The organism is Jiangella endophytica, assembly GCF_003427025.1.
Taxonomy (GTDB): domain Bacteria; phylum Actinomycetota; class Actinomycetes; order Jiangellales; family Jiangellaceae; genus Jiangella; species Jiangella endophytica.
This window is the reverse complement of the sequence record NZ_QVAI01000009.1, coordinates 173,015-229,513: the sequence shown is the minus strand read 5'-3', so window position 1 is coordinate 229,513 and position 56,499 is coordinate 173,015. Positions and strand designations below refer to the sequence as shown.

The following is a 56,499-nucleotide window of genomic DNA, read 5'->3' as shown; positions in this document are numbered from 1 at the left end:
TCGCCGTCCTCGACGAACACCGCGACGGCGAGGTCGCCCTGGGTCGCGATCATCCAGGCGTGCGTGCGCGGCGGGGTCTCGGTGCCGTACTCGGCGGTGCCGGTCTTCGCGCCGACCGGGTCGCCCGGGACGTCGCCGAGGAACGCACCGCTCCCCTCCTCGACCACCGCGCGCATGAGGTCCTGCAGGACGGCGGCCTCGTCGGCGGTCAGCGTGCCCTCCGGCGGCGTGGCCGCGGGGTCGACCATCGTCGGCGCGACGGTGTGCCCGGCGGCGACCGACGCGGCCACCGTGGCCATGGCCAGCGGCGACGCCAGCACCTCGCCCTGCCCGATCATCGACGCGGCGTGCGCGGTGCCATCGGCCTCGGCCGGGACGGTGCCGAGGAACGCCGGCGCGCCGACCTGGTACTCGGCGCCGAGCCCGAGCGACGCCGCGGCCTGCGCCAGCGACGCCTGGTCGGCGACCGCGTTCTGGTTGATGAAGGCGGTGTTGCAGGAGTTCGCGACCGCCTCGCGCAGCGTGATGTCGCCGATCGCCCCGGACGGGTAGTCGCTGTAGTTGGAGAACTCGCGCCCGTCGACGGTCGCCGTCGGCGTGCACTCGACGGCGGAGTCGGAGGTCAACCCGGCGCGCAGCAGCGCCAGCGACGTCACGACCTTGAACGTCGAGCCCGGCGCGTACTGGCCGAGCGTCGCGGTCGAGTAGCCCTCGCCACCCGGCCCGCTGGCGGCGGCCAGAACGGCACCGGTGGACGGCTGGATCGCGACGATCGCGCTGGCCGGGGCGACGTCGGCCAGGAGGCCCTCGGCGCGGGACTGCAGCTCGACGTTCAGCGTCGTGGCCAGCGGGGTGCCGGGCGCCGCCTCGCGTTCGAACAGCACCTCCGGCTCGGCCGGCGCGGGCTCCTCCGCGGCCGGCGAGGCCGTGGCGGTAGCGGTGGGGTCGCCGGACGGCTCCGGCGGCACCAGCTCGACGGTCAGTCCGGACGTGCCGCCGAGCTGCGCGTCGTACTGCGCCTGGAGCCCGGACAGTCCGACGACATCACCCGCGACGATGCGCCCGCCGGACTCCTCGACCAGCTCCGCGGTGGCGTCGCCGACGGTCCCGAGGATCGGCCGGGCGAAGTCGCGCGTCGGCGCCAGGGCGAGGGTGTCCTCGATGGCGACCGCGCCCTCGATCGCCTCGATCTGCGCCAGCAGCGGCGCGGCATCGGCCTCGCGCAGCGTGATGGCATCGACGAAGGCCCGCTCTCCCGCGTTCTGGACCCGCTCGGCCAGGCCGGCCGGGTCGACGCCGACGACCTCGGCCAGCGCGGTGGCCGACTCAGGCGCCAGCGCGGCGTCGACGCGGGTCTTGTCGATGCCGACGCGGTAGACCGGCCGCTCGGTGACGATGACCTCGCCGCCGGCGCCCAGGATGTCGGCGCGCGTGGCCTGCGTCCGCGAGAGGTCGAGGGTGGCGCCGTCGGAGAGCTGCGGGTGCAGGATCGCGGGCGACCAGTCGACCGTCCAGCCGGCCTCGGTGTCCTCGGCGACGCGCAGGGTCGCGGTGGTCTGGTAGGTCCAGTCCGGAGCGTCCGGTGTGCCGCTCGCCGTAGGTGTCGGCGTGCTGGTGGTGGCCGCCGTGCCGGTGGGGCTCTCGGTGCCCGGCTCGGCGGCGGGCGCGCCGGAGCCGTCGAGGTCCCAGCCGACGTCGAGGGTGACCTGGCGGGTGTTCTCGTCGTCGGTCTGCTCGAGGTCGGTGACGGTGACGGTGCGCGTGGCCGCCCCCATGCCCGCGACGATCGCCTCGACGGCCGCCGTGGCGTCCTCGGCAGCGGTGTCGCCGAGCGGGACACCGGCGAGATCGCCGGAAGCCACGGCCTGGGCCAGCTGCTCGGCCACCGGGGTGGCGTCGGGCGGATCGTCGCCGCTGCACCCCGCCACCGTCGCCACCAGCACGCCTCCGGCCGTCGCCGCGAGGATTCGCCGCGGCGCCTTCTTCCAGATCATCGCTCCCCGTTCCTGCCCGTCGTCGAACACACCCGAGGGTATGTCTCCCGTGTCGATGGCCTGCCGCGACGCCGCGGCCGAGGCCCCAGGGGGCCACACCCTAGCGCCAATGTATGAGAGCGCCGGTCAGCCCAGTCGCCGCACGACCAGCCGGGCCACGTCGGCCAGGGCGGCGTCGACGCGCTCGGCGTCACGTTCCGTGCGGCGGCTCATGGCAACGATGACGATCGGCTCACCGGCCGGGTTCCACGCGACCCCGGCGTCGTTGTTGGTGCCGTAGTCGCCGGCGCCCGTCTTGTCGGCCAGCAGCCAGCCGTCCGGCAGCGCGTCGCGGAACCGCGGACCGGACGTCGTGTTGGCCAGCATCCAGTTCCGCAGCCGGCGCCGGTCCGCCGGTCGCAGCAGGTCGCCGACGAGCAGGCCGGCGAACGTCCGGGCCAGCGCCGCCGGCGTGGAGGTGTCGCGGACGTCGCCCGGCTCGGCCGAGTTGAGCTCGATCTCCCAGCGGTCCAGCCGGGTGGCGCGGTCGCCGAGGGAACGGGCGAACGCGGTCAGCCCGCGCGGCCCGCCGACCTCGCGCAGCAGCAGGTTCCCGGCGGCGTTGTCGCTGTAGCGGATCGCGGCGTCGCACAGCTCGGCGACGGTCATGCCGGTGTCGACGTGCTCCGCGGTGATCGCCGAGTTCAGCAGGATGTCGGCCGGCGGGTACCAGACCCGATGATCCAGGCGCGCGTCGTCGAGGTCGCGCAGCACGGCGGCCGCGACGACGGACTTGAACACCGACAGGATCGGGAACCGGTCGCCGGCCCGGTGCGCCAGTTGAGCGCCGGTCGCGAGGTTCGTCGCGCTGACGCCGAGCACGACGTCGTGGGTGCGCTCCAGCTCGCGGACCGCCGGGTCCTCGCCGGAGCCCGTGGCGCCGGCCGTTCCGCCGCCGAGCACGCCGGCCGACGCGGCCAGCGGGACGGCGAGGCCGAGGCGCAGAAGGGTGCGGCGGCTGGGCTGCGGACGGTCCATCGGGTTCCTCCTCGAAAGCGGCGGGTCGAGCCCGATCACCGTCGCAAGGCGGCCGCACCGATGTCCAAGACGCAACCGCCACCGATCCATGCCGAATGTGTATCGTTGCTGCCTGTGGACCTGCTGAGGCAGCTCGAGGCGTTCGTCGCGGTGGCCGAGGCGCGCAGTTTCACCCGCGGCGCCGACCTCTGCGGCATGCCGCAGCCGGTGGTCAGCCGGCGGGTCGCGGCGCTCGAGCGCGACCTCGGCAGCACGCTGCTGCACCGCACGTCGCGGCAGGTCGAGCTGACCGACGCCGGCCGCACGCTGCTCCCCCACGCCGCCGACCTCGTCGCCCGGGCCGGGCACTTCCGCGAGCTCGCCGCCGCGGCCCGCGCCGCCGGGCTCAGCGCCGGCATCCCGGCCGGCCCGGACCCGCGGGCCTTGGTCGCCGCCCGTCGCGCGGCCGCGGCAGCCGGCGTCACGCTGACCTTCACCGAGCAGCCCGCCGACGAGCGGGCGGCCCTGGTGCGCCGCGGCCGGCTCGACGTCGCCCTGCTGCCCTGCCCGCCGGACGCGGAGGAGACCGGCGCGGAGCTCGGCGCGGCCACCGCGACCGGCGACCTGCGCGGCCGGCGGCTGCACCTGGACCAGCTGCGCCGCTCCGGTGGCGACCACGGCCGGCCGAGAGTGCTGCACCTGTCCGCCGAGGACGACGTGCCCTGGGTGCGCGACCCGGTTCACCGGGCCGCCCGGCTGGCCGGTCTGCTGGACGGCCAGCTGTGCGTGGGCACACCCGACACCGAGGCGCTGACCGGCGCGCTCGAGTACGGCGACGCGATCCTGTGTACCCCGGCCTGGGCCGCGGCGCACCGGCTGCGCTGGCGCCCGCTCGGCGACGTCGCCGTCCGCCGCACCTACGCCGTCGCCAGCCGGCCGCGAGTGGCGCGCGAACTCGTCGGCGCCGTCCTGCCGGCCCTGGCCCGCGCGGCCGGCCTCGTCACCGACCCGGAGGACCCGCGATGACCACGTCCGACGCGTTCGGCTTCTCGGGTGAGGCGGTGCGGACGGCGCACGACATCCGCGCCGACTGGGCCGCCACCGGGCTGCGCGGCGCGCTGTACGCCCGCAACATCGACACCGGCGAGGACCTCGGGTTCGACATCCACGTGCCGTACGCGCTGGCGTCGGTGAGCAAGCTGCCACTGGCACTCGTCGTGCTCGACCTCATCGCGGCCGGCGAGCTCGATCCCGCGCGCCCGGTCGACCTCGTCCCCGGGCGCATGACGCCCGGCCCGACCGGCGCCGCGCTGTTCCGGCACCCGAGCCGCATCGCGCTGGAGGATCTGCTGCTGCTCATGCTGTCGGTCAGCGACAACGCCGCCGCCGACGCCGTCTTCGCGCTGGTGCCGCCCGAGCGGGTGACGGCGACGCTGCAGGGCTGGGGGTGCGACGGCATCGTCGTGCGGCACCCGATGCGGCGACTGTACGAGGCCGCGGCCGCCGTGGCGCCGGACGACCCGGTGCTGGCGCTGGAGCTGGCCGTCCGGGCGACCACCGACGGCGGCGGGCACGTGCTGCCGACCCTCGACGTCGCGGCGGCCACCAGCGGGACCGCCGCCGGGCTCGTGTCGCTGGTCGCGCGCGTCTGGACCGACGACGTCAGCGTGCCGGCGGCGACGGCGCAGCTGCGGGAACTGCTGGGCCACCAGGTGAACCGCGGCCGCATGACGTCGGAGCTGGCCGCCGACTCCGTCACCGTCAGCAGCAAGACCGGCACGTTCCTCAACCTGCGGCACGAGGCCGGCATGGTCGCCACGTCCACCGGCGACCGCGTGGCCGTCGCCGCCCTCACCGCGTCGACCGTCGCGGCCCGGTCGCAGCCGGAGGCGGACCGCGCGATCGGCCGCGCCGCCCGCGCCGCGGTCGACGTGCTGCGGGTCTAGGGATCGTCAGCCCGGGCGGACCACGACCAGGCCGCCACAGGAGCACCGGGCGTAGCCGACGAAGCCGTCGCCCGTCCGGTGCCAGGACGTCACGCGGTCCGGCCGCACGGTGACGCCGCACCGGCCGCAGGCCCGGACCACTTCGAGGAGTCGATCGCTCATGACTCCACCGTGCTGTAATGGCATTGTGCATTTCAACCATTACAGCGACGAGGGTGCGCTCCTGGCCGCGGCTGTGGTGAACGCCCGCATCGACTCCGCCGCCGACGTCACCCGGCTGGCGGCCGAGCACGACCTGCTGCTGGAACGCCCTCCGTCCGAGGACGACGCGGCCGGACTGCGGCGCTGGCGGGCCGCGCTGGCCGGCGTCGTCGACGCCCCGGGCGACGGCGAGCGCATCGAGGCGCTGAACCGGCTGCTCGCCCGCGGAACGTCGCACCCGCGCATCAGCCTGCACAACGGCCCGCCGCACGTGCACTTCCGCCCCGACGACGTGCCGCCGGAGCGGCAGTTCGCGGCGATCACCGCGTTCGGGCTGGCGTGGTTCCTCACCCAGCGCGGGCTGCACCGGCTGGCCCGCTGCGCCGCCGACGACTGCACCGTCGCCTTCGCCGACGTCACCCGCAACGGCCGGCAGCGCTACTGCTCGCCGCGCTGCGCCAACCGCCAGGCCGTCCGGCGGCACCGCGCCCGGTGAGCCCGCCCGCTGGAGGTCTGCGGTCGGATGTGACGGCAGACCTCCATCGCGCGCGCGATAGCGCTCTGCGGTCGCATGCGACGGCAGAGCTCTAGCGACGGGACAACTGGTCCGGCCGCAGGGTCAGCCGCCGCAGCAGCTGGGCGTTGGCCGCGACGATGACCGTCGACGCGGTCATGGCGACGGCGGCGGCCGCCGGCGGCAGCACGAACCCGATCGGCGCCAGCACGCCGGCCGCGAGCGGCACGGACACCAGGTTGTACCCCGTCGCCCACACCAGGTTCTGCACCATCTTCCGGTAGCTGGCCGTGGACAGCCGCCGGGCCGAGACGACGCCGCGCGGGTCGTCGGACGCGAGCACCACGCCGGCGGACTCGACCGCGACGTCGGTGCCGGCGCCGATCGCGACACCGACGTCGGCGCGAGCCAGCGCGGGAGCGTCGTTGACGCCGTCGCCGACCATCGCGACCGACAGACCGCGCTCCTGCAGCGACGTCACCGCGGCGTCCTTGTCCTCCGGCAGCACCTCGGCGAACACCTCGTCGATGCCGACCTTCGCCGCCACCGACTCGGCGACGTTGCGGGCGTCGCCGGTGATCATCACCGTGTGCACCTTCTCGGCCCGCAGCAGCGCGACCGCCTCGCGCGACTCCGGCCGGATCTCGTCGGCCAGCGCCAGCGCGCCGAGAACGGCGCCGTCGCGGACGACGTAGAGGACGGTCGAGCCGGCCGCCGCCCACTCGGCGACGGACGGGGCGACGGGCTCCGGCACCGGCAGGTCCAGATCGCGCAGCAGGCCGGGCCCGCCGACCGCGAGCTGCGCGCCGCCGACGACCGCGCGGACGCCCTTGCCGGTGAGCGAGCGGAACTCCGTCGCCGCCGGGATCGGCCCGCGTGCCGACGCGGCCGCGACGACCGCCGTGGCCAGCGGGTGCTCGGAGTCGCGCTCGGCCGCCGCGGCCAGCGCCAGCAGCTCGCCCTCGCCCGCCGGGCCGGCCGTGGCCACCCCGGAGACCGCCGGACGGCCCATCGTCAGCGTGCCGGTCTTGTCGAACAGGACGGCGTCGACCTGGCGCATGCGCTCCAGCGCCAGCCGGTCCTTGACCAGGATGCCGGCCCGGGCGGACATCGCCGTCGAGATCGCGATCACCAGCGGGATGGCCAGCCCGAGGGCGTGGGGGCAGGCGATGACCAGCACCGTCACGGTGCGTTCGACGGCGTCCGACGGTTCGCCCAGCAGCGCCCACACGACGAACGTCAGCGCGCCGACGCCGAGCGCGAACCAGAACAGCCACGCGGCGGCGCGGTCGGCCAGCGCCTGCGCCCGCGAGCTGGACGCCTGTGCGTCGGCGACCAACCGCTGGATGCCGGCCAGCGCGGTGTCGTCGCCGACGGCGTTGACCTCGATGCGGATGGCGGTGTCGGTGGCGACCGTGCCGGCGACGACGCGGTCGCCCGGCCCGCGGGTGACGGTCTTCGACTCGCCCGTGACGGTGGACTCGTCGACCTCGGCGGTCCCCTCGGCGACGACGCCGTCGGCCGGGACCCGCCCGCCGGAACGCACCAGGACGACGTCACCGACCGCCAGCTCGGCCAGCGGCACCTCGGTCAGTGTCCCGTCCGCGCCGACCCGCTCGGCGGTGTCGGGCAGCAGTTCGGCCAGCGCCTGCAGCGCACCCGACGCCTGCCCGAGGGCCCGCATCTCCAGCCAGTGGCCGAGCAGCATGACCACGATCAGGAGCGCCAGCTCCCACCAGAAGTCGAGGTCCAGACCGCCGATCTCCAGCGTGGTCAGCCCGCTCGCGACGAACGCGACGGTGATGGCCAGCGAGATCAGCGTCATCATGCCGGGCAGCCGGTCGGCCAGTTCCGCCTTGGCGCCGGTGAGGAACGGCCAGCCGCCGTAGAAGAACAGGAACGTGCCGAGCACCGGCGGAATCCAGGTGCCCCAGCCGGGCACCTCGTAGCCGATCAGGTCGGCGAACATCGCGCTGAAGCCGACCACGGGGACGGCCAGGACCAGGCTCACCCAGAACTTGTCCCGGAACATGCTGCCGTCGCCGTGCCCGGCGTGCTTGTCGTGCCCGGAGTGGCCGGCGTGACCCGCCGGCCCGGCCCCGTGACCAGCGTGGTCGTGGGCGCCGCGATGCTCCGTCGCGACGGCGTGCTCGTGCTGCTCCATGGTCGCTTCACCTCTCATCGGCTCGGACCATGCAACAGCATACCCCCTAGGGGTATTCCGATCAGGTCAGCGTGACGGTGACCACGTCGGCGTCGGCATCGGGCTCGACGTCGAGGACGGCGACCCGCCCGGCCGCCCGCACGTCGTCGAGCAGCTCGCCGGCCGCGGTGACGTCGGCCGGCCGGACCCGCGCGACCGCCCGCGCGACGTCGGTCCGCAGCGACAGCTGCGCCTCGGTCTTGGCCTTGCGCACCGCCCCGATCAGGGCCGAAGCCGTGGAGAACAGCTCCGCCTCGGCCCGCACGACGCCCTCGGCGGCCGGCCACGGAGCCAGGTGCACCGAGCCGTCGCGCCACCACGACCAGACCTCCTCGGTGACGAACGGCAGGAACGGAGCGAACAGCCGCAGCTGCACCGACAGCGCCCGCCGCAGCGCCGCCCGGGCCGACGCCGCACCCGCGTCGTCGCCGGAGTCGCCGTAGGCACGGGCCTTCACCAGCTCGACGTAGTCGTCGCAGAAGTCCCAGAAGAACCGCTCGGCGACCTCGAGCGCGCGGGTGTGGTCGTAGTCGTCGAGGGCGCGGGTCGCGGCGGCGACGGTGTGGTCCAGCGCCGCCAGCATGGCGCGGTCCAGCGGCGCGGTGGCCTCGGCGCCGTCGGCCACCGGGCCGAGCCCGAGCACGAACCGGCTCACATTGAGGATCTTCATCGCCAGCCGGCGGCCGATCTTCATCTGGCCGGGGTCGAACGCGGTGTCGGCGCCCGGCCGGCCGCTGGCCGCCCAGTAGCGGACGCCGTCGGAGCCGTACTGCTCGAGCAGGTCCAGCGGCGTGACGACATTTCCGGCGGACTTGGACATCTTCTTGCGGTCGGGGTCGAGGATCCAGCCGGAGATGGCCGCATGCCGCCAAGGGAGCACGCCGTGTTCGAGGTGCGCGCGGACGACGCTGGCGAACAGCCAGGTGCGGATGATCTCGTGCGCCTGCGGCCGCAGGTCCATGGGGAACACGCGCGCGAACAGGTCGTCGTCGGCCTCCCAGCCTCCGGCGATCTGCGGCGTCAGCGACGACGTCGCCCAGGTGTCCATGACATCGGGATCGCCGGTGAAGCCACCGGGCACGCCGCGCTGCGCCTCGGCGTAGCCGGGCGGCGCATCGGAGGATGGGTCGACCGGCAGGTCGCCCTCGGCCGGGATGATCGGCGCGTCGTGGACCGGCGACCCGGCGTCGTCGAGCGGATACCAGAGCGGGATCGGCACACCGAAGAACCGCTGCCGGCTGATCAGCCAGTCGCCGTTGAGCCCGCCGACCCAGTTCTCGTACCGCACCCGCATGTGCTCCGGATGCCACTGGAGCTCGCGCCCGCGCTCGAGCAGCGCCTCGCGCAGCGCCTCGTCGCGCCCGCCGTTGCGGATGTACCACTGCCGGGTGGTGACGATCTCGAGCGGGCGGTCGCCCTTCTCGTAGAACTTCACCGCGTGGGTGATCGGGCGTGGCTCGCCGACGAGACCGCCGGCCTCGCGCAGCAGCTCGGCCACCCGCTCGCGGGCGGTGTGCACCGTCGCGCCGGCGAGCTGCTCGTACGCCGCCCGGCCGACGGAGTCGTCGAGCCACGGCGGCACGTCGCGCAGCAGCCGGCCGTCGCGGCCGACCACGGGACGGGTGGGCAGCGCCAGCTCACGCCACCAGGTGACGTCGGTGGTGTCGCCGAAGGTGCAGATCATGGCCGCGCCGGTGCCCTTCTCGGGGTCGGCGAGGCGGTGCGCGACGACGGGGACGTCGACGCCGAACAGCGGCGTGCGCACAGTCGTCCCGACCAGAGCGGCGTAGCGCGCGTCGTCGGGATGCACGACGACGGCGACACAGGCCGGCAGCAGCTCGGGCCGAGTCGTCGCGATGAGCAGCGGCTCGCCGTCGGCGCGGGTGAACACGAGGTCGTGGTAGGCGCCGGGCCGCTCGCGGTCGTCCAGCTCGGCCTGCGCGACCGCCGTCCGGAACGTGACGTCCCACAGGGTGGGCGCCTCGGCGAGATAGGCCTCGCCGCGAGCGAGGTTGCGCAGGAACGCGCGCTGCGACGCCCGCCGGGCCGCCGCGTCGATGGTCTGGTAGCCGTGCGACCAGTCGACCGAGAGCCCCAGCCGCCGCCACAGCTCCTCGAACACGCGCTCGTCCTCGGCCGTCAGCCGCTCGCACAGCTCGATGAAGTTGCGCCGCGACACCGGCAGCTGGTCCTTCGCCGCCCGCTTACCCGGTGGCGGCTCGAAGCCGGGGTCGTACGGCAGCGACGGGTCGCAGCGCACCCCGAAGTGGTTCTGCACCCGCCGCTCGGTGGGCAGGCCGTTGTCGTCCCACCCCATCGGGTAGAAGACCGCTTTGCCGCACATGCGCTGGTAGCGCGCGACGACATCGGTGTGCGTATAGGAGAAGACGTGCCCGACGTGCAGCGAGCCGCTCACCGTGGGCGGCGGCGTGTCGATGGAGTACACCTCGGCACGCGGGCGGGTGCGGTCGAACCGATAGACGCCGTCGCGCTCCCAGCGTGTCACCCATACCTCGTCCAGCCCGTCGACGGTGGGCCGGTCGGGAATCACGGGATCGATGCGGGAGATGTCAGTCACCCCGCCGAGCCTAATGGCGGCACACGGGTGCCATCCGGCGATTATCCGCGCGGGTTCGGCGCGACACGCCCGGCATGGCGGCAATTCATGACATCCTTCTCGTGCCGGTCGTGTCGGTCCACCGATCCACCCGGCCCGGAGCACGCCGCTGACCTGCGCGGATCAAGCGGCCAGGGGGTGTGGTCCGGCCCTGCGTGGCACTGATCGGCAGGGGCTTCCGGGGGGTCGAAGACGCGTTAGACGTGATTCATGCCCCGTTGGTTCCCGCGGGTCCACGCCTCGTGTAGCATTCCCAGCATTTCGGGCCCTCCTGTCGTCCACGGGCACGCGTGGCGACGGGGGGCTCGATGCTGAACTGACATTCATTGTGAATTGGAGACAGTGTGAAGACCTTCCGCGCGCGCGTCCGCGCTGCGGGCGCGCTGGCGGTGGCCCTGGTAACGGGTGCCACGCTGATCAGCGCCGCCGGCTCCGCAGCCGCTGCCGAGGAGATTCCGCAGGAGTCCCTCATTGTCCAGAGCTCGCCCGCCGAGTTCGACACCAAGATCGTCGGCGGTGAAGACGCCCCCGAGGGCAAGTACCCCTTCATCGCCTACCTGGTGATCGACGACCAGTTCGCCTGTGGCGGCTCGCTGATCGAGCCCGACGTCATCCTCACCGCGGCTCACTGCGTCAACGGCACCGGCCCGACCGACGGCATCGTCGCCTCGTTCGGCTCGGTCGACCTCGGCAGCCCGGACCTCGTCACGTACACCTCGGAGTACGTGTCGTCCGGCAACATCTCCGGCATCCCGAACGACTGGGCGCTGGTCCAGCTGTCCGAGCCGGTCGAGGGCATCGAGCCGGTCGAGATCGCCACCGACGACTCGCTGGACGCCTCCGAGACCTACACGGTCATCGGCTGGGGCGACCTGGAGGAGGGCGCCGGCGAGGGCAGCCAGTTCCTCCAGGAGGTCGAGGTCCCGAGCGTCAGCGACGACGACTGCGTCGCGGCCTACGCCGAGATCGGCATCGAGACCGCACCCGAGGTCGAGCTGTGCGCCGGTGACCTGGCGAACGGCGGCGTCGACTCCTGCCAGGGCGACTCCGGTGGCCCGCTGCTCGCCGGCGAAGAGGACGACTGGACCCAGATCGGTGTCGTCAGCTGGGGCGAGGGCTGCGCCCGCCCGGGCGTCCCGGGTGTCTACACCCAGCTGAGCGCCGTCACCGACAGCATCGCCGCGGTCCTCGACGGCAACACCGCGGCCGAGGTCGCCGACGTCACCATCGAGACCACCGCCGGTGAGCCGGTCGAAATCACCCTGACGGCCGACGACGCCGACGGCGACGACGTCACGTTCAAGGTGAGCGAGGCCGAGTTCGGCACGCTGACCACCGACGACGAGACCCTCACCACGCTGGTCTACACCCCGGCCGAGGGCTTCACCGGCGAGGACACCTTCCTGTACCTCGCCAACGACGGCAACACCGACGGCGTCCCCGCCACCGTGACCGTCACGGTCGCCGAGGCCGAGGAGCCCACGGAGACGCCGACCCCGACGCCCACCGACACCCCGTCCGAGGAGCCGAGCGAGACCCCGTCCGCGACGCCCACCGAGGACCCGGGTGACGAGGACGGCGAGGAGCTGCCCGACACCGGTTCGAACACCACCACCATGATCGGCCTGGCTCTGCTGCTGGCCGCCGGTGGTGCCGGTGCGGCCTTCGCGTCGCGCCGCCGCGCGACCGGCTCGAACGTCTGAGCTGATCGCCTAGCCAAGTAGCACGGTTCCACCGGTTCGGCGGTGGCGCATCTCACGGAGAGCGCCGCCGCCGAACTGCGTTTCAGGGCGTGAACAGCGGGTACCCACCCTCAGAAGGGCCGCCGGCGGCACCGGCGCCCCGCGACCGGCACCGGAAGGGTGGGTAGGCTCGAAACACATGTGCGGTCTCACCGGAGAATTCAGGTTCGACAACCGCCCCGCCGACCTCTCCTCGGTCGGCCTCATGTGCGACGCGATGGTGGCCCGGGGGCCCGACGACTCCGGCGCCTACGCGCACGGCTCGCTGGCGCTCGGCCACCGACGGCTGTCCATCATCGACCTGTCCCCACACGGCCATCAGCCGATGATCGACCCCGAGCTGGGGCTGGCCGTCGTCTTCAACGGCTGCATCTACAACTACCGCGAGCTGCGCGACGAGCTCAGCGGGTACGGCTACCGGTTCTTCTCGACGTCCGACACCGAGGTCATCGGCAAGGCGTACCACCGGTGGGGCGAGAACTTCGTCGACCACCTCATCGGCATGTTCGCGCTGGCGATCCACGAGCGCGACACCGGCCGGCTGGTGCTGGCCCGCGACCGTCTCGGCATCAAGCCCCTGTACCTCGCCGAGACGCCCGAGCGGCTGCGCTTCGCCAGCACGCTGCCGGCGCTGGTCCGGGCCGGCGGCGTCGACACCTCGATCGACCCGGTCGCGCTGCACCACTACCTCAGCTGGCACGCCGTCGTCCCGGCTCCGCACACGATCCTCGCCGGGGTGCGCAAGCTGCCGCCGGCCACCGTCCGCGTCGTCGAGCCTGACGGCGCCGGCCGCGAGCGGGTCTACTGGGATCCGTCCTTCACCCGCGACCCCGCGAAGGCCTCCTGGTCGGACACCGACTGGGAGGAGGCCGTCCTGGAAAGCCTCCGTGTCGCTGTCCGTCGTCGCCTGGTCGCCGACGTCCCGGTGGGCGTGCTGCTCTCCGGCGGCCTCGACTCCAGCCTCGTCGTCGGACTGCTCGCCCAGGAGGGGCAGACCGGGCTGAACACGTTCAGCATCGGGTTCGACGCGGTCGGCGGCGAGGAGGGCGACGAGTTCAAGTACTCCGACGTCATCGCCCGCGAGTTCGCCACCGACCACCACCGCATCCGCGTCGGCGCCGACCTGCTGCCGTCGCTGGGCGATGCCATCGCCGCGATGAGCGAGCCGATGGTCAGTCACGACGCCGTGGCCTTCTACCTGCTCAGCAAGGAGGTCAGCAGGCACGTCAAGGTCGTGCAGTCCGGGCAGGGCGCCGACGAGGTGTTCGCCGGCTACCACTGGTACCCGCCGCTGGCCGGCGTGGGCCGCGCCGACGCCGTCGCCACCTATGCGAAGGCGTTCCTCGACCGCGACCACGCCGCGATGGCCGAGGTCGTCGCGCCCGCCTACCTCACCGACGGCGCCGTCAGTCTCGACTTCGTCCGCGAGCACTTCACCAAGGACGGCGCCGAGACCGCGGTCGACGCCGCACTGCGGCTGGACACCCAGATCATGCTCACCGACGACCCGGTGAAGCGGGTCGACAACATGACGATGGCGTGGGGCCTGGAGGCCCGGGTGCCGTTCCTCGACCACGAGCTGGTCGAGCTGGCCGCCCAGTGCCCGCCGGAGCTGAAGCTGGCGCAGGACGGCAAGGGCGTGCTCAAGGAGGCCGCGCGCCGGGTCATCCCGCACGAGGTGATCGATCGCCCGAAGGGCTACTTCCCGGTGCCGGCGCTGAAGTACCTGCAGGGGCCGTACCTCGAACTCGTCGAGGACGCCCTGCACTCCGCCGCCGCGCGCGACCGCGGCCTGTTCCGGACCGAGTACGTCGACCGGCTGCGCCAGGACCCCAACGCCGACCTCACTCCCCTGCGCGGGAACCGGCTGTGGCAGCTGGGGCTGCTGGAGCTGTGGCTGCAGACGCAACTCCCCGGAGAGGGCGTGGGCAGGTGAGCGACGCCCGGCGCGGCCGAGGGGGCGGCGGCCAGTCGCTGTGGAGCAGGCCGTGGAAGGAGGCGCCGGAACACCTCGTCCGCGACATGAAGCGCGACGTCGTCGTCGACCTCGCGTGGGGCCGGCTGGTGTTCGCGCAGACGTTCGAGGACCCGCGCCACGTCATCGACCTGCTTCGGGCCGAGGAGGAGGGCCGCCGCGACATCGCGATGTACGTCGCCGACCCGCACGTCCTGGTGTCGCACGCGCCCGGCGAGCTGTTCATCGACCCCTCGCTGACGTACCGGCTGGAGCTGCACCGGTACCGGCCACGGCGCAACCCCGTCTCCGGCGTGTTCGTCCGCAAGATGAGCGAACTGGCCGACGCCGAGGAGATCAACCGGCTGTACGCGGCCCGCGGCATGGTCACCGGCGACACCGAGCTGATGTGGGGCAACCAGCGCACGCCGACGTTCACCTACCTGGTGGCGCAGGACGAGCGCTCCGGCGCGATCGTCGGCACCGTCACCGGCGTCGACCACGTCCGTGCGTTCGACGACCCCGACAACGGCGCCAGCCTGTGGAGCCTCGCCGTCGACCCGCAGTGCACCATTCCCGGTGTCGGCGAGGCGCTGGTCCGGGTGCTGGCCGAGCGGTACATCGGCCGCGGCCGCGACCACCTCGACCTGTCCGTCCTGCACGACAACGACCCGGCGATCCGGCTGTACACCAAGCTCGGGTTCCAGCGGGTCCCGGTGTTCGCGGTGAAGCGGAAGAACCCGATCAACGAGCCGCTCTACGTCGCCGGACCCACGGAGTCGACCGAACTGAACCCGTACGCGAAGATCATCGCCGACGAGGCGCGGCGGCGCGGCATCCTGGTAGAGATCACCGACGCCGAGAGCGGCGAGCTGCGGCTGTCGCACGGCGGGCGGCGCATCGTCACCCGCGAGTCGCTGTCCGAGCTGACCACGGCGGTCGCGATGAGCCGCTGCGACGACAAGCAGCTCACCCGGCGGATCTTCCAGCGAGCCGGGCTGTCGGTGCCGCGCGGCGTGTCGGCCTCGACGCCGGAGGCCGACGCGGCGTTCCTGGACGAGGTCGGTGAGGTCGTCGTCAAGCCGGTCCGCGGCGAGCAGGGCCGCGGCATCACCGTCGGCGTGACGTCCCCGGAGGGCCTGGCGGCCGCGGTGTCACTGGCCCGCACGTTCTGCCCCGACGTCCTGATCGAGGAGTGCGTCCACGGCGACGACCTGCGCATCGTCGTCATCGGCCACGAGGTCGTCGCCGCCGCCGTCCGCCGGCCCGCCACCGTGTACGGCACGGGCCGGCACACCGTCGCCGAGCTGATCGACGCGCACAGCCGGCGGCGCTCCGCCTCGACCGGCGGCGAGTCGCGGGTCCCGCTGGACGACACGACCGTGTCGACGGTCCGGGCCGGCGGCTACGAGCTGGACGACGTCCTCCCCGACGGCGACCCGCTGAAGGTCCGGCGCACCGCCAACCTGCACACCGGTGGCACGATCCACGATGTGACGGCCTCGCTGCACCCGGCGCTCGCGGCCGCCGCGGTGGCGGCCAGCGAGGCCATCGACATCCCGGTGACCGGGCTGGACATGATCGTGCCCAGCCCGGCGGAGGACGAGTACGTGCTGATCGAGGCGAACGAACGGCCCGGACTGGCCAACCACGAGCCCCAGCCCACCGCCGCACGCTTCGTCGACCTGCTGTTCCCCGCCACCCGCACCACGCCGCGGGCCTGGCAGCCGCCGCCTGTGCCGCAGTGAGGGTGGTGGGGTCGGTTCGGTGGGCCGGGCTCTCGTTGGGTTGAGTCTGCAGCGTTGGCCTGCCCCCTGCTGCTCTCCATGGTCGGGAGCGCGGGAGGCCGCCTCAAGCGGACTCCGTTGGGCGCTTCGCGCGGCGACGACCGCTTGACCCGACCACCCGCGCCCCCGTTCAAGCAGCACCAGGGGCCGGCCCAACCATGGGCCCCGGCTTCCCTGCTCGCTGTTGGCACCGGCCCGCTGGCCGCTCACTGGTCGTGCGTGGTGTTCGGGCCACCGACTCCGCTGTGCTCCCGGCCCACTGGCCGCTCACCGGCCACGGATGGGTTCGGCGACCGACTCCGCTGTGGTCCCGGCCCGCTGGCCGCTCACCGGCCACGGATGGGTTCGGCGACCGACTCCGCTGTGGTCCCGGCCCGCTGGCCGCTCACCGGCCACGGATGGGTTCGGCGACCGACTCCGCTGTGCCCCTGGCCCGCTGGCCGCTCGCTCTTCCCAGACGGCACCGTCGGCGACCGACTCCGCGGCCAATCCCCGGCTCGCTGGCCGCTCTCGGCCATGGGCAGCGGTGACGGCGACCGACGCTCGTTGCGGACGTGGTGCATGCCCCGCCCGGTTAGGGAGGGTGCCCACCCTACGGGCGGGCACCGACAAGGTCCCGCCGCGCGGCGCACGGCCGACCGGCTGCGGCCCGCTTCCATGATCATCTAGGATCAGTGGCGTCAGAGGGCCACGGATCCTGGATGATCTTCCGCAGACGTCGGTCAGGTGGCGCGGGAGTAGTGGACGAACACGACGCCGTCGCCGAATGTGCGGCTCGACGTGACCTCGAGGTGTGAGGGCGCGAAGCCGGCGGCGCCGAAGAGCGGCCGGCCGGAGCCGACGGCGACCGGGTAGATCTTGATCGCCAGTTCGTCGATCTCGTCGCGCAATACGCCGGCGATCTCGCCGCCGCCGCAGAGCCAGATGCGCTCCCCCGGTTCCCGCTTCAGTTCGCGCACCCGCGCGACGGGGTCGCTCGCCACGACCTCGACGCCGGGGGCGGCGTCCGCGGCGAGGGTCCGGGAGAACACCAGGTGCTGATGTACCTCGCGCTGAGCTGGCTGATCATCGAGAATCTCACCCTGCCCGGTGTCCTGGACGGCTACGACGCCGACCGGCTGATCGCCGCGCTCACCGACCTGGTGACAGCTCGCTGAGCAGGGTCCGCAGCGGGCCGAGGCCGACCGGCCCCAGCCGCAGCGCGTCGGCGTGGAACCGGCGTCGGTCCGATGCCGACGATGCCCGGGCCTCGCGCCACAGCCGGGCACCGACGCGGAACGCGAGCGCCTGCCCCGGCCAGCCGAGGTATCGGTCGACCTCGAACGCGGCCTTCTGCGGGTGCAGTCGCCCGACGTCAACCAGCAGGCGGGCGCCCAGCTCCGGCGTCCACCGTTCCGCATCGACGAGCCCGTTGCCACGCGGGATCGGCAGGTCCAGGTGCAGCCCCAGATCGACGACGACGCGGACGGCGCGCCAGAGCTGCGCGAAGATCATCCCGAGCCGCTCCCCCGGCGTCCGCACCAGCCCCAGCTCGTCGGCCAGTTCCTCACCGTAGTGGGCCCAGCCCTCGGCGTAGCCGTGCACGTGGCACAGCGACCGCTGCCACGGGTGCAGGTCGTCGAGCCCCAGCGTGATCGCGTGCTGCAGATGGTGACCGGGGACGCCCTCGTGGTGCAGCGTCGACACCTCGCGCCAGACGTGCGCGCGTGTGACACCGTCGGGCAGCGTCCACCACACCCGCCCGGGCCGGGTCAGTCCCGGGTCGGCCGTCACGTAATACATGACGCCCGACGCGGACGGCGTGACGCGGCACTCCACGCGGCGGGTGCGGTCCGGGACATCGAAGTGGGTCCCGACGACGGCGTCCATGGCCTCGTCGACGCGCCGCTGCAGCCACGCCTCCAGGGCGGGCACGCCGTCGATGACGCCGGACGGGTCGGCGTCCAGCGCCCGCACCGCGTCGTCGACATCACCGGACGGGACGACCTCGGCGGCGACGGCGCGTGCCCGCGCCGTGAGCGCAGCCAGCTCGGTCCAGCCCCAGGCGTAGGTCTCGTCGACGTCGATGCGCGCGCCCAGGAACGCCGCCGACGTCACCTCGTACAGCTCGCGGCCGACGCCGTCGCGGGTCCCGGCCCGCGGCAGCAGCTCGTCGCGCAGGAACGCCGCGAACGCCGCCGTCGCCGCGGTCGCGTCGCTGGCCAGCCGGTCCAGCGACGGCGACCCCGCCGGCGCCACCAGCGTGGGATAGGACCGGTCCGCGACCCAGCCGTCGCACTGCGCGGCGACGGCCAGCACCTGCCGCTGGGCGACCACGTGCCCGCGGTCCGCCGACGCCGTCAGCGTCGCCGCGTACTCCCGCAGCGCCACCGGGACCCGGCCCAGCTCGCGGCCGATCGCCGTCCAGTCGTCCGGGGTCCGCGCGGGCAGGCCGTCGAACGTCTGCCGCACCCAGTGCACCGGCGTCGACAGCGGCGCCAGCAGCGCCGTCGTGAAGCCCACCTCGTACAGGGCGATGTCGCTGGCCAGCCGCTCGGCCAGCGCCTCGCGCAGCACCCGCTCACGGAACCCGGACGGCTCCGCCGCGGCCAGCCGGGCCGCCGCGTCCGCCGTCACAGCGTGCCGCCCGGCGAACGCGTCGGGCGAGAGCTGCTCGAGCAGGGACGACGGGGTGCGGCCCAGCGCCTGCGCGGCGTACGGATCGAATTCGGCGAGGTCGCGGAGGTAGTCGTCGGCCACCTGGGTCACGTCGTTCGCGGGCACACCGGCAGGCTACCGGCCCGGCATGTCAGGGTAGAGCCATGAAGACGCTGCCCGTCGACGACGAGTACCTGCGCGACGTGCTGCTCGAGCTGCTGCGCACGCCGAGCCCGTCCGGCCGCACCGACGCCGTCATGCAGGTCGTCGGCGACCGGCTGACCGAACTGGGCGTGCGCATCCGGCTGACCCGGCGCGGCGTGCTGCGGGCCACGCTGCCCGGCGAGGGCGCGGTCGGCGGCGCGAGCCGGGCGGTCGTCGTGCATGCCGACACGATCGGCTGCATGGTGAAGCGGCTCAAGGAGAACGGCCGCATCGAGGTGGTCCCGGTCGGCACGCACAGCGCCCGGTTCGCTGAGGGCGCGCACGTGACGGTCTTCACCGACGACCTCAGCAACCTGCACACCGGCACGGTGCTGCCGCTGCTGTCCAGCGGGCACAACTACGGCGACGCCGTCGACACCCAGGGCGTCGGCTGGCACCAGGTCGAGGTGCGGCTGGACGAGCCGGTCGAGACCCGCCAGGACCTGCTCGACCTCGGGATCTCGGTCGGCGACTTCGTAGCGCTCGACGCCGCGCCGCAGATCACCCCGAACGGGTACGTGAAGGCGCGGCACCTGGACGACAAAGCCGGCGTCGCGGCCTGCCTGGCCGCCGTCAAGGCGCTGCTCGACGACGGCCGTACCCGCCCGGTCACCGCTCACCTGCTGGTGACCATCGGCGAAGAGGTGGGCATGGGCGCCACCCACGGTCTCGACGAGTACGTGGCCGAGCTGGTCGCCGTCGACAACGCGGTCGTCAGCGAGGGGCAGGAGTCGCGCGAGGACACCGTCAACATCGGCATGCTCGACTCCACCGGCCCGTTCGACTACCACCTGACCCGGCGGCTCATCGGGCTGTGCGAGAGCAACGATCTGCCGTTCCGCCGCGACGTGTACCGCTTCTACCGGTCCGACGCCGCTCCGGCCATCGAGTCGGGGCTGGAGTGCCGCACGGCGCTGATCGGCTTCGGCGTCGACTCCAGCCACGGGCACGAGCGGACCCACCTCGAGGGCATCCGGCGCACGGCCGAGCTGCTGACGGCCTACCTCACCAGCCCGCTGACGTTCAGCGAGTGGGACGACCGCCCGACCGGCGCGCTGGCCGACTTCCCCAGCCACAGCGTCCAGCCGGCCGAGCCGGAGCCCGACCGCTACCCCGGCCGGCACTAGGAGACCACGCCATGGGTGAGTTGCACGTCAACATGAACGTCACGCTCGACGGCGTGATCCAGGCCAACGGCGGCCCCACCGAGCAGGACGCGGGCTTCGAGTACGCCGGCTGGGAGCGTCCGTACGGCGACACGGAGTCCGGCGACCGCGTGGTCGCGGACGTGCAGAAGTCCGACGCGCTGCTGCTGGGCCGCACGACGTACGACATCTTCCGCGCCTACTGGCCGGGCCGGTCCGACGAGATCGGGCGGGCCTTCGACCGGGTCCCGAAGTACGTCGCGTCCCGCGGCACGCCGGAGCTGTCCTGGGCGGTGAGCACCCAGCTCACCGACGTGGGCGCCGAGGTTCGCGACCTGCGCGAACGGCATGAGCAGATCCACACGTGGGGCAGCGCGAACCTGGTGCAGACCCTGTTCCGGGAGGCCCTGGTCGACCAGGTGAACCTGTGGACGTATCCCGTCGTGCTCGGACAGGGCAAGAAGCTCTTCCCCGACGGCACGGCGCCCACCCGGTTCGAGCCGGCCGAGCCGCCGACGTCGTTCCCCGGCGGGGTGACGCTGCTGCGCTACCGGCGCCTCGACGGCCCGCCGGAGACGACGGGTTAGAGCGCCGTCAGCTCTCCTTGGGCTCGGCGGCCCGCGCCTTCACCGTCGCCGCGTAGACGTCGACGTACTCCTGGCCGGACAGCTCCATCAGCGCGTACATGATCTCGTCGGTGACCGAGCGCAGCACGTGGCGGTCGGTCTCCATGCCGTAGTAGCGGCTGAAGTCCAGCGGCGCGCCGAACTTGATGCCGGGCCGCATGCGCTTGGGGATGATGCGCCCGGCCGGCTGCATCTCCGCCGTCCCGATCATCGCCACCGGGACGACGGGGACGCGCGCCTCCAGCGCCATGCGGGCGACGCCGGTCTTGCCGCGGTACAGCCGGCCGTCGGGTGAGCGGGTGCCCTCGGGGTAGATGCCCAGCAGTTCGCCGCTCTCGAGGATCTGTACGGCCGTGCGCAGTGCCGCCTCGCTCGCCCGTCCGCCGGAGCGATCGACCGGCACATTTCCCGTCCCGCCGAAGAAGACGCGTTTCAACCAACCTTTGACACCGCGTTCGGTGAAATAGTCGCTCTTGGCGAGGAAACTGACCTTACGGTCGAGAACGAGCGGCATGAAGAAGGAGTCGATGACGGTGAGGTGGTTGCCCGCGAGGATCGCGCCGCCCTTGACGGGGACGTGCTCGACGCCCTCGGCCCAGGGCCGATAGATCAACCGCAGGATCGGCCCGAGGAAGACGCTCTTCATCAGCCAATAGAACACGTCGGAACACTACCGCCAAAGCGCGCCGCCGGCGCAGCGGACGACGGGCCTCGCCCGCGCGGACGGATCGGGCGCATGCGACGATGCTGGTGCGAGTGCCGGCGCGGAAAGTGAGGGGACGCGATGCTCTCTGAGGGCGAGGCGGTCGACTCGATCGAGCCGTACCGGCACGACGGCGGCCCGGTCGGGGTGCTGCTGTGCCACGGCTTCACCGGATCGCCGGCTTCGCTGCGCCCCTGGGCCGAGCAGCTGGCCGGCCACGGCTACAGCGTCGAGCTGCCGCGGCTTCCCGGGCACGGCACCACGTGGCAGGACCTCAACGTCACCGGCTGGCCCGACTGGTATCGCCGGGTCGAGCGGTCGCTGCTCGACCTCGCCGAGCGCTGCCACCAGGTCGTCGTCGCCGGCCTGTCCATGGGTGGCTGCCTGGCGCTGCGGCTGGCCCAGGAGCACGGCCCGCTGGTGCAGGGCCTGGTACTGGTCAACCCGGTCGTCACCAGCGCCGACAAGCGCCTGCTGGCGCTGCCCATGCTGCGGCTGCTGCGCCCGTCGGTGGCCGGGCTGTCCGGCGACATCGCCATGCCCGGGCAGGACGAGCGGGCCTACGACCGCACGCCGTTGCAGGCCCTGTGGTCGCAGACGAAGCTGTGGCAGCTGGTCCGCCGCGACCTCGCCATGATCACCCAGCCGCTGCTGCTCTACCGCAGCGCCGACGACCACGTCGTCGACGACACCAGCGCACCGGTCATCCTCTCCGGCGTCTCCTCCACCGACGTCGCCGAGGTCGTCCTGCGGCGCAGCTACCACGTCGCGACCCTCGACTACGACGCACCGGAAATCTTCTCCGGCGCCGCGGCGTTCGTCGAACGTGTGACCACGAAGAGGAACCGGGGCCTGCCGCGATGAGCCGAGACGACGACCAGACGTGGGCCGAGCTGATCGACTCGTTCCACGCCTCCCCCTCCACCGGCGATCAGCCCTGGCCCGCGGCCGAGGAGCTCGGCCCGGAGGACCGCCTCGAGGAGCCCCGGCCCGACGACTTCCGCGACGCCTCGGTGACGCTCGGCCCGCTGGCCGAACGAGGCCCCGGCGGCCCCGACCCGGCCGCCGCGGCGCCCGGCCCTGGCATCGACGACGCAGCCGCCGACGAGGCGGCCAACCACTTCGTCCCGCCGCCTCCGGCCCCCATCCCCCGCGGCGACCGCGTCCAGCGGCTGGCCTGGGCCGCGGTCATCGCCCCGCCGATCGCGCTGATCATCGTGGCGATCATGTCCTGGCGCCCGTCCGACGAGATCGTCTTCTTCGCCGTCGTCGCCTTCATCGCCGGCTTCGTCACCCTGGTCGCCCGCATGCGCGGTCACCACCCCAACGACCCCGACGACGGCGCCGTCATCTGAGCGCCGTCCCGGGCCGATCGCCGGTCAGGCCGGGCGCGGCAGCGTCAGCTCCGCCACCACCGGGAAGTGGTCACTGGCCGCGCGGACGTCGGGGGTGTCGACGACACGGTAGGACGTGACGTCGGCGCCGCGGACGAAGATGCCGTCGACGCGCCGCCGCGGGTCCGCCACCGAGTACGTCGGCATCGGGTCGGACGCGCCGGCGTCGGTGTACTGCGACGCCAGCCGGGTCCACGTCGGCGCGGTCGGCGGCTCGTTGAGGTCGCCGCCCAGCACCGTCGCCGGCGTTCCCAGGCGGTTGACCAGGCCGGTGAGGTCGGTCAGATGCCGGGCCCGTTCCCCGGCGTCCAGGCCGAGGTGCAGCGAGCCGGCGCCGAACGCGACGCCGTCCTTCTCCAGACGGGCCAGCACCAGCCCGCGCCTGGTCAGCCCGGGCGTGCGCCGCAGCCGGTGCTCCTGCACCTCGCGCAGGTCGACCCGGATCGCCGTGAACAGCGCCGTCCCGCCGGTCGAGCCGCCGCCGGCGGCGTACAGCAGGTCGGCCCGCCGGGCGAACGACGCCGCCCGGCCCCGCCACAGCACGATCTTCGGCAGCTCCTGGACGAACACGACGTCCGGGTCGAGGTCGCGCAGCACCCGGGCGACGGCGGCGCCGTCGTCGCGCAGTCCGCGGACGTTGTAGCTGACGACCCGGATCGTGACGGCCGGTTGCGAGGCCGTCACACCCGGACGAGGTCGGCCGCGCCGATGACACCGGCGTCGTTGCCCAGCGTCGCCACCCGCACCTCCGGCTCGGGCCGGTGACCGGCGCCGGTGGTGTGCTTGCGCAGCGCCTCCTCGGCTGGGCGGATGAGCAGGTCGCCGGCCGCGGACACGCCGCCGCCGATGACGAACGCCGCGGGGTCGAACACCGCCGTGAACGAGCCCATCGCCTCGCCCAGCCAGCGCCCGACCTCGGCGATGAGCACGATGGCCAGCTCGTCGCCCTCGTTGGCCAGCTCGGTGACCATGGGGCCGGTGATGCGCTGCGGGTCGCCGCCGGCCAGGCCGAGCAGCCGCTCGGCCGACGGCAGGCTGGCCGCCTCGCGCGCCTCGCGCACGAGGGCGGTGCCGCTGGCGTACGCCTCGAGACACCCGCGCAGCCCGCAGCCGCACAGGTGACCGTCGGGCACCACGCGCATGTGACCGAGTTCGGCCGCGACGCCGTGCGCGCCGCGGTAGATCTGGCCGTCGAGCACCACGCCGCCGCCGACGCCGGTGCCGATGGTCAGCAGGATCATGTCGTCGACGTCCTCGGCGGCGCCGAACCGGAACTCGCCCCAGGCGGCGGCGTTGGCGTCGTTCTCGACGACGGTGGGCAGGCCGGTGGCCTGGGCGACCTGGTCGCGCACCGGGACGTCGCGCCAGGCGAGGTTCGGGGCGAACAGCACGCGCGACCGGGCGGAGTCGATGAACCCGGCCGACCCGACGCCGACGGCGTCGACGTCGTGCTGGGCGGCCAGTTCCTTGGTGACCTCGATGATCGTCTCGACGATCGCCGCGGGGTCGTGCGACGGCGTCTCGCGCCGCGCCCGTGCCTCGATGACGCCCTTCTCGTCCACGACGCCGGCCGCGATCTTGGTGCCGCCGACGTCGACCCCGATGGTGAGGCTCACTCGTTCACTCCGTCCTCGACGCGCTTCTTCAGCTCTTTCAGAGCCGTGTCGATGATGACCTTCTCCGCCTTGCGCTTCATCAGCCCGAGCATCGGGATCGAGACGTCGACCGTCAGCTGGTACGTCACCTCGGTGCTCGAGTCGTCGACGGCCGCCAGCGCGTACGAGCCGTCCAGCTCCCTGATCAGCCCGCCCTCGACCAGCGTCCACCGGACCTCGTCGTCGCCGTCCCACTCGTAGGAGAGCGTGTAGCGGTCCTTGATCGGGCCGGCGTCGAGGACGAACCGTGCTTCCTTCGGACGCCCGGCGCCTGTTCGATCTCCGGCCTCACCGGAGGTGAGTGGTTCGGCCGGGTAAACCGTCAGCACCTCGACCTCGCGGACCGAGGCGGTCCATTCCGGGTACGCCTCGAGGTCGGCGATCACGGCCATGATCGCGGCCGGGGTCGCGGCGACGACGATGCTCGACGTGGTCTGCGAAGCCATGTGTGAAAGTGTCCCATCAGCCGGACGGCGGAGATCGCAGACTATCGAGCCGGAGGCAGCCTCGGCACGCCGGCCGGTCGTCCGTGTTCGAGCCGGTCCTTCAGCTCGTGGATCCGGGTCTTGAACGCGACGGCGTAGCGGCGGGCCAGCAGGTCCGGACGGGCCCGCGGCGACGCCGGGTCGGCGCGCAGGAACCAGTGGACGAGGACGCCGTCGCCCCACCGCTCGAGCCACAGCTCCGCGCTGCCGTTCAGCTCGCCGGTGATGGTCCAGCGCACGCCCTCGAGGCCGCGGTCCTGGTGGACGGCGAGCGTCAGCCGCGGCCACCACACGCGCCAGAGCGCCGGTTCGCGGACGTACGCCGCCAGCTCGGCCCGCTCGGCCACCACGAACGTGTCGTCCATGAGATCGATCGCCGAGACCATCTCCGCAGCCTACGGACGTGATGGACGTCATGTCACAATCCGCGGCCCGCGCCAGTCCTAGGTACAGGAGCGATCGCGAGGAGTGCGGCATGCCCGACCTGACGAAACACCGGATGGTCACCGCGGTGGTCGGCCTGGCCGACCGGCACGGCCGGCCGGCCCGGATCCGAGGACCACGGCGATGGACGGACCTGTTCGTCCCGCTGGCCGTCGTCAGCTTCCTGCTGGTGCTGGTGTCCGGTGTCCTGCTGGCGTTCTGGTTCGAGCCGTCGATGCGGCCGGTCGTGTACACCGGCGACTACGCGCCGCTGCGTGGCGTGCCGATGTCCGAGGCGTACGCGTCGACGGTGCGCATCTCGCTGGAGGTGCCGGGCGGGCTGCTGGTCCGCCAGGTGCACCACTGGGCGTCGCTGGTGTTCATCGCGGCGCTGTCGGCATACCTGCTGCGGACGTTCCTCGCCGGCGCGTTCCGCGGCTACCGGCGGATGATCTGGCTGATCCTGCTGGCGCTCCTGGTGCTGAGCATCGCCGAGGCCTACCTGGGCCACTCGCTGCCCGACGACCTGCAGTCCGGCACCGGGCTGCGGGTCACGGAGGGGTACCTGCTGGCCACGCCGGTGGCCGGGACCTGGCTGTCGTGGCTGGTGTTCGGCAACGAGTTCCCGGGCGACCAGATCATCGGCCGGTTGAACACGATCCACGTCTGGGTGCTGCCGGCCCTCATCATCGGGCTGGGCGCGGTCGTGGCGCTGCTCGTGTACCGGCGGTGGCGCGCTTCGTCCGGGGTGGACGGCGACCCGCCGCGCAGGTACGCCGTGCGGATGGGCGGGCTGGCCCTGCTGATCTCCGGCGGCATCGTCGCGATGGCGGCGGCCGTCCAGGTCAACCCGGTCTGGCTGTGGGGCCCCTTCGACGCCGCGCAGGCGCCGGCCGGCAGCCGGCCGCCGTGGTACCTCGGGTTCCTCGACGGAGCGGTGCGGCTGATGCCGCCGTGGGAGGTCGGCGTGTTCGGCCACACGCTGACGCTGAGCGTCGTCATCCCGGTCATGGTGCTGCCGGGCGTGCTGCTGGGGACGCTCGCGCTGTACCCGTGGTTCGAGCAGTGGGCCACCGGCGACCGCCGCGACCCCGACGTGCTCGACCGGCCCCGCGACCTGCCGGTACGCACGGGGCTGGTGGCGGCGTTCGTCGCGTTCTACCTGGTGCTGTGGCTCGCCGGCGCCAGCGACGTCCTCGCCACGCTGCTGCACATCCCGCTCGACCCGCTGGTCCGGTTCCTGCAGGCCGCCGTCGTCGTCGCGCCACCGCTGGCGTTCTGGGCGGCGAAGCGGATCTGCCTGGGCCTGCGGCTGCGCGACCTGGAGGAGCTTCGGCACGGGCACGCGACCGGGATCGTCGTCGTCAGCGCCGAGGGCGGGTTCAGCGAGCTGCACCGGCCGCTGACGGCGCGGGAGGCCCAGCGACGGGCGCCGCGCGAGGCGCTGGTGCCCGCCGGGGCCGGCGCGGCGGCCGACCCGGCGGCCGACCCGGGCGGCATCCCGAACCCGCGCTACCGCGCGGACCGGCGCCGCGCGGTCGCCGCACGCTTCTACTTCGCCGATCTCCCCGGCAACCGAGCAGTCTCCGGCGACGTCCAAGTGAAGGAGCATGGTTGACTCGTCCTCCGGAGGTGCGCTCATGTCCCTGCCCCGCGTGGTCACCGCGGTGCTCGCCGGTGCGTTGCTCGTCGCCGGCTGCGGCTCCACCTCGGCCCGGGACGACGGCGGCAGTGACAGCTTGGTGGTCGGCTCCGACGCGGTCACCGAGACGCCCACGCCCGACCCGGGACCAGCGCCGCGCATCGACGTCGTCGCCGATCTCGCGCCGGCCGACGCCGGCACCGTCGGCGCGTCGGTCAACCAGTTCGGCTTCGACCTGCTCGGCCGCCTGAACGACGGCACCGAGAACACCGTCACCTCCCCCGTCTCCGTCGCCTCGCTGCTGGCCATGGTGCTGGCCGGAGCCGGCGGGCAGACGGCCGAGGCCATGGCCGCCACGCTGCATCTCGACGACCCCCGCGACGTCCGGGTCGGTCAGCTGCTTCAACAGCTGGCCGACACCTCCGACGTCACGCTGGCACCGGCCAACGCGCTGTGGGCGCAGCAGGGCGTGCCGTTCGAGGACGACTACCTGTCGTTCGTGCGCGACTCCTTCGGCGCGACCGTCGACGAGGCCGACCTCGGCGCCCAGTCGACCGCCGACGAGATCGACGCCTGGGTGCGCGAGCACACCGAAGACCGCATCGACGGCATCGCCGGCGACCTCGGCCTGCCCGACCCGTCGGCGGCGATGGTGCTGGTCAACGCGGTGTACTTCCTCGGCACCTGGACCACGCAGTTCGATCCGGCCGACACCCAGGCGCAGGAGTTCACGCTGCCCGACGGCGGCAGCGCCGACGTGCCGCTGATGTTCCTGCGCGGACAGACGCTGCCGTTCGTCCAGCGCGACGGCTACTCCATGCTGCGCCTCCCCTACGGCGCCGACGGGCGGTTCGGCATGGAGATCCTGCTCCCCGACGACGCGGCCGGGCTGCCGCGGCTGCTGTCGTCGCTCGACGCCTCCGAATGGGCCGCCGCCGTCGCCGCCCTGACGCCGCAGGAGCTGCAGACCGTCGCGGTGCCGAAGTTCGAGCTGCAGTGGGACGCCGACCTCGGCGACGCGCTGACGGCGCTCGGCATGGGCCCGGCCTTCCAGGACGCCGACTTCCGGCCGATGTCGGCGTACCCGCAGACGCTCGACTCCGTCGTGCACAAGACCTACATCCGGGTCGACGAGGCCGGCACCGAGGCCGCGGCCGTCACCGGCGGGGTCACCCGCAGCTCGGCCGGCGAGAATTTCCGCGTCGACCGGCCGTTCGCGTTCACCATCTCCGACAGCCAGACGGGCACCATCGTCTTCCTCGGAGCGGTCACCGACCCGCGCGGCTGAGCCGCACGCACCTACGGGGCCCCGACATGGCGTAGACGCGGTTGATCGCCGGCGTGCTGGCCGGTGGGCTGCTGGCGGCCTGCGGGACGGCTCAGGCGCCCGGCCCTCGTCCCGGCGACGGCGCCGCGGCCGCGGCCCGGATGGAGCTGGTGGCCGACCTCGCGCCGGCCGACGCCGGTGCCGTCGGGGCGTCGGTCAACCAGTTCGGCTTCGATCTGCTGGGCCGGCTGAGCGACGGCACCGAGAACACCGTCACGTCGCCGGTGGCCGCGCTGCTGGCCATCGTGCTGGCCGGGGCCGGCGGGCAGACGGCGGACGAACTGGCCGCGGTACTGCACCTCGACGACGCCCGCGACGTCCGCGTCGGCGCGCTGCTGCGCGAGCTGGCCGGCGCCACCGTCGACGACGCCGACCTCGCGTCGCAGGAGACCGCCGACGAGATCGACGCCTGGGTGCGCGACCAGACCGAGGACCGCATCACCGGCATCGCCGAGGACCTCGGGCTGCCCAGCGGCGACGCCGTCCTGGTGCTCCTGAACGCGGTCTACTTCCTCGGCACCTGGACCACGCCGTTCGACCCCGACGACACCCGCGACGGCGCCTTCCGGCTGTCCGACGGCCCGTCCGCCGTGGTCCCCTTCATGCACCGCACCGAGGTCTCACTCCCGCTCGTCCAGCGCGACGGCTACCAGTTGCTGCGACTCCCGTACGGCGAGGACGAGCGCTACGCCATGGACGTGCTGCTCCCCGACGACGACGTGCCGCTGCCGCAACTGCTCGCATCGCTCGACGCCACCGAGTGGGCCGCGGCCGTCGCCGCACTGCAGCCGCAGAAGATCGGCGAGCTGGCGCTGCCGCGGTTCGAACTGGTGTGGAAGGCGGAGCTGAACGACGCCCTCACCGCCCTCGGCATGGGCAGCGCGTTCGGCCCGGGCGGCGATTTCACGCCGATGTCGCCGGAGAACCCGTTCCTCGGTCCGGTCGTGCAGAAGACCTACCTCCGAGTCGACGAGGCCGGCACCGAGGCGGCCCCCGTCACCGGCGGCATGATGCCGACCTCCGCGGGTCTCGGGTTCCGTGTGGACCGGCCGTTCGCGTTCGCCATCTCCGACACGCGGACGGGTACGATCCTCTTCCCCGGCACCGTCGCCGACCCCCGCGGCTGAGCCGGTGATGTCCGTTTCGACGGCGCAATGGCACCGCCCGAATCGGGCCTATAACCTACTTCCGGTCACCGCGCGACTCGAAGCGAGAACGGCGTCACAGCGTCACAGTGAGTTTCGGAGCCGTCACTGCCAGTAACGAACCGTGCTGTGGGGCAGATCACGTTTCCATGATCCAGTTGATGTCTCGAAGTACGGGCACATGCCGCGATTCGGAACTCGCGGATCGAAGTTTTACGGCAAACTGCCGCCTGTGAGTGTGTGGGCCCCCGATTCAGTCCAGCGGCATTGGCATGGCGTGGCAGTCGCGCGGCCCGGCATGCTGGCGCTCGTCATCGCCCTGACCGGGTCGGCCCGCAGCGTCGTCACCGACTGGTGGTGGCTGGGCGCGCTGGCCCTCGTCGCGCTGGCGGCAGCCATCTCCGAGCGCATCCTCCCCCGCACCCGCGTACGGGTGGCCGCGGAGATGGCGTTGGCGTCGATCATCGTCGGGCTCGGGCTGCCCGAGGCGTACCTCGCGCTCCCGTACCTGCTGGTGCCCGCGTTCGCCGCCGGCCTCGCCGGCAGCATCATGGGCACCGCCATCACCACACTCACCGGCGCGATCGGCCTGGCCATCGGCAACGTCCTCGCGGGCGGCAACCTGATCGAGCTGCCCACGTTCGGCAGCGTCTCCGTCTGGGTCGTCATCATCTTCGCCACCGGCGCCATCGGTGCGTGGGTGCTGCGGCTCGACAGCATCCAGATCGCCGACGGCGGCCGTTACGCCGCCGCGTACCGGCTGCTGTCCGAACTGCGGGTGGTGTCGCGCCGGCTCTCCGTCGGCCTCGACCCCGGCACGCTCGCCGAAGGCCTGCTCGACAACGTCGCGGGGCCGCTCGCCGTACGCCGGGCCGCGCTGCTGGTGCGGCGCGAGGGCGGCAACCTGTTCCCGCTCGCCCACCGCGGCGAGGACGACGGCTGGCTGCTCGGCGCCGAGCGCGATCCCGTCGTCCTGGAGGCGTGGAGCAGCGAGACACCGGCCTGGACCCCGAACGGGCGGCGCGGCTACCGCGTCGTGCTGCCGCTGCGGGTCGGGTCGCGGACGATGGGCGTCATCGTCGCCGACGTGCCCGACCAGGTCTCGTCCGACGAGCTGCAGGTGCTCGTCAGCTCCACCGACGAGGGCGCGCTGCGGCTGGAGACCGCGCTGCTCTTCGACGAGGTACGCGAGCTGGCCACCCGCGAGGAGCGGCGCCGGCTGGCCCGGGAGATCCACGACGGCATCGCCCAGGAGCTGACCTCGCTCGGCTACCTCGTCGACGACCTCATCGCACGCACCACCGACGCCGACGCGAAGTCGTTGTCGACCACCCTGCGGCAGGAACTCACGCGCATCCTGTCCAACCTGCGGCACTCGATCTTCGACCTGCGCAGCGACCTCGACCACGACGGCGGCCTCGGCACGTCGTTGTCGGCCTACGCCCGCCAGGTGGGCGCCCAGGCCGGGCTCAAGGTCCACCTCGTGCACCAGGAGGAGCACGACCGCCTGCGCCCCGAGGTCGAGGCCGAGCTGCTGCGCATCGGCCAGGAGGCCATCACCAACGTGCGCAAGCACGCGAAGGCGAAGAACCTGTGGGTCACTGTGTCCGTCAGCCCGCCCAATGCGCAGATTCGCGTCGTCGATGACGGCATGGGCATGCGGGAGCAGCCACGGGGCCGCTACGGTCTGGAGATCATGGCCGAGCGTGCCCGGCGAGTGGGCGCCACACTCGTCATCGAAGACAGGCCCGAGAGCGGTACGGTCGTCGACGTATCCCTCGGCAACGTTGTTCATGGAGAGGGGTAACACCGTGCCCATGTCGGTCATGCTCGTGGACGACCACGAGCTCATCCGCCAAGGTCTGCGCCGCGCCTTCGAGCGAGACGCGGGATTCACCGTGGTCGGCGAGGCCGCCACCGTCGCCGAGGCGCACAAGCTGGCCGAGGCGACCCAACCCACGGTGGCGGTCATCGACATCCGGCTTCCCGATGGCAGCGGCCTGGAGCTGGCGCAGAAGCTCAGGGAGACCCGCGGCGACATCGGCCTGGTCATCCTCACCATGTATGCCGGCGACGACCACCTGTTCGGCGCACTCGACGCCGGCGCGTCGGCGTTCGTGCCGAAGAGCTCCCCCAGCGACGACGTCGTCGCCGCCGCCCGCCATGCCGCCGCCACCCCGTCCGCGTTCGTCGCCGACGGCCTGGCCGAGGCCATGCAGCGCCGCCTGCACCCCACCGGGCCGCAGCTGACTCGGCGCGAGCGCGAGGTGCTCGACCTGCTCGCCGACGGTCTCGGCGTGTCGAGCATCGCCCGCAAGCTGTACATCAGCGAATCGACCACGAAGACCCACGTCTCGAAGCTCTACGACAAGCTGAACGCGTCCAACCGGGCCCAGGCGATCATGGCCGCGGTACGAGCTGGGCTGTTGAGCAATGGCGAAGAGGCGCAACCGGGGTAATGTGACACGCGGACGCGCCGCCGTGACATCGGGCCGGTTCCTGTGACACTGCGTGACGCGCCGTCACCGACTGTGACGCACATCCCCCGTTCGGTCGATACGTAAGTAGACGCTCGCTCCATCGACCCCGAAGTCATCTGACCTCATCCTTGATGTAGGCCGGTGTTCGACCTGCCGGTATGAGGTTGAGAAGTCCGGGGGTGATCGACCATGCGTGACGCACTACAGCAACGGAGTTCTCTGCGCATCGAGAGCGCTCTGATGCGGCTGGCCGTGTTCGCAGTGATCCTGGCTGGCACGTGGTTCATCAGCTGGCAGTTGGCACACGCCATCAGCGTCGGCTGACGTCGCACCGATCAGCGGTTGCACCGCGAGAGCAACCGGTGGAGCGAGCGCCCGTGACAATGGCGTCACGGGCGGCTCGTCCGGTCTCGTCACCGGATGGAAAGAAATGAGCCGGACGCCCTGAGGCGTCCGGCTCTCGTGCTGTCTGGCGTGGGGTCAGCCCGGCCGGGTGGCGCCGGCGAACGGCATGAGGTCGACGTCGTCGACGCTCACGACGTCACCCGGGTGGGTGGCGTGCACGATCTGGCCGTCGCCGATGTAGATGCCGACGTGGCTGATGGGGCTGTAGTAGAAGACGAGGTCGCCGGGCTCGAGCTGGCTCTTCGAGACGCGGGTGCCGACGCCGATCTGGGAGCCGGACGAGCGCGGCAGGCTGACTCCGGCCTCGGCCCAGGCGGCGGACGTGAGACCCGAGCAGTCCCAGCCGTCCGGCCCGTTGCCGCCCCAGACGTACGGGTCGCCGCGCTGCGCCATCGCGAACTCGACCACGACACCCGCCCGGCCGGACACCGGCGGCGGGTCGGAGGGAGTCTCCTCTTCCTCTTCGCCCTCGTCGTCCTCGCCGCGATCGGGGATCTCGGCGTTCTCCTCGCGGTCCTCTTCGAGCTGCTCGAGCTCCTCGGCCTCCAACTGGTCGAGGATGTCCTGGGCGTCGTCGAGCAGCTTCTCGACGTTCGCCTTCTCCGACTCGAGCGTGGCCTCGATGGCCTGCTGGCGGGTCAGCTCCTCGTCGGCCATGAGCCGCGCCGCCTCGTAGCTGCGACTGACGTCGGCGGCGCTGGCCAGACTGTCGGCCTGCTGCCCGGCGAACGCGTTCATGACCGAGGCCTGCGCGAGGAAGTCCTCGGGGCTCTCGGCCAGCAGCGTCTGCAACGTCGGGTCGATGATGCCGCCGGACCGGTACGTGGCCGCGGCATAGGCGCCGATCTGCGCCCTGACGGCGTCGACGGCGCTCTGCTGCCGCTCGACCGACGCCTGCGCCCGCTCGATGCGGCGCTGTACCTCGGTGAGCTCGTCGGTGGCGGCGTTGTACCGCTCCGTCGCCTGCTCCGCCTGGTGATACAGGGCGTCGACCTGTTCCCTGACCTCGGGGATCGTCAGCTTCGGATCGGCGCTGCTCTGGGTGATGAGGGTCATTCCTCCGGTGACGCTGACAGCAGCGGTGCACAGCGCGACAAGCGCACGGCGCGGACGGCGGGGGTGACCACCTGGCTCAGGCACTCTGGTCCTTCCTTCGGGGCTGGATACAGGCACCTGGGCCGGGAGCCTAGCCAGCCTCACGCGCCTCCCGCAAATCCCTCGCGGGGGTTTCGGCCGTTTTTCTCGCGCCGGCGTCACTCTCTGTCACGACGAGCCGAAGCGGCGGCACCAGACCGGCCTCGGCGAGCACTCCCAGCGCCTGGCGCTCCTCGCCACCCAGCTCGGTGTCGATGGGCCCCAGGAGCACCGAGACCACGCAGTCAGAACACGCCAGTCCCCGCATCTCGCAGCGATCGCAGTCGATGTGCATGACCGTCCCTCCCTCTCACGCCTTCCGCGGCGAGCTCTCCTCCCCGCTGATCAAGACGGTAAGGGCAGGGTCCGACAAGGTCTCGATGCGACAGGAGTTGACCCTGGCGACAGGAGTGATTGGTGTGACGGTGGGCCGGGCTCTCGGGTGTTCGGGTGTTCGGGTGTTCGGGTGTTCGGGTGTTCGGGTGTTCGGTGGGCCGGGCTCTCGTTGGGTTGGGTCTGCAGCGTTGGCCTGCCCCCTGCTGCTCTCCATGGTCGGGAGCGCGGGAGGCCGCCTCAAGCGGACTCCGTTGGGCGCTTCGCGCGGCGACGACCGCTTGACCCGACCACCCGCGCCCCCGTTCCAGCAGCATCAGGGGCCGGCCCAACCATGGGCCCCGGCTTCCCTGCTCGCTGTTGGCACCGACCCGCTGGCCGCTCACTGGTCGTGCGTGGTGTTCGGGCCACCGACTCCGCTGTGGTCCCGGCCCGCTGGCCGCTCACCGGCCACGGATGGGTTCGGCGACCGGCTCCGCTGTAGTCCCGGCCCGCTGGCCGCTCACCGGCCACGGATGGGCTCGGCGACCGGCTCCGCTGTGGTCCCAGCCCGCTGGCCGCAGCCGACTTCACTGGTCGACGGCCATCGACGGAAAGCGCTCGCCCGCTCTCCGTCCCATGATCATCCAGGATCCAGCCACCTATAGTGCGTCAGATCCTGGATGATCATGGAAGAGTCGGCCGTCGAGCGCTCCTCACCAGGCGCGCTCACGTGGGTAGCGCGGCCGAACGCCGCACCCGAGCCCGCCGCCCGCACCCGAGCCCGCCGCCCGCCGCCCGCCGCCCGCCGCCCCAGCCAACGGACGGCGCGCCGACGGAGCGGTCGGCCACATCACGCACATCAGCGGCGAGCGAACCCGTCGCCAGGACGGGTGAAGGACCAGCGGACGGGGGAAGAGCCATCCGAAAGCCCGCGCCGCTCCCCCGGCCCACGGTCAGCGAACGGCGAACCGGCTCACTGTCGGAGCAGCCCGACCAACGCCACCGCCTCGACGCTGCGCACACCGGGCCGGCGGACACCGTCGGCCACCTCGCGGTCCGAGGAGACCACGACCACCGGACGGCCCTGGGGCTCGGCCCGCACCATGCGCCGGATGAGCTCGTCCGCCGTCTGCCCCGTCGGGCTGAACCGGACCCGGATCCCGGAGCCCGCGACCGGCGGCGGCACCGTCACGTCGGCACCGTCGAAGACGAGGGTGACCTCGGCGCCCGTCCGGGCCGCCACCGCGGCCAGTCCCTGCGCGAGCCGCGACCGCTGGGCGTCCAGCGGCATGGTCGGCCAGGCGGTCTTGGTGACGTTGTAGCCGTCGACGATCAGGTGGACCCGGGGCAGCGACAACAGCTCGTCCAGATAGCCGGGCTCGTCAGCTGCCCGGGCCCGCCCGACCGCGCCGCCGTCGAGCGGGCCGCCGGGGACGGCCGCCTCGACGGTGTCGGCGGGCGAGAGGGTCGAGGCGGGGAGGGCGAGTTCGCGGCGGAGCCCGGCGGCGGCCTCGCCGAGCGTGTCGAGCAGCAACGCCAGCCGCGCGGTGCCGAGGCCGCGTTCGGCCCGGCCGCTGCGGCGTGCGGCCTCCAGCGCGGCCTCCGCGTCCGCCAGCCGGGTCCGCAGCCGGCGCGCCTCGGTCTCGGCAGCGCGCAGGGCGGCGCGGGTGTCGGACAGGTCGCGCCCGGCCTCCTCCTGCTCGTCCTGCTCCTGCTGCCGCGCCTCGCTCAGCCGCTCCCGGGTCTCCTGGACACGCCGCCGCAGCATGGTGTTCTCGGCCTTGAGACGGTCGATCTCGGCGCGCATCGTCGTGCGCATCTCCCGTGTGGACGCGCGGGCGGCCTCGAGTTGCTCGCGCAGCCGCTCGGCGGCGGCCGCCTCGCGGGCAAGGCGGGCCGTGTCGTCGCCCTGACGCACGGAGGCGGCGGCGGTCTCGACCAGGCCCTCCCAGCCGTCCGGCCGCAGGAGGTAGGCGAGGACGGCGACGTCGACGGGGTCGGCCGCGACCGGTGGGGTCCCCGACTCCAGGGCCTTCGCGAGCGCGGGATCGCCGGCGGACGCGGCGTCCAGGACGCGGCGCCGGAACCCCGGCTCGGTGTCGAGTGCCGACGCGATGGCGCTGGCGCCGAGGCGGGCGCGCTTGGCGCCCGCGAACTTCGCGATCGGCCGCAGCACACCCGGGACGTCGCCCGCGGGCAGCGCGCCCAGCACGTCCGACGCCAGGGCGACCAGCCGCGCCCGTACCGCGTCGGGCAGCGTGCTCACGCGGAGTCTGGGCGCGCGACGAGCTCGACCGTTCCCTCACCGCCGCACCAGCGGCAGACCACCCGCTCGACGGACTCCGCCAGGACGTCCGTCTCCTCGACCTTCGGCTCACCGGCGAGGTCGACGTGGACGAACTCGCGCACGCGGCTGGACCGCACGACGTCGAACCGGGTCAGGTTGCCGCACTGCGCGCAGCGCCACCGAGTGGTCTCGGACGGCTGGGGAACGGGCATGGGCTGCTCCTCGGCGTCGGTTCGTGGGACGTCTTCCCGCCCAGCGTAGGCCGTCCGACGGCGGGTCGTGCCCAGAGATTGTCAGTGCCGGTGCCTACTGTGCGGATCAGGTGGCCGAGCGACCGAGAGGGGTGGGACATGACGGCCGTGGCCATCCAGGGCACGTTCGACGAGATCGGCATGCCGCTGGCCTCGACCACGTTCGTGGTGGTCGACCTCGAGACCACCGGCGGCGCGCCCGATGGCAACGAGATCACCGAGATCGGGGCGGTGAAGGTCCGCGGGGGCGAGGTCATCGGCGAGTTCGACACACTGGTGCGCCCCGCGTCGGCCATCCCGCCGTTCATCGCCGTGCTGACGGGCATCACCGACGTCATGGTGGCGGGCTCGCCGCGCATCCAGTCGGTGCTGCCGGCGTTCCTCGAGTTCGCCCGCGGCAGTGTCATCGTCGCCCACAATGCGCCGTTCGACGTCGGGTTCCTGAAGGCCGCGTGCCAGGTCACCAGCACCCACTGGCCGACGTTCCAGGTGCTCGACACCGCGCGGCTGGCCCGCCGGGTCCTGTCGCGCGACGAAGCCCGCGACTGCAAGCTGTCCACGCTGGCCCGGCTGTTCCGGGCGTCCACCACGCCCAACCACCGGGCACTGGCCGACGCCCGGGCGACGGTCGACGTGTTGCACGGGCTGCTCGAGCGGCTCGGCAACGTCGGCGTGCACACCGTCGAGGAGCTCGCGCTCTGGCAGAGCAAGGTCACGGCGGCGCAGCGGCAGAAACGCCACCTGTCCGAGCAGCTGCCGCACGCCCCCGGCGTCTACATGTTCACCGCGCCCGACGGCGAGACGCTCTACGTCGGCAAGAGCAAGGACATGCGCACCCGGGTGCGCACCTATTTCACGGCGTCCGAGACCCGCCCGCGCATGACCGAGATGGTCTCCATCGCCACCGGCGTCACCGGCATCCAGTGCGCCACGCCGCTGGAGGCCGAGGTCCGCGAGCTGCGGCTCATCGCCGAGCGCAAGCCCCGTTACAACCGGCGGTCGCGGTTCCCCGAGCGCGGCAGCTGGCTGAAGCTGACCATCGAGGCGTTCCCCCGGCTCTCACTGGTCCGGCAGGTCCGCGACGACGGCTCGGCCTACCTCGGGCCGTTCGGGTCGCGGCGCATCGCCGAGGCCGCCATGACGGCCATCCATGAGGCGGTCCCCATCCGCCAGTGCACGCAGCGGCTGTCCGCGTCGCCGTCCTCGTCGGCGTGCATCCTGGCCGACATGGGCCGCTGCGGCGCGCCGTGCACCGGCGCCGAGTCGGCGGCGGAGTACGCGGTCCACGTCGACCAGGTGCGGCACGCGTTCACCGGCGACCCCGGGCCGCTGGTGCGCCGGCTGCTCGAGCGCATCACGTCGCTGGCCGGCCATGAGCGCTACGAGGAGGCCGCCGTCCGGCGCGACCGTCTGGCCACGCTGGTGCGGTCGCTCGTGCGGTCGCAGCGCATGGCGTCGCTGGCGTCGGTGCCGCAACTGGTGGCGGCGCGACGCCGCGAGGTGGGCGGGTGGGAGCTGCACGTCGTCCGGTACGGCCGGCTCGCCGGCGCCGAGGTCACCCCGCCCGGCATCGACCCACGACCGGCGGTCGAGGCCCTCGTCGCCACGGCCGAGACGGTGCGCCCGGCGCCCGAGCCACTACCCGCGGCCACCGCCGAAGAGACCGAGTGCGTGCTGCGCTGGCTCGAGACGCCCGGCACGCGCCTGGTCCGCGTCGACGGCGTCTGGACGCTCCCGTGGCCCAGCGCGGCCGGCTACACCGCCGTCGCCGACGCCCGCGACGACGACCAGCGCGCGGCCCGTCCGTTCGCCGACCGCCGCCCCCTGCGCCCGCTGCGCTGAGGGGTGTCCGACGGGTAATGTCGGCGCCGAACCGGTACACCTCGAGGAGACATCACGTGATCACCGCCATCGTGTTCATCCAGGCCGACGTCGCGCGCATCCCGGAGGTCGCGACCGAGATCGCCGCCCTCGACGGTGTCAGCGAGGTCTACTCGGTCACCGGCGAGATCGACCTCGTCGCGCTGGTCCGGGTCCGCACCCACGAGGCCATCGCCGAGGTCGTCGCCGACCGCCTCAACAAGGTCAACGGTGTGCTCAACACCGAGACGCACATCGCGTTCCGCACCTACTCCAAGCACGACCTCGAGGCCGCGTTCGCCCTCGGCGCCGACGACTGACGCTCGACCCGCCCGATCCACCCGACCCGCCCGCGGCATCGATGGCGGCCGGCCGTCACCCAGCGCGATGCCGGCGGGGTATGCGCCGCTCGTTCAGAACGAAGCCGCCGTACGGGCGGGCGCCAACAGGACCTGGCTCACCGCCGCCGGGGGCACCCGCCGTCAGGCGGAGGCGGCCGCCACCCAGCGGTCCAGCACCTGCTGGGCCGCACCGGAATCGAGGGCGGCCGTCGCCTTCTCCAGGCCGGCCGCCAGCTGGTCGGTCAGCGGGGCGTCGAGCGCGTCGTACGCCGCCAGGCCGGCCGCCGCGTTGAGCAGCACCGCGTCGCGCACCGGGCCCTTCTCGCCGCCGACGAACCGCCGGGCCACGCCGACGTTGTAGGCGACGTCGCCGCCGCGCAGCGCCTCGGCCGGCACCGGCGCGATGCCCAGCGACGCGGGGTCGAACCGCTCCTCCGTGACGTCGCCGGCTCGCACGACCCAGACCCGCGACGTCGTCGTGGTGGTGAGTTCGTCGAGGCCGTCGTCGCCGCGGAAGACCAGCGCGGACGTCCCGCGTGCGGCCAGCACACCGGCGATCAGCGCCGCCACGCGCGCGTCGGCCACGCCGACCGCCTGGGCGCTGGGCCGGGCCGGGTTGGCCATCGGGCCGAGCATGTTGAACGTCGTCTGGATGCCCAGCTCGCTGCGGGCCGTCGACGCGTGCCGCAGCGACGGGTGGAACGCCGGGGCGAAGCAGAAGGTGATGCCGGCCTCGACAGCGATCTCCGCGACCCGCGCCGCCGGCAGGTCCAGCCGGACGCCGAGCCCTTCGAGCAGGTCGGCCGAGCCGCACAGCGACGACGCCGCGCGGTTGCCGTGCTTGACGACGCGCGCACCGGCGCCGGCCGCCGTGATGGCCGCCATGGTGGAGATGTTCACCGTCTGCGCGCGGTCGCCGCCGGTGCCGACGATGTCCAGCGCGGGGCCGGGGTCGGGGAACGGCGTCGCGACGTCGTACATGGCCTGGACCAGGCCCTCGAGTTCGGTGACCGTCTCGCCCTTCGCACGCAGCGCGACCGCGAACCCGGCGATCTGCACCGGCGTCGCCTCGCCGCGCATGATCTCGCCCATCGCCCAGGCGGCCGCCTCGGTGGAGAGGTCCTCGCCGTTGACGAGCGCCGTCAGGACGGCGGGCCAGGTCTGCTGCGTCTCGCTCATGACGTGGCGGGGACGCCGGCGGTGCGGCGTCGCATGAGGTCGGCCACGGCCGCCGCGACGGCGATGGGGTCGAGCGGGTGGGACACGACCGCCTCGGCGCGCGACCACGTGGCCAGCCAGGCGTCCTGCGGCCGGCCGATCAGGACCAGCACCGGCGGAGCGTTGTAGATCTCTTCCTTGATGGTGCGGGCCAGGCCCATCCCGCCGGCCGGGACCGCCTCGCCGTCGAGCACGGCGAGGTCGATGCCGCCGGCGTCGAGCGTCCGGATGGCGACGGCTGGCGTGGCGACCTCGACGAACTCCACCTTCGGCAGGTCCGCCGCGGGACGCCGGCCGACGGCCAGCCGCACCTGCTCGCGCGTGGTGCGGTCGTCGCTGTAGACGAGGATCGTCATGGTCGGCTCGGTGCTGCTCATCCTGCGGGTCCTCGCTGGGATCTCTCGGCTGGCTGGCTGGTCGAGACGATGGTACCGGTGCGCGCCCGCGGCACGGCGAGGACCGTCTCGCCGCCCGATCACGTAGGTAAGCCTTGCTTTACTTTCTGCGACAGCGCAGTATGGGACCGAGGCCATGAGCGGCTCCCGCGACGGGGCTCGGCCGGGGATCGCCGGGACACGCCGGGAACTCTCTACCCCGGGGTCCTGTCGTGCTCGCGAAGTGCGACCGCCATAATGACGGGCGTGGCTTCCGCAACTGCCGTCGACGCTGCCCACACGAGGCAACCCGAGCGACCGAATCTCGTCGCCGTCGGGGTGATCGTGTGGCTGTCCAGTGAGCTGATGTTCTTCGCGGCCCTGTTCGCGATCTACTTCACGCTCCGGTCCAACGCCCCTGCCCTCTGGGAACAGCAGTCCGAGCTGCTCAACGTCCCCTTCTCGCTGGTGAACACCACCGTTCTGGTGCTGTCTTCGGTCACCTGCCAGTTGGGCGTGCTGCGGGCCGAGCGCGGCCAGGTGGGCCGCCTGGGCAGCCTGCTGCAGGTGGGCAAGTGGGGCATGCGCGAGTGGTTCGTGCTGACGTTCCTCATGGGCGCCTTCTTCATCGGCGGCCAGGTGTTCGAGTACGCCGAGCTGGCGATGCACGAGGGCCTGACGCTGTCCAGCGACCCGTACGGCTCGATCTTCTACCTGGCCACCGGGTTCCACGGCCTCCACGTCACGCTCGGCCTCATCGCGTTCCTGTTCCTCCTGGGCCGTACGTACATGACGCGCCGATTCACCCACGAGCAGGCCACCAGCACGATCGTCGTGTCCTACTACTGGCACTTCGTCGACGTCGTCTGGATCGCCCTGTTCCTCACCATCTACGTCGTCAAGTGACGAGGAGAGACGTGCCCAGATCGTTGCCCGGCCGGTCCCGCGGCTCGCGGATCGGGCGGCTGCTGTCCACCCGGCGTCGGCACCCGCTCGCCGCCATCGCCGTGCTGGTGGCCGTCCTGTTCACCGCCGGCGGCGCGTACGCCGCGCTGGCGCCGACCACGTCGCAGAACGTCCAGGCCGCCTCCTCCACGCAGATCGAAGAGGGCCGCCAGCTGTTCGCCATCGGCTGCTCGTCGTGCCATGGCCTGAACGGCGAGGGCCAGATCAACGACAACGGCGACGTCCTCGGCCCCTCGCTGATCGGCGTCGGCGCCGCCTCGGTCGACTTCCAGGTCGGCACCGGCCGCATGCCGCTGGCCGCCCCGGCCGCGCAGGCCGAGCGGAAGCCCGTCTCGTACACGCAGGACCAGATCGACGCGATGGCGGCGTTCGTCGCCAACCTGGCGCCCGGGCCGGCCGAGCCGGACGAGCAGTACCTCGACCCGTCCCAGGGCAACGTCGCGCGCGGCGGTGAGCTGTTCCGCACCAACTGCTCCCAGTGCCACAACACCACGGGACAGGGCGGTGCGCTGACGATGGGCCAGTTCGCGCCGAACCTCACCGGCGTCGAGCCGAAGCACATCTACGAGGCCATGCTCACCGGCCCGCAGGCGATGCCGGTGTTCAACGACCAGACCGTCACCCCCGAGGACAAGCGCGACATCATCGCGTTCCTCGACAGCGTGCAGAACGAGCCCGACCCCGGTGGCCTCGCCATCGGCCGGGCCGGTCCGGTCGCGGAGGGTCTATGGGCGTGGCTGGTGGGTATCGGCCTGCTGATCGGCATGGCCACCTGGATCGTGACGAGGTCGTCGAAGGCATGAGCGCGCACAACGTGAACCCCAGCGGTGACGAGCACGCGGTCGTCCCCCACGGCGAGCACGCCGTGGTGCCGGCCGACCCGATCGCCGACCCCGGACTCCACCACGAAGAGCTCCGGCTCACCGACGTCGACAAGAAGGCCGAACGGCGCGCCGAGCGCCAGGTCGCCGGCATGTTCGCGCTGGCCTCGGTGCTGACCGTCGCGTTCATCGTCTTCTACGTGGTCGTCGGCATCCACCCCGACGACCCCGAACACGGCGTGAACATCGGCGACGTGCAGGTGTCGAACCTGACGCTCGGCCTCACGCTGGGTCTGGCGCTGTTCCTCGTCGGCGCCGGCGCCGTGCAGTGGGCACGGTCGCTGATGACGTCCCCCGAGGTCGTGGCCGAGCGGCACGAGCTACGCGGCGACGACGAGACCCGCGCGGCCGCCCTCGCCGACTTCGACACCGGCACCGAGGAGACCGGCTTCGGCCGGCGCAAGCTGATCCGCAACTCGCTGCTCGGCGCGCTGGCGCTGCTGCCGCTGCCCGCCGTGATCCTGCTGCGCGACCTCGGCCCCAACACCGGCCCGACGCCCGCCCAGCGCAAGGAGCACACCATCTGGGCCGAGGGCGTGCGCGTCCTCACCGACGTCACGTTCAGGCCCATCCGGGCGGCCGACCTCGAGATCGGCCAGCTGGTCAACGCCATGCCGGCGACGTTCGAGGACCTGCCCGACCACGGGCCCGAGCGCATCAACGAGCGGGCCAAGTCGCCGGTCATGCTGGTGCGGATGCTGCCCCAGGACATCCACGTCGAGCCCGGCCGCGAGAACTGGGGCGTCGACGGCATCCTCGCGTACTCCAAGATCTGCACGCACGTCGGCTGCCCGATCAGCCTTTATGAGCAGACCACGCACCACATGCTCTGCCCGTGCCACCAGTCCACGTTCGACCTCTCGGACAACGGCAAGGTGATCTTCGGCCCGGCCACGCGGAGCCTCCCGCAGCTGCCGATCGCCGTCGACTCGGAGGGCTACCTGATCGCGCAGAGCGACTTCACCGAGCCCGTCGGGCCGAGCTACTGGGAGCGCACGCGATGAGCGCCATCGTCAACGGTGCCGGCAAGGTCGTCGACTTCGTCGACCAGCGGATCACCGCGTCCAACTGGCTGAAGCGCAACATCCGCAAGGTCTTCCCCGACCACTGGTCGTTCCTGCTCGGGGAGATCGCGCTGTTCAGCTTCATCCTGATCCTGCTGTCGGGCGTGTTCCTGACACTGTGGTTCAAGCCGAGCATGGCGCACATCGTCTACGAGGGCGCCTACCTCCCGATGCGCGGCGTCGGCATGTCCGAGGCGTACGCGACGACGCTCGACCTCTCGTTCGAGGTGCGCGGCGGTCTGCTGATGCGTCAGGTGCACCACTGGGGCGCGCTGATCTTCCTGGCCGCGATGTCGGCGCACATGCTGCGGGTGTTCTTCACCGGTGCGTTCCGGAAGCCGCGTGAGATCAACTGGCTCATCGGCGTGGTCCTGCTGGTCCTGGGTGTGGCGGCCGGCTTCACCGGCTACTCGCTCCCCGACGACCTGCTGTCGGGCACCGGCCTGCGGATCATCGAGGGCGGCATGCTCGCCATCCCGATCGTCGGCACCTACATGTCGTCGTTCCTGTTCGGCGGCGAGTATCCCGGCGACGACATCATCGCCCGGCTCTACCCCATGCACATCCTGCTGATCCCGGGGCTCATCCTGGCGCTGGTCACCGCGCACCTGATGATCCTCTGGTACCAGAAGCACACCCACTGGGGCGGCCCGGGCAAGACGAACACCAACGTCGCCGGCGCGCCGTTCTTCCCGATCTACGTCGCCAAGGCGGGCGGTTTCCAGTTCATCGTCATGGGCGTCATCGTCCTGCTGGCCGCGACGATCCAGATCAACCCGGTCTGGTTGTGGGGACCATACGACCCATCAGTGGTGTCGGCCGGTACCCAGCCCGACTGGTACGTCGGCTTCCTCGACGGCGCACTACGGGTGATGCCTCCATGGGAGTTCTACGTCTTCGGTCACCCGGTGACGATGAGCGTGCTGATTCCGGCGATCCTGCTGCCCGGCATCATCCTGACGCCGCTGGCGCTGTACCCGTGGCTCGAGCAGAAGGCGACCGGCGACACCCGGGAGCACCACCTGCTGGACCGGCCGCGCAACGTGCCGGTGCGGACGGGCATCGGTGTCGCGTTCATCGTGTTCTACATCCTGTTGTGGATCGCCGGTGGTAACGACTTCTTCGCGACGATCCTGGAGATCCCCGTCAACTGGATCACCTGGTTCATCCGCATCGGCATCTTCGTGCTGCCACCACTGGCGTTCTGGATGACGAAACGGATCTGCCTGGGTCTGCAGCGCCGCGACCGCGACAAGGTCATGCACGGCCGCGAGACCGGCATCGTCATGGTCAGCCCCGACGGCGAGTTCTCGGAGCTGCACGCGCCGCTGTCGCAGGCTGCGGCCTACCAGCTCACGTGGCACGAGCGGCAGCTGCCGTCCGACCCCGGCCCGGCGACGGACGCCAACGGCATCCCGAACCCGAACTACCGCAGTAAGCGGGCCCAGGCGCGTCTCTCCCGCTTCTACTTCGGCGACGTCGTGCAGAAGCCGACTCGGGAGGAACTCGAGGCCGCCCACCACGACGGCCACGACGACACGCACCGCGAGCTGCCCAGCGGTCAGCACTAGTCACTGCTTCACCGGTGCGCCCGGGTCGTCCACACGGACGGCCCGGGCGCTCTGCGTCTGGCCCCAGGACCGCTTCGTGGTGCGGGGGTGTACGGAGTCGGAGCTACCCGGCGCCTGCCCCGACATCACCGCGTCGCGACGAACCGACGCCCCAGCCAACCGGCGCCCTGACGAACCTGCCTTCCGGCCAACCCGACGTGGCGGCGAACCGCGCCCCGACGAACCGGCCTCCCGACCGATGGCTCGACGAACAACGCCCCGGCCAACCCGGCGTCGCGACAAACCGCGCCCCGACCGACCAGCGCCCCGACTTCTGGTCACCGGACCAGCGAGCCGCCGGGCCTGCCCATCTACACCGCGCGGCCGCCGCCTGAAGGACGGTCGTCCGGGGACGGAGGCTCGGTGGACCCGCCAGCGCCGGCGAGGACCCGCCGGAGTCCTCGCTCACCACGACTCATCACCACGCGGTGGCCGTACCGGAAGAGCGGGCCGAGCAGTGGACCGGCGGCGTTCATCCAGGTCCGGGTCGTGACCACGCGCAGCTCGATGTCCAGCCGAGTGCCACCGGGCTCGGCGCCGAACGCGACCGTGCTGGTGCCGGTCAGGTCACCGTCGGCGGCGAGGACGACCAGGCGGCCCGGCTCGACCCCGGTCACCGTGAGCGCGAACGTCAGCCGATACCCGACCGGGCTGCGCCAGGTGCAGGTGGCGGTGCTGCCGACGAGATCGGCCGTCCATCCGACGTCTGCGGTCTCGAGGCTTGGCCACCAGTCGACCCAGCGCTGCCCGGGAGAGGCCAGGAACGTCCAGGTCTCATCGAGTGGCGCGGCCACCCACCACCGGGAAGCGAACGCGTAATGCCGTGAGCCCACATCTCGACTCTAGGTGTGTCTCCGAAGTCTCGGCGCCGTTGCGAGCGGCGCCTGGGCGTCGCGCAGTTGACCACGGACGTGGGAGACACACGTCAGGCTGCCCCAGCTCCACTCACCTCCTTTCGCGCCCGCTGCGCCGCACCGACGGCGTCGCGGGTCATCGCCTTGATGTGGCTGGGGCTCACCTGACCCTCGATGCAGTGGCACAGCAGCTGCGCCATGGTGTGCCGGGGATCGATCGACAGCACGCGGTCGAGCGCGACGTTGGCCAGGGCGCCGTCGCCCTGCTGGTAGGCGACCCAGGCCACGACACTGCAGATGGCCGCCGCCCGTGCGTCGGGCGTGCGCCGGGCCAGTGTGGTGAGCAGGCCCAGCCAGGCGGCTGGATCGGCGCCGTGGAGCGCCAGGAACTGGTCGCGCACCAGGAGGTCGGCCGCGCCGAGGCTCAGCCGCGCGACCTCGTCGTCGGACGGGTCGGAGCGGCCCTCGGCGAACAGCGTCAGCTGCGACCGTGCGAGCGCCAGCGTCCGGTCTCTGACGGCCTCGACCCCGTCGGCCAGCGCCTCGGCCGCCAGCTCGCGGTCGACCCGCTCGATGACCGCCACCATCGCCTTCTCTGCGGCGCCGGTCGGGCCACGCACGGCACGCTCGAGCTCGCGCCGCGACGCCAGCGTCCGCCGGCCGGCCAGCGCCGCCCGCGCGGCCACGTCGGCCGCCGCGCCCACGGAAGGATCGGGCAACGGCACGCCCCCGGCGGGACGGCAGCCGGGATGGTCGCAGTCGTACGTCCACCACAGCCCGCCGTCGACGTACGCCGTCCCCAGGACCGCGACCGGGCCGCCGGCCAGCTCGCCGAGCACGTACTCGATCAGCGCCCGGTGAGGCAGCTCGCGATGCGTCGGCGCGGCCGACCGGTCGCCGAGTGGTACTCCCCCACCCGGCGGCGCGCCGCTGTCGCCGTAGCAGACCAGGATGATGCCGTCGGGTTGCCCGCGCTCGATGAGCGACGCGAGCTGCGCCCCGTAGCTCTCGTAGTCGTCGGCGGCGGGCAGGTCGAGCCGCATGAGCGCGCCGGTGCGCCGCTGCTCCAGGTCGACGTGGACGACGACGATGCTCGACTGCGGGTGGAAGCCCATGAGGTGCGGGACGGCGGCCAGGAGCTCGCCCGGGTCGCCCGCCGTGGCCGTGGCGTTGAGGTGTTCGCGTATCTTCATGGAGGCGACACTCCCCCGCCAGCTCTTCCGGCTCAACCGCCGATCGCTGAAATGTGGACAACTGCCGCCGCCAAGATTCGCTGTGGATGACGCGTTCCGGTGGGGCGCGCGAGGGTCGAGGAGGCCGGTGTGTCCCGTCGAGGGTGGATGCTCTTCGTCGCGCTGGGGGTCATCTGGGGAATCCCCTACATGCTCATCAAGGTGGCCGTCGACGAGTTGTCACCGGCGTCGATCGTGCTGGCGCGGACGGCGATCGGCGCGGCGCTGCTGCTACCGCTGGCGGCGCGGCGGGGGTACCTGCGCCCGCTGATCCCGCACTGGCGGCCGTTGCTCGCCTTCACGCTCATCGAGGTCTGCATCCCGTGGTACCTGCTGGGGTACGCCGAGCAGGAGCTGTCCAGCTCGCTGACCGGCCTGCTCGTCGCCGCGGTGCCGTTGGTCGGGGCCGTGCTGGTGTGGACGATGGGCACCGAGCGGCCGGGCCGGCGCCGGCAGGCCGGCCTGCTGGTCGGGTTCGCCGGCGTCGCCGCACTGGTCGGCTTCGACGTCGAGGCGAGCAGCCCGGCGCCGGTGCTCGCGGTGGCCGGGACCGCGGTCTGCTACGCCGTCGGGCCGATCATCCTCTCGCGGTGGCTGTCGCAACTGCCCGGTCTCGGGGTCATGGCGGCGTCGTTGACGGCGTCGGCGGTGCTGTACCTGCCCCTCGGACTGGCCCAGTGGCCCGGCGAGCCGCTGTCGGGCGAGGTCTGGCTCAGCGTCACCGGACTCGGCGTCGTGTGCACGGTGGCGGCGTTCCTGGTGTTCTTCGCGTTGGTGGCGGAGGTCGGACCGAGCCGGGCGACCGTCATCACCTACGTGAACCCGGCGGTGGCACTGCTGCTCGGTGTGGCGGTGCTGGACGAGCGGATCACGGTGTTCACGGGGGTCGGGTTCGGCCTCATCCTCGTCGGCTCCGTCCTCGCGACGTCGAAGGACAAGGAGCGGGAGCCGGCCCCGGCGCCGGCCGGCTCGGCGACGGAGCGCGTCGCGGGCGAAGGGGCGCAGCAGCGGGAGGCCCTGGACGTGACGTGTGACGACATCGCGCGGCCGGTCCCCGAGCCCTGAACCGACCCGGCCGACGCCAACAGGACGACAGAAGGGCTCCGGAGCGCCGCCTCCGGCCGCGCCCGGGTGGCGAACACCTGCGCCGCCAGGTGGAGGTCGCGCTCCGGCCAGCGGCCCTGGCTGTGCCCGCACCCGGCCGACGGTTGACGGCTGCGCTGGTGTCCCGCGGGTGTGCCGGTCAGCGGCATGGCCATCGCCTGCACCTGGCCGGTGACCGCGGGATACGAGTGCAGCAACAAGCTGATCATCTGGCACTGATCTCCCGCTCGCTGGACACCTGAATATCACGCGGCCGTCACCACGGCGTGGCGGTGGTGTTCGGATCGCCCGAATAGCGTGCCGCCAGGGTGGATGACCAGAGTGTCCATGTTTCCGGGTCTATACGGAAACGAAAGGAGCCACGAGGCTTCCATGAATGAAAGCGAACGGACTTCCCAGGGAATGTCGCTGACGCGTCGCCGCCTCCTGAGCGGTGCGGCGGCGACTGGAGCGGCGGCCCTGACGTCGCTGGCTCCGAATGTCGGCCGGGCGCTGGCGGCCACGGAGTCGTCCGGACACCGGCCGTCGTTGCGTGACATCAAGCATGTGGTGCTGCTCATGCAGTAAAATCGCAGCTTCGACCACTACTTCGGCACGATGTCGGGGATCGCCGGCTTCTCCGATCCGGACGCGATCCAGTTGCCCACCGGCCGGAGCGTGTTCTATCAACCGACGGACAAGAATCCGGCCGGTTATCAGCTCCCCTTCCATCTGGACACGCACACCACCTCGGCACAGGGCATGCCGACAGCCGGGGACTACGCGTGGGATCCGTCGCACATGGCGTGGAACAACGGGAAGATGGACCTGTGGCTCCCGTCGAGCTACCGGTACTTCAAAGGCAACAAAGAGCACATTCCACGACTCATGGGGTACTTCGAAGAACAGGACATCCCGTTCCACCGGGCACTCGCGGACGCATTCACCATCTGCGACCACTATCATTGCTCGATCCTGGGCTCGACCACGCCGAACCGGGTCATGTGGGAGAGCGGCACGGTCGATCCCGATGGAAAGGCCGGCGGGCCGATCCTGACCAACGCCATGAACGTCAACGGGTGGCAGACCTACGCCGAGACCCTGACCGAAGCCGGCGTCAGCTGGAAGCACTACTGGGTCGACGGCGGGATGCAGAGCCAGATCGGCTGGTTCAAGGGCTACCAGGACGCTCCGGAGACGTCGCCATTGCGTCAGAACACGCAAGTCACCCAGGTCGGGCAGTTCGAGTACGACGCGCTGAATGATCAGTTGCCGACGGTGAGCTGGCTCTTTCCGGGACCAGGCCAGAACGAGCACCCGAATCAGGGCATGCCGGCCGCCGGCGCCGAGTTCATCGCCGGAAAGATCGACGCGATCGCCGCCAACCCCGTGGTCTGGGCCAAGACGGCATTCATCGTGGTCTGGGACGAGCATGGCGGCATGTTCGACCACGTCCCCCCGCCCACGCCGCCGGAGGGAACCCCCGAGGAGTTCAGCTGGCTGACCTCGCCCGGTGGCGTCGATGGCGCAGGGCTTCCCCTGGGCGCAGGATTCCGCGTGGGGTGCATCATCGTCTCGCCCTGGACCGCCGGAGGCTGGGTGTGCAGTGAGCCCTTCGACCACACGTCGAATCTGCGGTTCCTCGAGCAGGTGACCGGCGTCCGGAGTCCGAACATCAGCGATTGGCGACGCCGGACCTTCGGTGACCTCACATCGGCCTTCCGGTTCCGCGGACGGCCCGCTGACCCGCCGACGCTGCCCGGCGCGACCGCCGGCCGGGCACTGGCGGAGTACGAAGCCGCGAACCTACCCGAACCCACCGCTCCGGACGAGCAGGTTCCACCGAAGCAGGAACCCGGCCGCCGCCCGGTGACCCGCCCACGCCCGCGCGATCAATGATCGGCGGGCCGGCCTGCGCGGGCCGGCCTGCGCCGCCCGGCGACGTCAGCGGCGACGGTCGGCGGCGGCGAGCTCCGGGCCGCCGTCGCGGGTTCTCATGAGGGCGAGGCGTTCGTCGAGCAGGTGGTCGATGGACTCGGCCGCCTCCAGGGCGTCGGCAGGGTCGTCGCTGTCGTCGCGGCGTTCGACGAGGGTGCGCAGGGAGTCGTCCACGCGGCGGAGCTTCGCCGTCAGAGGGTGAGTCAACATCACGACCTCCTCCGAAGGATGTCGGGCGGGGCCTACATCACAGAGTTAACCCGTGACGGCCACGCCGAAACCTCGGCGGCCGCAGCGGAAGACGCCGGCCGACAACAAGACGCCGCCCGCAGGTAGGCAGACCTGCGGGCGGCGCGACGAACGACCTCAGTGGGCGAACTCGCCCCGGTAGTACTCGAACACCCAGCCGATGGAAGCGATAGCGGCCAGCGCGACGCCGATGATGAAGATGAACCACGCGAACACCAGGCCGATGAACACCACCGACACGGCGCCCGCGGCGGCCAGCGGCCACCACGAGTGCGGGCTGTAGAAGCCGTACTCGCCGGCCAGCTCCTCGACCTCGCCGTCGCGGTCCTCCGGACGAGGAGGCATGCGCCGCGACAGCAGCAGGAAGTAGAACGCGATCATGGCACCGAGACCGAACGTCAGCACGAGCGCGGTCGTGCCGGTCGGGTCCTCGGACATGAACCAGTAGACGGGGGTGACCACCGCGCAGAAGACCGCCACGATGGCGAAGATCACGCCTTCGATCTTCACTTGGTGTCCTCCTCGACATCAGGCGGGCCGAGTGTCTGGGTGAGTGGTCCGGCACCGACCGGTTTCTTCTGTGAGATGCCCGCGACCTCGGGGTACTTGAGGTCGAACGCGGGCCGCTCGCTGCGCACCCGCGGCAGCGACGTGAAGTTGTGCCGCGGCGGCGGGCAGGAGGTGGCCCATTCGAGTGAGTTGCCGAAGCCCCAGGGGTCGTCGACCTCGACCTTGGGCGCCAGCCGGGTCTGCCACACGTTCCACAGGAACGGCAGCGTGGAGGCGGCCAGGACGAACGCGAACACCGAGGAGAACTGGTTGAGGAACGTGAACCCGTCGTCGGGTGCGTAGTCGGAGTAGCGACGCGGGAAGCCCTCGACGCCCAGCCAGTGCTGCACCATGAACGTGCCGTGGAAGCCGATGAACAGCAGCCAGAAATGGATCTTTCCGAGGCGTTCGTTCAGCATGCGGCCGGTGAACTTGGGCCACCAGAAGTAGAACCCGGCGAACATCGCGAACACGACCGTGCCGAACACGACGTAGTGGAAGTGTGCCACCACGAAGTAGGAGTCGGAGACCTGGAAGTCCAGCGGCGGCGACGCCAGGATGATGCCGGTCAGGCCGCCGAACAGGAACGTGACGAGGAAACCGATGGAGAACAGCATCGGTGTCTCGAACGTGATGGAGCCGCGCCACATGGTGCCGATCCAGGCGAAGAACTTCAGCCCCGTCGGGATCGCGATGAGCATGGTCATGGCCGCGAAGAACGGGAGGTTCACCGCTCCGGTGACGAACATGTGGTGCGCCCACACCGCGACGGACAGACCCGCGATGGACAGCGTCGCGAAGACCAGTCCCTTGTAGCCGAACAACGGTTTTCGACTGAACACCGGTATGACTTCGGTGATGATGCCGAAGAACGGCAACGCGATGATGTAGACCTCGGGATGGCCGAAGAACCAGAACAGGTGTTGCCAGAGGACCGCACCACCTGCTGTGGGGTCGTAGATGTGGGTGCCGAGGTTGCGGTCGGCGAACATCGCGAACAGCGCGGCCGCCAGCAGCGGGAACGCGATCAGCACCAGGATGCTGGTGATGAGGATGTTCCACGTGAAGATCGGCATCCGGAACATCGTGATGCCGGGCGCCCGCATGCAGACGATCGTGGTGATGAAGTTGACGGCGCCGAAGATGGTGCCGAAACCGCTCATCGCCAGTCCGGCGACCCAGAGATCGCCACCGACGTTCGGACTGTAGACGGTGTTGTGCAAGGGCGCGTAGGCGAACCAGCCGAAGTCGGCGGCACCGCCCGGGGTGATGAACCCGGCGCAGACGATCAGCCCGCCGAACACGAACAGATAGAAGCTGAACATGTTCAGACGCGGGAACGCGACGTCGGGCGCGCCGATCTGCAACGGCACGATGATGTTGCCGAAGCCGATGAACAACGGTGTCGCGAACAACAGCAGCATGATCGTGCCGTGCATGGTGAACAGCTGGTTGTACATCTCGTCGCTGACCACCTGGCGCCCGGGCGAGAACAACTCGGCCCGGATGAACAACGCCAGCACGCCGCCGAACAGGAAGAACCCGAACGACGCGATCAGGTACATGTACCCGATGATCTTGTGGTCGGTGGACGTGATCCAGCGGACGACCACGTTGCCCTTGCGCGTCGGCCGGGCGACGGCGCCGGCTGCGGCGGTGCGCTCCAGATACGTCGTCACTCGTGGTCACCCCCCGTGTTGGTGTCGTCCAGCACCTCGTCGTCGTAGGCACCGCGGATCGGCGGCTCGATGATGCCCTCCTGGCCGGACTCGCGCAGCTGCTCGATGTGGTCCTGGTACTCCTGCTCGGAGACGACATCGACGTTGAACAGCATGGACTGGTGGTAGGCGCCGCACAGCTCGGCGCAGCGGCCCGCGTAGGAGCCCTCGCGGTCGGGCGTCACCTGGAACGCGTTGGGGTGGCCCGGGATGACGTCCATCTTCATGTAGAACGCCGGGATCCAGAACGAGTGGATGACGTCGGGCGACTCGAGATCGAAGCGGACGGTCTGGTTGATCGGCAGGACCAGCGTGGGCCGGTCGTTGATGGTGCCGACGTCGTGGACGTCCTCGTCCATGTAGTTGAACGTCCACGACCACTGCTGGCCGATGACGTTGACGACGAGGTCGGGCTCGGCCGACGTGTCGGTGAGCTGCTCCTGGTGGTCGGCCGTGAAGTAGAAGAGCGGGACCAGCACGAACAGCGGCGCGACCGTGTAGAGGAACTCGATCGGGATGTTGAACCGCGTCTGCTTCGGCAGTTCGTCGTCGCGGCGGCGGTAGGCGATGACCGCCCAGATGATGAGGCCCCACACCAGGGCACCGACCGCGAACGCGGCGATCCAGGCACCGATCCACAGGTTGCCGATCAGCGGCGTCTCCTGCGTTGCCGGCTCAGGGAGTGCCAGCCGCGACCATTCGTCGCGCTGCTGTGCCGAGCAACCACCCAGCACGAGGATCGTGCCGAGGAGGAGAACGGCGGCGGTCGCGGCCCGGCGACGCGCCGGTCGGACCCTGCCAGACTGACTCACGAGGCGCCCTTCTCTTTCGACCCGCTCGCCAGCCGGGCGGATTGGCAACCGGCACCGTGGCGAGAGCAAACTTCACCTGTCGCGCCCAACCCTAGCGGTTGCCCTTCGCCGTCATTCCGGGAGGTACTCGATGAGCACGCGCGGCGTGTCGGAGCAGTCCGGCGCCACCCCGCCGGGGTACTTCGACGCGGCCTCGACGGAACCGCTGCACCCCGCCGCGCGCGAGGTCCTGCTGGCCGCCGCGGACGAGGGCTGGGCCGATCCCGCCCGCCTGTACGGCTCGGCCCGGCGGGCCCGGCTGCTGCTGGACAACGCCCGCGAGGTGGTCGCCGCGGTGGTGGGCGCCCGGCCGGACGAGGTGACGTTCACTGCCAGCGGGACACAGGCGATCCAGCTGGGGATGCTGGGGACGGTCGCGGCCCGGCGGCGGCAGGGCGGCGGCCCCCGGGCGGTCGCGGTCTCCGCCGTCGAGCACTCGGCCGTGCTGCAGTCCGCCGCCCATCTGGCCAGGCACGACGGCACGACGACGACGGAGGTGGGTGTCGACCGCGACGGCCTGGTCGACCCCGCGCGGTTCGCCGATGCCGTGGACGACGACACCGCGCTGGCCTGCCTGCAGGCGGCCAATCACGAGGTCGGCACCGTCCAGCCGGTCGACGAGGTGGGCGAGCGGTGCGCGGAGCGGGGCGTGCCGCTGCTGGTCGACGCCGCGCAGGCGGCCGGCCGCGTGGCGCTCCCCCGACGCTGGTCGGTGCTGGCGGCCAGCGCGCACAAGTGGGGCGGCCCGGCCGGGGTGGGCGTGCTGGCGATCCGGCGCGACGTGCGCTGGCGCTCTCCCCTGCCCGAGGACGAGCGCGGCGGCGGCCGGGCGCCGGGGTTCGAGAACGTGCCCGGCGCGCTGGCGGCCGCTGCGGCGTTGCGGGCCCGCTGGGAGGAAGCGGAGGCCGTCGCCGGACGGCAGCGCGAGCTGGTCGACCACATCCGCACCCGCGTCCCGGAGCTGCTCGCCGACGTCGACGTCGTCGGCCACCCGACGCGGCGGCTGCCGCACCTGGTGACGTTCTCGTGCCTCTACCTCGACGGTGAGGCGCTGGTGACCGAGCTGGACCGGGCCGGGTTCGCGATCTCCAGCGGCTCGTCCTGCACGTCGAGCACGCTGCGGCCCAGCCACGTGCTGGCGGCGATGGGCGCGCTGACGCACGGCAACGTGCGGGTGTCGCTGACCCGCGACGCCACCCGCGCCGACGTCGACCGCTTCCTCGCGGCGGTGGTGGACGTCGTCACCCGGCTGCGGGCCGGGCTGGAGGCACTGTGACCGACGCGACACTCGTGCTCGACTGCCGCGGCATGCGCTGCCCGCTGCCGATCATCGAGCTGGCCAGGCACATCGTCGACGTCGAGGTCGGCGCCACGGTGACGGTGCTGGCCGACGACCCCGCGGCCGCGTCGGACGTGCCGGCGTGGTGCCGCATGCGCTCACACGAGTACCTGGGCGCCGACGACGACGCGTACACCGTCCGCCGCCTGCACTGATGCCGGACAGCGAGAAGCCCCCGGCGGCGCCGAGGGCTTTCGGTGGAAGCGGGTGGCGCCGGCCGTGAGGTCCGGCGTCAGCCCCTCCGATAGCTCAGTGGAAGGAGTCGCCGCAGGCACACGACCCGCCGGCGTTGGGGTTGTCGATGGTGAACCCCTGCTTCTCGATGCTGTCGACGAAGTCGATGGTGGCGCCGCCGAGGTAGGGGGCGCTCATGCGGTCGACCACGACGTTGACGCCGCTGAAGTCCTTCACGACGTCGCCGTCGAGCGACCGCTCGTCGAAGAACAGCTGGTAGCGCAGACCCGAGCAGCCGCCGGGCTGAACGGCGATGCGCAGCGCCAGGTCGTCGCGGCCCTCCTGGTCGAGCAGCGCCTTCACCTTGGAAGCCGCGCCGTCAGTCAGCACGACACCGTCGGCGACCTGTTCCTGAACCGTCATCTCGTTCTCCTGCTCCGAGGTCGACTACGTCTCCACGCTACAACGCGACCCGCCGGAATGACATTCCTTCCGGCTCGACCCTGATCGACGTGTCACCGGCTCCAGGTCTTCGCCACCCGCTCGGCGACGGCCGCCAGGCTCTCCCGCGGCCGCCCGAACGACTCCTCGGCGCCGACCATGTCGACCATGGCGTACGCGGCCTCGATGCCGTTGGCGCGCAGCTCGCGGTTGCCGACCTGCACGGCGCCGGCGAACGCGAGGCACGGGCGCAGCGCCGGGCCGGCCAGCGCGGCCAGCCCGGAGACCACCTTGCCGCTCATCGACTGCCAGTCCAGCTTCCCCTCGCCCGTGATGACGAGGTCGACGCCGGAGACGAGGTCGGGCAGGCCGACGGCGTGCGCGACGGTGTCGAAGCCGGGCTCGCGGACGCCGCCGAGCAGCAGCAGCGCGTACCCCAGCCCACCCGCCGCACCCGCGCCCCGGTGATCGGCGACCCGCCGGTCGGCCAGCTCGGCGAACGTGGTCAGCGCGGCGTCGGCGGCCAGCCTGTCGGCGTCGCTGACCAGGCCCTTCTGCGGGCCGAAGACGTTGGTGGCGCCGCGCAGCCCGAGCAGAGGGTTGTCGACGTCGGACGCGGCGACCAGTTCGACGCCGGTGAGCCGCGCCTTCGCGGGCGCGACGTCCAGCTCGCTCAGCCCGGCCAGCGCCTCCGGTCCGCCGCCCAGCGCGCCGTCGGGCTTCGCCCCCGCGCCGAGGGCAGCGAGCAGTCCGGCGCCGCCGTCGTTGGTCCCCGACCCGCCCAGCCCGACCACCACCCGCCGGGCTCCGGCGTCGACGGCGTGCGCGATCAGCTCGCCGACGCCGTACGTCGACGCCCGAGCCGCGACGCCCGGGACCGGCGTGCGGCCGTCGTCGCCCAGCGGCAGCAGCGCCAGCCCGCAGGCCTGCGCAGACTCGATGTACGCGACGTCGCCGGCCAGCAGGAACGTCGCCGGGACCGGCTCGCCGAGCGGGCCGGCGACGGTCGACGCGAGCAGCTCGCCGCCCAGGCTGGAGTGCAGGACGTCGACGAAGCCGGGCCCGCCGTCGGCCATCGGGACCGTGACGACCTCGTCGTCGGGCACGGACCGGCGCCAGCCCTCGGCGATGGCGTCGGCGGCCTCGACGGCGGTGAGCGTGCCGGCGAACTTGTCCGGTGCAACCAGGATCCGCATGGCTCTGAAGTGTGCCGTATCGGTGCCTCGGCCCGCCGCTCCGGATCCCTCCCGTCCCACTGGTTAGACGGGTGACTATGCCGGGTATCGTCCGGGCAGTGACATGACCAGCGGCTACGAAAGTGGGATCGCGCTGGTGCGGTCTGAGTCAGACGCTGTGGTCGCCGCCCTGACCGGCGTGCGGCTCGGAGGTGTGCCGTGACGGCTTCGGCCGGAGGCGGGTCGTCGCCCGGCGACCATCCCGGCAGGGAGCACCGTCCCCCGCGACCCGGCAAGCCCATGCGCACGGCACTCACCGGCGGGACGCTGCTGTGGTCCGACGGACGACTGGCACCCGGCACGGTCGTGT

At 72.1% G+C, this 56,499-nt stretch carries 53 protein-coding genes and 1 pseudogene (2 of these 54 only partly in view); 28 read left to right on the top strand and 26 right to left on the bottom strand.

The genetic code is table 11. The annotated features are described in order from the left end of the window. Together DZA62_RS19265 and bla are read right to left on the bottom strand one after the other, a co-directional pair. Positions 1-2,024: the 5' portion of a penicillin-binding transpeptidase domain-containing protein gene (locus DZA62_RS19265; RefSeq protein WP_198663958.1), read on the bottom strand. The gene continues 52 nt to the left of window position 1, outside the view; 2,024 of the gene's 2,076 nt are visible here — the first part of the coding sequence; its start codon is at positions 2,022-2,024; the stop codon falls past the left edge of the window. A gap of 96 nt (positions 2,025-2,120) precedes the next feature. Continuing rightward, entirely contained in the window at positions 2,121-3,011 is an 891-nt protein-coding gene (gene bla / locus DZA62_RS19260; protein ID WP_116950531.1) for a class A beta-lactamase, read from the bottom strand. Between the two features lie 114 nt (positions 3,012-3,125). Between bla and DZA62_RS19255 the strand changes: the two genes are divergently transcribed. Together DZA62_RS19255 and DZA62_RS19250 are read left to right on the top strand one after the other, a co-directional pair. Continuing rightward, positions 3,126-4,016 carry a LysR family transcriptional regulator gene (locus tag DZA62_RS19255; protein ID WP_157987770.1) on the top strand — a complete coding sequence of 297 codons (891 nt, stop codon included), beginning with the start codon at positions 3,126-3,128 and terminating at the stop codon, positions 4,014-4,016. Further along, on the top strand, positions 4,013-4,936 hold the full coding sequence (locus DZA62_RS19250) for a serine hydrolase (protein WP_116950529.1): 924 nt from the start codon (positions 4,013-4,015) through the stop codon (positions 4,934-4,936). The genes DZA62_RS19255 and DZA62_RS19250 overlap by 4 nt, the downstream gene beginning before the upstream one ends. Positions 4,937-4,942: 6 nt before the next feature. On the opposite strand, the gene DZA62_RS35800 is transcribed toward DZA62_RS19250, so the two are convergent. Then, positions 4,943-5,098, bottom strand: coding sequence for a hypothetical protein (locus tag DZA62_RS35800; RefSeq protein ID WP_157987769.1), 156 nt, complete (start codon positions 5,096-5,098; stop codon positions 4,943-4,945). Between the two features lie 25 nt (positions 5,099-5,123). Between DZA62_RS35800 and DZA62_RS19245 the strand changes: the two genes are divergently transcribed. Then, positions 5,124-5,633 carry a CGNR zinc finger domain-containing protein gene (locus tag DZA62_RS19245; RefSeq protein ID WP_198663957.1) on the top strand — a complete coding sequence of 170 codons (510 nt, stop codon included), beginning with the start codon at positions 5,124-5,126 and terminating at the stop codon, positions 5,631-5,633. 91 nt (positions 5,634-5,724) lie between these two features. Here DZA62_RS19245 and DZA62_RS19240 read toward each other — a convergent pair whose 3' ends face one another. Both DZA62_RS19240 and valS read right to left on the bottom strand, forming a co-directional pair. Next, positions 5,725-7,815, bottom strand: a complete 2,091-nt coding sequence (locus DZA62_RS19240; RefSeq protein ID WP_116950527.1) for a heavy metal translocating P-type ATPase — start codon at positions 7,813-7,815, stop codon at positions 5,725-5,727. Positions 7,816-7,876: 61 nt separating this feature from the next. Beyond that, positions 7,877-10,432: a valine--tRNA ligase gene (valS, locus tag DZA62_RS19235; RefSeq protein WP_116950526.1), complete on the bottom strand. Its 2,556-nt coding sequence runs from the start codon at positions 10,430-10,432 to the stop codon at positions 7,877-7,879. A 383-nt stretch (positions 10,433-10,815) separates the two neighbouring features. On the opposite strand from valS, the gene DZA62_RS19230 reads away from it, so the two are divergent. The 3 genes from DZA62_RS19230 (at position 10,816) to ngg (ending at position 15,915) form a co-directional block, all read left to right on the top strand. Further along, positions 10,816-12,174, top strand: a complete 1,359-nt coding sequence (locus DZA62_RS19230; protein ID WP_116950525.1) for a trypsin-like serine protease — start codon at positions 10,816-10,818, stop codon at positions 12,172-12,174. 178 nt (positions 12,175-12,352) lie between these two features. Beyond that, on the top strand, positions 12,353-14,149 hold the full coding sequence (locus DZA62_RS19225; protein ID WP_116950524.1) for an N-acetylglutaminylglutamine amidotransferase: 1,797 nt from the start codon (positions 12,353-12,355) through the stop codon (positions 14,147-14,149). Beyond that, the gene (gene ngg, locus DZA62_RS19220) at positions 14,146-15,915 is read left to right on the top strand and encodes an N-acetylglutaminylglutamine synthetase (protein ID WP_232827536.1); all 1,770 of its coding nucleotides are present in this window, start codon (positions 14,146-14,148) and stop codon (positions 15,913-15,915) included. The genes DZA62_RS19225 and ngg overlap by 4 nt, the downstream gene beginning before the upstream one ends. Positions 15,916-16,676: 761 nt before the next feature. Here the strand turns inward: ngg and DZA62_RS36935 are convergent. Next, positions 16,677-16,985 carry a dihydrofolate reductase family protein gene (locus DZA62_RS36935; RefSeq protein ID WP_232827535.1) on the bottom strand — a complete coding sequence of 103 codons (309 nt, stop codon included), beginning with the start codon at positions 16,983-16,985 and terminating at the stop codon, positions 16,677-16,679. Between the two features lie 3 nt (positions 16,986-16,988). Between DZA62_RS36935 and DZA62_RS37270 the strand changes: the two genes are divergently transcribed. Beyond that, entirely contained in the window at positions 16,989-17,111 is a 123-nt protein-coding gene (locus tag DZA62_RS37270; RefSeq protein ID WP_269813904.1) for a hypothetical protein, read from the top strand. On the opposite strand, the gene DZA62_RS36930 is transcribed toward DZA62_RS37270, so the two are convergent. Continuing rightward, positions 17,086-18,717: a DUF885 domain-containing protein gene (locus tag DZA62_RS36930; protein WP_116950521.1), complete on the bottom strand. Its 1,632-nt coding sequence runs from the start codon at positions 18,715-18,717 to the stop codon at positions 17,086-17,088. The genes DZA62_RS37270 and DZA62_RS36930 overlap by 26 nt on opposite strands. Positions 18,718-18,755: 38 nt before the next feature. Here DZA62_RS36930 and DZA62_RS19205 point away from each other — a divergent pair, with 38 nt between their 5' ends. Next, complete coding sequence (locus tag DZA62_RS19205; RefSeq protein WP_116950520.1) at positions 18,756-19,922, top strand: osmoprotectant NAGGN system M42 family peptidase; 1,167 nt, start codon at positions 18,756-18,758, stop codon at positions 19,920-19,922. A gap of 11 nt (positions 19,923-19,933) precedes the next feature. Then, the gene (locus DZA62_RS19200; RefSeq protein ID WP_116950519.1) at positions 19,934-20,527 is read left to right on the top strand and encodes a dihydrofolate reductase family protein; all 594 of its coding nucleotides are present in this window, start codon (positions 19,934-19,936) and stop codon (positions 20,525-20,527) included. 7 nt (positions 20,528-20,534) lie between these two features. Here the strand turns inward: DZA62_RS19200 and DZA62_RS19195 are convergent, their stop codons facing one another. Continuing rightward, positions 20,535-21,227, bottom strand: a complete 693-nt coding sequence (locus DZA62_RS19195) for a lysophospholipid acyltransferase family protein (RefSeq protein ID WP_116950518.1) — start codon at positions 21,225-21,227, stop codon at positions 20,535-20,537. 123 nt (positions 21,228-21,350) lie between these two features. On the opposite strand from DZA62_RS19195, the gene DZA62_RS19190 reads away from it, so the two are divergent. Together DZA62_RS19190 and DZA62_RS19185 are read left to right on the top strand one after the other, a co-directional pair. Then, entirely contained in the window at positions 21,351-22,133 is a 783-nt protein-coding gene (locus tag DZA62_RS19190) for an alpha/beta hydrolase (protein WP_116950517.1), read from the top strand. Further along, positions 22,130-22,624 (top strand): hypothetical protein, encoded by a 495-nt coding sequence (locus DZA62_RS19185; RefSeq protein WP_116950516.1) that lies wholly within the window; start codon positions 22,130-22,132, stop codon positions 22,622-22,624. Before DZA62_RS19190 ends, DZA62_RS19185 begins: the two co-directional genes overlap by 4 nt. A 24-nt stretch (positions 22,625-22,648) precedes the next feature. Here the strand turns inward: DZA62_RS19185 and DZA62_RS19180 are convergent, their stop codons facing one another. Genes DZA62_RS19180 through DZA62_RS19165 form a run of 4 tightly spaced genes read right to left on the bottom strand, consistent with a single transcriptional unit; the run spans position 22,649 to position 25,189 of the window. Beyond that, entirely contained in the window at positions 22,649-23,347 is a 699-nt protein-coding gene (locus tag DZA62_RS19180; RefSeq protein WP_116950515.1) for an endonuclease/exonuclease/phosphatase family protein, read from the bottom strand. Further along, positions 23,344-24,279 (bottom strand): ROK family glucokinase, encoded by a 936-nt coding sequence (locus DZA62_RS19175; protein WP_116950514.1) that lies wholly within the window; start codon positions 24,277-24,279, stop codon positions 23,344-23,346. Before DZA62_RS19175 ends, DZA62_RS19180 begins: the two co-directional genes overlap by 4 nt. After that, positions 24,276-24,764 (bottom strand): SRPBCC family protein, encoded by a 489-nt coding sequence (locus tag DZA62_RS19170; protein ID WP_116950513.1) that lies wholly within the window; start codon positions 24,762-24,764, stop codon positions 24,276-24,278. The genes DZA62_RS19175 and DZA62_RS19170 overlap by 4 nt, the downstream gene beginning before the upstream one ends. Before the next feature lie 41 nt (positions 24,765-24,805). Further along, positions 24,806-25,189 carry a polyketide cyclase / dehydrase and lipid transport gene (locus DZA62_RS19165; protein WP_116950512.1) on the bottom strand — a complete coding sequence of 128 codons (384 nt, stop codon included), beginning with the start codon at positions 25,187-25,189 and terminating at the stop codon, positions 24,806-24,808. Positions 25,190-25,278: 89 nt separating this feature from the next. On the opposite strand from DZA62_RS19165, the gene DZA62_RS19160 reads away from it, so the two are divergent. From DZA62_RS19160 to DZA62_RS37265, 6 genes are all read left to right on the top strand, one after another. After that, entirely contained in the window at positions 25,279-26,844 is a 1,566-nt protein-coding gene (locus tag DZA62_RS19160; RefSeq protein WP_157987768.1) for a cytochrome b, read from the top strand. A gap of 22 nt (positions 26,845-26,866) precedes the next feature. Beyond that, entirely contained in the window at positions 26,867-28,156 is a 1,290-nt protein-coding gene (locus DZA62_RS19155; RefSeq protein WP_157987767.1) for a serpin family protein, read from the top strand. A gap of 41 nt (positions 28,157-28,197) precedes the next feature. Continuing rightward, the gene (locus DZA62_RS19150) at positions 28,198-29,322 is read left to right on the top strand and encodes a serpin family protein (RefSeq protein WP_116950509.1); all 1,125 of its coding nucleotides are present in this window, start codon (positions 28,198-28,200) and stop codon (positions 29,320-29,322) included. A gap of 295 nt (positions 29,323-29,617) precedes the next feature. Then, complete coding sequence (locus DZA62_RS19145) at positions 29,618-31,147, top strand: GAF domain-containing sensor histidine kinase (protein WP_116950508.1); 1,530 nt, start codon at positions 29,618-29,620, stop codon at positions 31,145-31,147. A 10-nt stretch (positions 31,148-31,157) separates the two neighbouring features. Beyond that, positions 31,158-31,799, top strand: coding sequence for a response regulator transcription factor (locus DZA62_RS19140; RefSeq protein ID WP_198663956.1), 642 nt, complete (start codon positions 31,158-31,160; stop codon positions 31,797-31,799). Between the two features lie 210 nt (positions 31,800-32,009). Continuing rightward, on the top strand, positions 32,010-32,144 hold the full coding sequence (locus tag DZA62_RS37265; RefSeq protein ID WP_269813903.1) for a hypothetical protein: 135 nt from the start codon (positions 32,010-32,012) through the stop codon (positions 32,142-32,144). 156 nt (positions 32,145-32,300) lie between these two features. Here the strand turns inward: DZA62_RS37265 and DZA62_RS19135 are convergent, their stop codons facing one another. From DZA62_RS19135 to DZA62_RS19120, 4 genes are all read right to left on the bottom strand, one after another. Further along, on the bottom strand, positions 32,301-33,281 hold the full coding sequence (locus DZA62_RS19135) for a C40 family peptidase (protein ID WP_116950506.1): 981 nt from the start codon (positions 33,279-33,281) through the stop codon (positions 32,301-32,303). A 130-nt stretch (positions 33,282-33,411) separates the two neighbouring features. Beyond that, positions 33,412-33,654: a hypothetical protein gene (locus DZA62_RS19130; RefSeq protein ID WP_116950505.1), complete on the bottom strand. Its 243-nt coding sequence runs from the start codon at positions 33,652-33,654 to the stop codon at positions 33,412-33,414. A gap of 993 nt (positions 33,655-34,647) precedes the next feature. After that, entirely contained in the window at positions 34,648-35,940 is a 1,293-nt protein-coding gene (locus DZA62_RS19125) for an NYN domain-containing protein (RefSeq protein WP_116950504.1), read from the bottom strand. After that, positions 35,937-36,173, bottom strand: a complete 237-nt coding sequence (locus DZA62_RS19120; RefSeq protein WP_116950503.1) for a hypothetical protein — start codon at positions 36,171-36,173, stop codon at positions 35,937-35,939. Before DZA62_RS19120 ends, DZA62_RS19125 begins: the two co-directional genes overlap by 4 nt. A gap of 138 nt (positions 36,174-36,311) precedes the next feature. On the opposite strand from DZA62_RS19120, the gene DZA62_RS19115 reads away from it, so the two are divergent. Together DZA62_RS19115 and DZA62_RS19110 are read left to right on the top strand one after the other, a co-directional pair. After that, positions 36,312-38,054, top strand: a complete 1,743-nt coding sequence (locus tag DZA62_RS19115; RefSeq protein WP_116950502.1) for a DEDD exonuclease domain-containing protein — start codon at positions 36,312-36,314, stop codon at positions 38,052-38,054. 56 nt (positions 38,055-38,110) lie between these two features. Beyond that, positions 38,111-38,392 (top strand): Lrp/AsnC family transcriptional regulator, encoded by a 282-nt coding sequence (locus DZA62_RS19110; protein ID WP_116950501.1) that lies wholly within the window; start codon positions 38,111-38,113, stop codon positions 38,390-38,392. A gap of 162 nt (positions 38,393-38,554) precedes the next feature. Here the strand turns inward: DZA62_RS19110 and trpD are convergent, their stop codons facing one another. Together trpD and DZA62_RS19100 are read right to left on the bottom strand one after the other, a co-directional pair. Then, complete coding sequence (trpD, locus tag DZA62_RS19105; RefSeq protein WP_116950500.1) at positions 38,555-39,592, bottom strand: anthranilate phosphoribosyltransferase; 1,038 nt, start codon at positions 39,590-39,592, stop codon at positions 38,555-38,557. Further along, complete coding sequence (locus DZA62_RS19100) at positions 39,589-40,008, bottom strand: response regulator (protein WP_116950499.1); 420 nt, start codon at positions 40,006-40,008, stop codon at positions 39,589-39,591. Before DZA62_RS19100 ends, trpD begins: the two co-directional genes overlap by 4 nt. A gap of 255 nt (positions 40,009-40,263) precedes the next feature. Here DZA62_RS19100 and ctaE point away from each other — a divergent pair, with 255 nt between their 5' ends. Genes ctaE through qcrB form a run of 4 tightly spaced genes read left to right on the top strand, consistent with a single transcriptional unit; the run spans position 40,264 to position 44,487 of the window. After that, the gene (gene ctaE / locus DZA62_RS19095) at positions 40,264-40,911 is read left to right on the top strand and encodes an aa3-type cytochrome oxidase subunit III (RefSeq protein WP_116950498.1); all 648 of its coding nucleotides are present in this window, start codon (positions 40,264-40,266) and stop codon (positions 40,909-40,911) included. An 11-nt stretch (positions 40,912-40,922) separates the two neighbouring features. Further along, positions 40,923-41,774, top strand: a complete 852-nt coding sequence (qcrC, locus tag DZA62_RS19090; protein WP_232827534.1) for a cytochrome bc1 complex diheme cytochrome c subunit — start codon at positions 40,923-40,925, stop codon at positions 41,772-41,774. Further along, positions 41,771-42,856, top strand: coding sequence for a cytochrome bc1 complex Rieske iron-sulfur subunit (gene qcrA, locus DZA62_RS19085; protein ID WP_116950497.1), 1,086 nt, complete (start codon positions 41,771-41,773; stop codon positions 42,854-42,856). Before qcrC ends, qcrA begins: the two co-directional genes overlap by 4 nt. Beyond that, positions 42,853-44,487: a cytochrome bc1 complex cytochrome b subunit gene (gene qcrB / locus DZA62_RS19080; protein ID WP_116950496.1), complete on the top strand. Its 1,635-nt coding sequence runs from the start codon at positions 42,853-42,855 to the stop codon at positions 44,485-44,487. The genes qcrA and qcrB overlap by 4 nt, the downstream gene beginning before the upstream one ends. Positions 44,488-44,837: 350 nt before the next feature. Here qcrB and DZA62_RS19075 read toward each other — a convergent pair whose 3' ends face one another. Next, the gene (locus DZA62_RS19075; protein WP_116950495.1) at positions 44,838-45,320 is read right to left on the bottom strand and encodes an SRPBCC family protein; all 483 of its coding nucleotides are present in this window, start codon (positions 45,318-45,320) and stop codon (positions 44,838-44,840) included. A gap of 131 nt (positions 45,321-45,451) precedes the next feature. Further along, on the bottom strand, positions 45,452-46,573 hold the full coding sequence (locus DZA62_RS19070) for a DUF4192 domain-containing protein (RefSeq protein WP_116950494.1): 1,122 nt from the start codon (positions 46,571-46,573) through the stop codon (positions 45,452-45,454). Between the two features lie 129 nt (positions 46,574-46,702). Here DZA62_RS19070 and DZA62_RS19065 point away from each other — a divergent pair, with 129 nt between their 5' ends. Both DZA62_RS19065 and DZA62_RS19060 read left to right on the top strand, forming a co-directional pair. Next, complete coding sequence (locus DZA62_RS19065) at positions 46,703-47,677, top strand: DMT family transporter (protein ID WP_198663955.1); 975 nt, start codon at positions 46,703-46,705, stop codon at positions 47,675-47,677. 441 nt (positions 47,678-48,118) lie between these two features. After that, positions 48,119-49,594, top strand: a pseudogene (locus DZA62_RS19060) (alkaline phosphatase family protein). A 45-nt stretch (positions 49,595-49,639) separates the two neighbouring features. Here DZA62_RS19060 and DZA62_RS35795 read toward each other — a convergent pair. The 4 genes from DZA62_RS35795 to ctaC form a co-directional block, all read right to left on the bottom strand. Next, the gene (locus tag DZA62_RS35795) at positions 49,640-49,843 is read right to left on the bottom strand and encodes a hypothetical protein (RefSeq protein ID WP_157987766.1); all 204 of its coding nucleotides are present in this window, start codon (positions 49,841-49,843) and stop codon (positions 49,640-49,642) included. A gap of 156 nt (positions 49,844-49,999) precedes the next feature. Further along, positions 50,000-50,392, bottom strand: a complete 393-nt coding sequence (locus DZA62_RS19055) for a cytochrome c oxidase subunit 4 (RefSeq protein WP_116950492.1) — start codon at positions 50,390-50,392, stop codon at positions 50,000-50,002. Then, entirely contained in the window at positions 50,389-52,110 is a 1,722-nt protein-coding gene (ctaD, locus tag DZA62_RS19050) for an aa3-type cytochrome oxidase subunit I (protein ID WP_116950491.1), read from the bottom strand. The genes DZA62_RS19055 and ctaD overlap by 4 nt, the downstream gene beginning before the upstream one ends. After that, on the bottom strand, positions 52,107-52,961 hold the full coding sequence (gene ctaC / locus DZA62_RS19045) for an aa3-type cytochrome oxidase subunit II (protein WP_198663953.1): 855 nt from the start codon (positions 52,959-52,961) through the stop codon (positions 52,107-52,109). The genes ctaD and ctaC overlap by 4 nt, the downstream gene beginning before the upstream one ends. Before the next feature lie 130 nt (positions 52,962-53,091). Between ctaC and DZA62_RS19040 the strand changes: the two genes are divergently transcribed. After that, positions 53,092-54,276: a cysteine desulfurase family protein gene (locus tag DZA62_RS19040; RefSeq protein ID WP_116950490.1), complete on the top strand. Its 1,185-nt coding sequence runs from the start codon at positions 53,092-53,094 to the stop codon at positions 54,274-54,276. 32 nt (positions 54,277-54,308) lie between these two features. Continuing rightward, positions 54,309-54,494 carry a sulfurtransferase TusA family protein gene (locus tag DZA62_RS19035; RefSeq protein ID WP_116950609.1) on the top strand — a complete coding sequence of 62 codons (186 nt, stop codon included), beginning with the start codon at positions 54,309-54,311 and terminating at the stop codon, positions 54,492-54,494. A 94-nt stretch (positions 54,495-54,588) separates the two neighbouring features. Here the strand turns inward: DZA62_RS19035 and DZA62_RS19030 are convergent, their stop codons facing one another. Beyond that, entirely contained in the window at positions 54,589-54,936 is a 348-nt protein-coding gene (locus tag DZA62_RS19030; RefSeq protein ID WP_116950489.1) for a HesB/IscA family protein, read from the bottom strand. A gap of 92 nt (positions 54,937-55,028) precedes the next feature. Next, a complete protein-coding gene (locus DZA62_RS19025) occupies positions 55,029-56,150 on the bottom strand; it encodes a glycerate kinase family protein (protein WP_116950488.1) in 1,122 nt (373 codons plus the stop codon). Between the two features lie 198 nt (positions 56,151-56,348). Between DZA62_RS19025 and DZA62_RS19020 the strand changes: the two genes are divergently transcribed. Beyond that, positions 56,349-56,499, top strand: the 5' end (the start) of a protein-coding gene (locus DZA62_RS19020) for an N-acetylglucosamine-6-phosphate deacetylase (protein WP_157987765.1). 1,133 nt of this gene lie beyond the right edge of the window; the window shows 151 of its 1,284 coding nt (coding positions 1-151); the start codon lies at positions 56,349-56,351; its stop codon lies beyond the right edge, outside the window.

What these genes read in the sequence shown, in the direction of transcription:
- DZA62_RS19100 (WP_116950499.1), bottom strand. Translation starts at nt 40,008, where the DNA reads ATGAGCAGCACCGAGCCGACCATGACGATCCTCGTCTACAGCGACGAC.
- DZA62_RS19170 (WP_116950513.1), bottom strand. Translation starts at nt 24,764, where the DNA reads ATGGCTTCGCAGACCACGTCGAGCATCGTCGTCGCCGCGACCCCGGCC.
- trpD (WP_116950500.1), bottom strand. Translation starts at nt 39,592, where the DNA reads ATGAGCGAGACGCAGCAGACCTGGCCCGCCGTCCTGACGGCGCTCGTC.
- DZA62_RS19200 (WP_116950519.1), top strand. Translation starts at nt 19,934, where the DNA reads ATGGGTGAGTTGCACGTCAACATGAACGTCACGCTCGACGGCGTGATC.
- DZA62_RS19225 (WP_116950524.1), top strand. Translation starts at nt 12,353, where the DNA reads ATGTGCGGTCTCACCGGAGAATTCAGGTTCGACAACCGCCCCGCCGAC.
- qcrA (WP_116950497.1), top strand. Translation starts at nt 41,771, where the DNA reads ATGAGCGCGCACAACGTGAACCCCAGCGGTGACGAGCACGCGGTCGTC.
- DZA62_RS19185 (WP_116950516.1), top strand. Translation starts at nt 22,130, where the DNA reads ATGAGCCGAGACGACGACCAGACGTGGGCCGAGCTGATCGACTCGTTC.
- DZA62_RS19130 (WP_116950505.1), bottom strand. Translation starts at nt 33,654, where the DNA reads ATGCACATCGACTGCGATCGCTGCGAGATGCGGGGACTGGCGTGTTCT.
- qcrB (WP_116950496.1), top strand. Translation starts at nt 42,853, where the DNA reads ATGAGCGCCATCGTCAACGGTGCCGGCAAGGTCGTCGACTTCGTCGAC.
- DZA62_RS19250 (WP_116950529.1), top strand. Translation starts at nt 4,013, where the DNA reads ATGACCACGTCCGACGCGTTCGGCTTCTCGGGTGAGGCGGTGCGGACG.
- DZA62_RS19070 (WP_116950494.1), bottom strand. Translation starts at nt 46,573, where the DNA reads ATGAAGATACGCGAACACCTCAACGCCACGGCCACGGCGGGCGACCCG.
- DZA62_RS19205 (WP_116950520.1), top strand. Translation starts at nt 18,756, where the DNA reads ATGAAGACGCTGCCCGTCGACGACGAGTACCTGCGCGACGTGCTGCTC.
- DZA62_RS19035 (WP_116950609.1), top strand. Translation starts at nt 54,309, where the DNA reads ATGCGCTGCCCGCTGCCGATCATCGAGCTGGCCAGGCACATCGTCGAC.
- DZA62_RS35800 (WP_157987769.1), bottom strand. Translation starts at nt 5,098, where the DNA reads ATGAGCGATCGACTCCTCGAAGTGGTCCGGGCCTGCGGCCGGTGCGGC.
- DZA62_RS19135 (WP_116950506.1), bottom strand. Translation starts at nt 33,281, where the DNA reads ATGACCCTCATCACCCAGAGCAGCGCCGATCCGAAGCTGACGATCCCC.
- DZA62_RS19160 (WP_157987768.1), top strand. Translation starts at nt 25,279, where the DNA reads ATGCCCGACCTGACGAAACACCGGATGGTCACCGCGGTGGTCGGCCTG.
- DZA62_RS19190 (WP_116950517.1), top strand. Translation starts at nt 21,351, where the DNA reads ATGCTCTCTGAGGGCGAGGCGGTCGACTCGATCGAGCCGTACCGGCAC.
- DZA62_RS37265 (WP_269813903.1), top strand. Translation starts at nt 32,010, where the DNA reads ATGCGTGACGCACTACAGCAACGGAGTTCTCTGCGCATCGAGAGCGCT.
- DZA62_RS19240 (WP_116950527.1), bottom strand. Translation starts at nt 7,815, where the DNA reads ATGGAGCAGCACGAGCACGCCGTCGCGACGGAGCATCGCGGCGCCCAC.
- bla (WP_116950531.1), bottom strand. Translation starts at nt 3,011, where the DNA reads ATGGACCGTCCGCAGCCCAGCCGCCGCACCCTTCTGCGCCTCGGCCTC.
- DZA62_RS19030 (WP_116950489.1), bottom strand. Translation starts at nt 54,936, where the DNA reads ATGACGGTTCAGGAACAGGTCGCCGACGGTGTCGTGCTGACTGACGGC.
- DZA62_RS19040 (WP_116950490.1), top strand. Translation starts at nt 53,092, where the DNA reads ATGAGCACGCGCGGCGTGTCGGAGCAGTCCGGCGCCACCCCGCCGGGG.
- ctaE (WP_116950498.1), top strand. Translation starts at nt 40,264, where the DNA reads ATGACGGGCGTGGCTTCCGCAACTGCCGTCGACGCTGCCCACACGAGG.
- DZA62_RS19115 (WP_116950502.1), top strand. Translation starts at nt 36,312, where the DNA reads ATGACGGCCGTGGCCATCCAGGGCACGTTCGACGAGATCGGCATGCCG.
- DZA62_RS19120 (WP_116950503.1), bottom strand. Translation starts at nt 36,173, where the DNA reads ATGCCCGTTCCCCAGCCGTCCGAGACCACTCGGTGGCGCTGCGCGCAG.
- DZA62_RS35795 (WP_157987766.1), bottom strand. Translation starts at nt 49,843, where the DNA reads ATGTTGACTCACCCTCTGACGGCGAAGCTCCGCCGCGTGGACGACTCC.
- DZA62_RS19140 (WP_198663956.1), top strand. Translation starts at nt 31,158, where the DNA reads ATGTCGGTCATGCTCGTGGACGACCACGAGCTCATCCGCCAAGGTCTG.
- DZA62_RS19155 (WP_157987767.1), top strand. Translation starts at nt 26,867, where the DNA reads ATGTCCCTGCCCCGCGTGGTCACCGCGGTGCTCGCCGGTGCGTTGCTC.
- DZA62_RS19165 (WP_116950512.1), bottom strand. Translation starts at nt 25,189, where the DNA reads ATGGTCTCGGCGATCGATCTCATGGACGACACGTTCGTGGTGGCCGAG.
- DZA62_RS19025 (WP_116950488.1), bottom strand. Translation starts at nt 56,150, where the DNA reads ATGCGGATCCTGGTTGCACCGGACAAGTTCGCCGGCACGCTCACCGCC.